A 48,830-nucleotide genomic window follows, 5' to 3' on the forward strand; every position below is an offset into this window, starting at 1 on the left:
CCGATAATCCTGAGTAATAGGACTTAAGCAAGTGTCATCATCAAAGTCTCGTGTAGGGTGCATCAGAAGCGATAATTGGGTTAAAAAGAACAGATTTTCAACATCTGACGCACCCTACTAATGTGCCAGTTGCGTAAGTCCTGAGTAAAAACAGATTGATTATACAGGTAGTTTTTCTCCAGGGAATATCTGCAAAACCTAGTTAATTTATTGTGATTTTTTGAAATTTATCCTATGGTTGCCCAGTTAGAAACACCCAGTGCCAATTCGACCGTCAACTTACCACACCATATTAAAGGGCTAGTACAGGTTTTCACTAGCTCCCATCGCAACTTTTTTACTAGCGTTATGGGTGAAGCTTTGAGAATTGCCGGTCAAGGTACACCCGTATTATTAGTGCAGTTTCTCAAAGGCGGCATCAATCAAGGACAAGATCAACCAATTCAGTTAGGACAACACTTAAATTGGATTCGTTGTGATTTACCTCGTTGCATTGACACAGCACAATTAGATGAAGCGGAACACAAAGCTTTACAAAGTTTGTGGCAGCACACACAACAGGTAGTAAACGAGGGTAAGTATTCGCTGGTAGTTTTAGATGAGTTAAGCTTGGCGATTAACTTTGGTTTAATTGCTGAAAGTGAGGTGTTAGAGTTTCTCGCCCAACGTCCTCACCATGTAGATATTATTCTCACAGGCCCCGATATGCCGCAATCTCTTCTAGACATTGCAGACCAAATCACAGAAATTCGTCGTAGTCATCGACCTTGAACAAATTGACTAAACAAAATACACAGTTCACGATATCCTATTTATTCTGTCTGAATTATCTGTGAGCTTGTGATTAAGAACGACATCTGGATTACTGAAATGGCTCAAAAAGGTATGATTACTCCTTTTGAGCCAAGTTTAATGCGAAAAGTGCAGAAAGAAACATCTTCTGAGCCTCATCCTGTGATTAGCTATGGTTTATCTTCCTATGGCTATGACATTCGACTTTCTTCGGCTGAGTTCCGCATTTTTCGCCACGTTCCCGGAACTGTTGTTGATCCCAAAAACTTTAATCCTCAAAATTTAGAATCGACACCATTGCACACAGATGGTAATGGTAGTTATTTTATTTTACCGGCTCATTCCTACGGTTTAGGTGTGGCTTTAGAAAGACTAGAGGTTCCAGATAATATTACAGTAATTTGTATAGGTAAATCTACTTATGCTCGTTGTGGGATAATTGCCAATCTAACGCCTGCTGAAGCTGCTTGGCGTGGTCATTTAACTCTAGAATTTTCTAATTCTTCTAGTGCAGATTGTCGCATCTACGCAAATGAAGGTGTGGTGCAATTACTATTTCTAGAAGGTGAACCCTGCGCGATTAGTTATGAAGCGCGTCAGGGTAAATATCAGGATCAGTTAGAGGTTGTGACACTGGCTAAAGTTTAGTAGCGATCGCTCGTCATCATACCCCACAATTAAAGAGCGATCGCTTGTCGGAAATTAAGGTGCTAACCTTCCCTTTCCTAAACGCTGCTTCTCATACCAAACTGCGATCGCTGGTACCCACTCGGCAAAATGCGGCCACATCAATTCGCACAATTTTTGAATTTCTAATTGTGCATCTTTTTTATTTCTCAAATCACAAAAATGTAAGAATGACCGCACATTGAAGCTGACTATAAAATGTTGACGGTAATCAAAAGGTACTATTCCCCTAGCGTGTTCTTCCGACATCCCCGCTTCAAAACTTGCTGTATAGCGTTTAGCAGCGTCTAAACACCATTCTAAATCTGCTGCACGTTGCTCTGGCGAATAGTAATATTTTTTACCTTGTCTATCACTATAATAACCAACGGGACGTAGATAAAAAACATCTTCTATATCTTTCTTCCCTTCTAATACTTCAATAAATTGTTTTCCCGTATAGCGGAAAGAGTTGTGAACTACAACACCATTAGCAACAAAATTATGCCAATCACCTTCCACTTCTAAGTCATAAGTCATTTGTTGTCCAAGGTATTCTACACTCTTGACTTTAACGGGATGCGCCCGTAACTTTCTGCCAATTGGTTTTGGTTTAGGTTGCCAATTGTCAGTGTCTATGACTGGGTGATAAGATTTAGCAAATTCAGCCTCTAGGTTATTTTGATGAATGTATTCATGACAATCCTTGCATATAGTCACTAAATTATCAAAATCGTATGCAAGGGATTCATCAGCATAAACTGGTATTAAATGATGAGTATGAAGATTGCCACCACGAACTCTACATTTTTGACAAATATAGTTGAACTTTTCATGTACTTGCGGTGCAATGTCTCTTTTCCATCCACCTATTAGTTCTCGTTCAGTGGATGTACCTCCTTTCCAAAAGTTAGATTCTTCCTTTCTTTTTGTATATTTTTTGGCATTTTCTATACGTTTTTGACGACTTTCTGCTGATAAATTTAAGCGATAACCACCTTTACCTTTGTTCCAGGGATTTTTGCTACCAGATGGTTTTTTATTTAGGGATAATCCGTAAGCATAGACCCATTTTTTAATTGCTTCTATGGAGCAGTTAGCTAATTTTGCCATCTCATCAGCATGAAGTCCTTGATTAAGTTGCGCCTCTAACCACAATTTGTCTCGATAAAGTGCATCAGGGTTATAGTTCCAAGGCTTGTGTTCTGGAGAAAATTGACTATCTTGTTGATTCAAAGGTAATCCATATCTAGCAGCCCAACTTCTAACTGTGTTAATAGAACATTCAGATAGTTGTGCAATCTCTAATGTCGATAATCCTTTTACTATTTGAGCTTGTAGCCATTCCTTGTTTCTGTAAAGTCCGTTACCTACTACTGTCAGACCATTACACATTAAGCTGCATGGCTTAGTCATGTGGACTACACTACCATCATGATTAGTCACTAAGCCAATAGCATCACCCATTCTTTGCCAACCTTCTGAAGTAAATAGGCGATGGTTGACGGTACAATCTAGAGTCTTTCCATCCTCTAAAGTTAATCGATAGACTGGCTGAATACCACTGCATATTACATCTTTAATCTGCCCAACTTCAAACAAGCCTGTCTTTTCGTTGAGAACCCGTAGACGCATCTTACGGATACGTTGTTTACAGTCACGTCGATATTCACCGGGTAGTTCTCCATTTCTACCTCGAATTGACCTTTGGCGAGTTGCTTTTTCTCCGTTAGTCCAAAGTTCGTATAACTCTCCAATGGTTTTTTTCAATTTTTGGCTACTTTCGCCTTTACAGTTAACGAAAGTAATTTCAGTATTAGCTGACAAACATTGAACATCAAATGATACACCTACTCTGTGAGTACGAGCCTGTTGCATGACGCTGTGGGGAAAATAGCCACAGTTCAACACAATTTGGGGATGCTCTAGCGGCCCATAGTGTCCTCTCTCACCTGCTAAGAGTCGCTTAACAATGATTTCACCACATTCTGACTCTGAAGGCCAAGAGTCACGCTCGTCAGACACAAACTTATCTGTATAGTCTTGGTGCATAGCGGCGTAAATCACCTGCTGCGGGTTCGGCGTTTTGGCAATAACCTCTACTCGGAATCGATCCATTGGCTTTTGGGAAGGTAACTGAGATTGTCTGATAGAAACACACTTTGCCTATTCTCTAGACTGGGAGAGTGAGTCCGATACACCATCATATCTCTTGAGGCAGATTCAGATACTTTACAAATCTATATATATTTGTTACAGTTCTTAACAAGATAAAAAATTACTGGGGAAAACCTCATGCGTACAAATGCTTCTATAGTTGATGATCAAGGTAAATTGAACAATTTTGCGATTGAGCCAAAGGTTTATGTGGATGATCAAGGCGATCGCACTGGTTTCACTCCCTACGCCGAACTCATCAATGGGCGTTTAGCAATGATCGGCTTCATCTCTCTGATTGCACTGGAAGTGTTGACAGGACAAGGTATTTTTGGTGCTTTAGCCAGCCTGTCAAAATAATTTTAAGTTTTGTAAAATTTAGCTTAACAATCAAGAGGCGGGAATTTTCCCGTCTTTAATTTTATTCCTTGTTCCCTATTCCTTGTTCCCTGTTCCCTGTTCCCTATTCCCTGTTCCCTATTCCCCGTTCCCTGTTCCCTGTTCCCTTTTATGATTTCATGTTATTTTGGCCTTGATTAAAAGCCGTTTCATCAGTCAAAATATCGGGGAATTTATGGCTTTAACTGCTTCAACAATGCTGGCATTAGGCACGCAAGCACCAGATTTTCATCTACCGGAAGTAGTATCTGGCAAAACAATTTCTCTGGCAACATTTGCTGATCAAAAAGCATTATTGGTAATGTTTATTTGTCGCCATTGTCCGTTTGTGAAACACGTTCAACAGGAATTAACAAGGTTAGGGCAAGATTATGTAAGCAGTGATTTGGGTATTGTAGCTATTAGTGCTAATGATGCGGCAAAATACCCAGATGATGCGCCTGATGCTTTAAAACAACTCGCCACAGAATTGGGTTGGCAGTTTCCCTTATGCTATGACGAAACTCAGGAAACTGCTAAGGCTTATACTGCTGCTTGTACACCTGATTTTTTTGTGTTTGATGGCGATCGCCAACTGGTTTATCGAGGACAATTAGATGATAGCCGCCCTAGTAATGGTAAACCTGTAACTGGTGCAGATTTACGGGCTGCTATTGATGCAGTCTTGGCGGGTAAACCTGTCACCAGGGAACAAAAGCCTAGCGTTGGTTGCAATATTAAATGGAAACCGGGGAACGAACCTAGTTATTTTGGGTGAGTTCAATCAGGTAAGGTGGGCATTGTCAATAAATTCAAACACAGGCTTTGTGCAAATTCCCAGCAATGCCCACCCTACAACTCAAGAATGTTTAATTTCTAGATTCAGGATATAACGCCCTAGTTGGACTGTTTCAGCCCACAGTTCGTATTCTACGCGTAAATGCTCTGGTAGTGGATGTCCAGTTAAGGTCAAGCTATTGGTGAAGTTGCGTAACCGAATAGGATCACTGGGTTGTAATGACTCTGTGGGTAGCCAATATCGACTTACGCCATAGACACCCTGTTCCCAAAAGTGTCGGTAACTTACCTGTTCATTACCTTGCATTGTCATAGTAATGCGGTAAGGCGAAATCTCTAACCACAAAATTCTCGGACTACTGGGCGGATGGATTTTACCCCTCGATGGCGTAAGGGCATCTGGTGGCGTGTCGGGATTAGTGACTTCACAGGTAATTAACGGCGGTGCATTCAGGAGTAAATGGAATCTATCGGTAGCTTTTTGATATAGTGTACCAGCAGTTTCCACAACTGACCAAAATGGCAGGTCAGTGGAAATCAGTGATAGGCTTACGGGCTTGCGGTGGTGGGTGAGCATGGGAGCAATGAGAAAAGCTATTAATGTGATAAAATTAATACCAATGGGATTTTCCGGTCAAATTGAGCAACTAAAGATTAATTCATAGTAAAACCTGCTTAATCTTAACTGAAGATACTTATTTAGTAAGCTAAATCAACATAAATTTGATATTGGTTTCAAAAGTGAAAACGACGTTTACCGCCTGTTAGGGAAATTTATCAATCATCGGACTTCCGCAAGTGTCAGACTAAATATCTATATATAAGGTGCGTCAGCCTGCATCAATCCTGCAAATAAACTGGTATTTGGTATCTGACGCACCCTACTAATGTGCTAGTTGCGTAAGCTCTGAGTAAGATAAGTGAAAAGTTATACTTGGCTAAAAAATATATTTTAGTGAGCAAAAAGCGATAGGATACTAGGCAAGAAGTCACCCGTAGCGGCTCATACAGTCGCTGAGTGGCTTCTCGTGTATTTAAAAGCCAGAGTATCCTGATGTCGGCTGCTGCTATAACCTTAGAAACTCAAACAGACCTTTCTCATAAGTTAATTATCCAAAGACCCTCTACTGGGGTATCATTACAAGGTCGCATTCAAGTACCAGGGGATAAATCGATATCCCACCGGGCGTTAATGTTAGGTGCGATCGCTCAAGGGGAAACGGAAATTCAAGGGCTACTTTTAGGTGAAGATCCCCGTAGCACTGCTAGCTGTTTTCAAGCTATGGGTGCGGAAATTTCCGAACTCAATACAGAATTAGTACGGGTGAAAGGAATTGGTTTAGGCAATTTGCAAGAACCTGTAGATGTGTTGAATGCTGGCAACTCTGGTACAACTATGCGGTTGATGCTAGGATTGTTAGCATCTCACCCTGGACGGTTTTTTACTGTCACCGGGGATAGTTCGCTGCGATCGCGTCCGATGTCTCGTGTTGTCAAACCTTTGCAACAGATGGGGGCGCAAATTTGGGGACGAAAGGGTAATACTTTAGCACCCTTGGCGATTCAAGGACAAATTCTCAAACCAATTCACTATCATTCTCCTATCGCCTCCGCCCAAGTTAAGTCTTGCATTATGCTGGCGGCTTTATTCACTGAGGGTAAAACTACGATTACAGAACCAGCACTTTCCCGTGATCATAGTGAAAGAATGATGCGGGCTTTTGGGGCTGATATCAGTGTTGACTCGGAAACGAACAGCGTCACTGTTACCGGACAGGCGCAACTGTACGGACAAAAGGTAGTTGTACCGGGTGATATTAGTTCGGCGGCGTTTTGGTTAGTGGCTGGGGCAATTGTTCCTGGTTCGGAATTGCTGGTGGAAAATGTGGGCGTGAATCCCACACGCACCGGGATTTTAGAAGCTTTAGAGATGATGGGGGCGGATATCCAACTGGAAAATCAGCGCGAAGTTGCTGGTGAACCTGTGGCGGATGTGCGGGTGCGTTCTGGTGGTTTGCACAGTTGCACGATTGCTGGGGATATTATACCGAGAATGATTGATGAAATCCCGATTTTGGCTGTGGCGGCGGTGTTCGCTGAGGGAACTACGGTAATTCGGGATGCGGAGGAGTTGCGCGTTAAGGAAAGCGATCGCATTACTGTTATGGCGCAGCAACTCAATAAACTCGGTGCTAAAGTGACTGAGTTACCTGATGGCATGGAAATTACTGGCGGTACTCCTTTGGTGGGTACGGATGTGGATAGTTATACTGATCATCGCATTGCTATGAGTCTAGCGATCGCTGCTCTGAATGCTACTGGTGTGACTACTATTCACCGTGCTGAAGCTGCTTCTATTTCCTATCCTAATTTTACTGCGACACTGCAACAGGTTGTAGGTTGAGGTGGTTAGGAGGAAATTAGGCGTTTTGATTTGGTTTTTCAACGCCAAGTGGCGCGAAGGTTCACGCATACCGCTAAAGCGGAACCCGCAGAGTAGGTACGCAGAGGTTTAATTACGAGTTGCTGTTTTGTGGATAAGTGGTTAGGGGTTAGGGAAGACGAGGGATTTTAGGGAACACCAACCAATAAATTATCCAAATTGACTGTTAGTAGGGTGTGTCAGTATGAATATTTTTTTGGTATTGCTAGGGTTTCTCGTACTGACGCACCCGACATTTTGGATGTTTTTTATCTGGAAGTCTTTTACTTGAGTTTCCCGATGCCCTCGTTATTATTTTCGATTCCCTAACACTATGGTTTGCGGATGGAATTTAGATGCTTCTTCCCAATAATCGACTTGATTAATGTTTACTTTCAGTAAGGCTATATTGGGATCGTCTAATCCTTGGGGAAACCACGTTTTTAGTTCTGGTTGCCATCTTTCTTGGATTTTTTTCGGTTCTTTGACTATTTGGGCTGTTCCAGTAATGGAAATATATTGTTGTTGATTGGGTGAGATGAAATTAACGTTTACCTGTTGGCAATGTTCAATTTCAATGACTTTATGGGAACTGCTGGAGGTAAAAAACCAAATTGTGCCGTCAGAGTCAATATCCCGATTAACGAACATGGGGCGACTATGCAAGCTACTATCATCATTAACTGTGGTTAACATTCCGTAATTCAGGTTTTTCATTAATGCACGCAGTTGCTCAATGTTTTGGTTTTGAACTGTGGTGTTTGCCATTTATTTACTCTATTTATTGTCTTGGAAATCTCTTCTTTAGAATTACCAGTATTTATTTCTCATTACGTGAGTCTAGAGGTTGAACTATTTTCTCTCTTGGGCAATTTGAGATGTAGATTTAAGTAGGTAGACATGAATAATTTTCATTAACTGATATCTTGCACCATTCTCAATAACCGTAGGGCGATGTACTGCTCACAACGTAAAAATAAGGATTAGAGCGTATTTTTATCTGTGCATCGCCTGTCTTTAATTGCAATCAAGCAACTGGTGCAAGATGTCAGTTTGTGTCTTCCTACTTATTACTTTAGACATAGGGTTTATTTGGTTCTTCAATAAGTAATCAAAATATCTCTTTCGAGAATTTAATTTTTCAATTATAAATATTTTGATTTTTTGGCTAAAAGGAATATGTATTTTTAATTTTGTGTAAAAATCTTTACATTTAATTTGAAATATGATAAATACTATTTTTATTCAGCTTTGAATCAGCCAAAAAATTAGCTTTTTTTACATAAATGAAAAATCAGACAATTTCTGCATTTAAAAATCTCAAAAAACATCAATTTTTTGTATTAGGGATAGCTTCCTGTTTAATAGCAATTATTATGACTGTAACCTGGCGGGCTGAAGATGTCTCTCAGCTAGGAATGACTATGCTGTTTATGTTGGCAGTAGGTTCAATGATTTGGGAAAAACGCCAGAGGTTAACCTGGAAAACTGACATCTTTTCTAGCGTTTTCAGCATGATATTAATTGCCTGTATACTATGGCAAAGTGTATCATTAAATCAAAGTGATAATGTCTTATTTTTCACTCATTTGTCGCCATTTCTTAGTGCTATTGCTATAGGCTTACTTGCTTCAGGTTGGAGGGGATTAAGGCAATATTGGCAAGAAATAATTGTTTTATTTTTCCTAGGAGTTCCAGAGTTAATTCTCGAAAAATTGATTTACATCGCTCCTCTAACTGCTAATTTTGCCACAATATTACTTTGGTATTCAGGTTTTGATGTATTGCTGCATGAAGAGATATATATAACTTTGGTAACAACTCTGGGTTCCCAGACTGTGAAAGTTGATCCTGGTTGTTCTGGAATAGGACTAATTAGCTATTTACTAGGAGTTTCAATCCTGGCTTTAGTGATGTTTCCTATAGAAAAGACCAAGACAATTATAGTACCTATTATCAGTGTGATATTAGCATTTTTCTTTAATGGGATACGCGTGGCAATCATGGCGGTTCTCGCCTCAAAAAACCAAGAATTTGATTTCTGGCATACAGGTGGTGGTTCCCAGGTGATTGGGACGATAGCAGTGTTAGTTTTTGGGTTATTATACTACTTACTCAATAAGCAGGGAAATAGAGAAAATCAGGTAAATACAGAATCTTAAACAACATTTCTGAAAGATGAAATTTATCTCTTTAGACATAATTGTGATTGACTTATTCCTACATTGATTGTGAAATACCCTGTAACTTTAGGGTGATGCAAGTAGGAATTTATTTGATTAAGCTTTGTACTTGACAAGCTGCTGCTATGGAGAAGTACAGTATGACAGATAAGTTGGAATTACAAGCTGTGAATCTTTCTGAAATTGTCGAGACTCTGACAGCTATGGTTCTCTCACCTGTAATTCTTCCGGTTGCAGATACTGTGAAACAGCCTGTAGTACGCACTGCGATTAAAGAAGCTGTGGAGGGTTGGGAAAATCTCACAGTAAATGTCAACAATACTCATGTCTCTAACGGACATCGAGAAACATCTAGTCATGGTAATATTCAAATTCACATAGAGCAGCCTTATGGAACTAATGGTAAATCGGAGATAGCTAATGATGTGATTAATGTCATCTCTGATATCAATGCAGATGTTGGGAGAATGACCGATGGTGTTGCTGATTTACGATTGCTGATGCCGATGGTATTAGGTTTATTTGCAATTCGTCAATTACTGGTGCAAGGGCTAAAACTGAATGATATTCCTTGGTATATATTGGCTTGGTGTGCTTTTGATAGTTTTATAAAACTTCATAATTCTACTGAATCACCAACCTCTCATGTAGAGATGAGCTAGAAATACACCAAAAGTTGGATTTTTTTACTGTGTGTAACTTTTACGTTGAAACTCTTAACAATGTTGGTGTCTGTTTTTATAGTTAGTGGAACTATAATCATGGAAGACGGATACACGTAGTTTCCTAGTTTATCTGGGCATGAAGGGAGTTTAAATTGCTGTGATTAAAGCAATACATACTAGCGTTAAAGGTAGAGCTAGATATAAAATCACAGGGCTTTATGGTGCGCTAGATTTAAAAGAATATTTAGAGCGATCGCTAACTAAAAACCCAGCCATCATTCAAGCTCATGCCAATACTTTAACAAGTAATCTCTTGGTAATTTTTTCGCCACAATACAATTACCAGCAAATCGGCGAGATAATTCACAAGATTGTCTCGAATTTTCCCCAAAAACAGCCAGTAAGACAGGAAACAAAATCTCTAAAACCTAGCAGAAAACTTACTAAACTTGATAGTAACACCACAGACCAAAATCAAGAACATTGGCATTTAATCCCCACAGATAAAGTTCTGTACAAGTTGCAAACCTCCCAGGAATCAGGCTTATCTAGTGAATCGGCGGTAATTAATTTAAACAAATACGGATTAAATGTCCTCTCAGAAACTGAGTTAAGGTCTGGTTTAAGTATTATAGTTGAACAGTTTAAATCCTTACCTGTGGCTTTGCTGGGTGTGGCGGCTGGGGGGTCGCTGTTTACGGGGGGATTGGTTGATGCTGTGGTAATTTTAGGTGTGGTGGGACTAAATGCAGTTATTGGTTATGTGACGGAAAGTCAGTCAGAAAGAATCATTAACTCTCTCAAACATCATCAGCAAACTTCTGCTTGCGTGATTAGAGATGGTAAGCAAATTGAAATATCCATAGAAAATGTAGCTGTAGGTGATATTTTAGTTCTCAAACCCGGAAATTATTTGGCGGCTGATGCGCGACTAATTGCCGCCGATAATTTAAGTATTGATGAGTCGGCTTTGACTGGTGAGAGTATCCCGATTAATAAAAGTACCGCATTCTTGAAGGGTGAAGATGTACCGTTAGGCGATCGCTTCAACATGGCCTACAAAGGTACTTATATCACAGGTGGTCAGGGATTGGCGGCAGTGGTAGCCACCGGCACCTATACGGAAATGGGTAAAATTCAACAGCTAGTAGGCGAAGCCAAAGCCACAGAAACCCCCCTCGCCAGACAGCTAGACGAAGTAGGCGGACAACTGGTAGTGATCAGTATGGGGATTTGTGGTTTAGTGTTTGGTATGGGAGTTTTACGGGGATATGGCTTAGTGCAGATGTTGAAATCATCTATATCCCTAGCTGTGGCTGCTGTTCCCGAAGGATTACCGACAATTGCGACTACTACCTTAGCTTTAGGTATCCGCGATATGCGGAAGAATAACGTTTTAGTGCGGAGTCTCGCCGCCGTGGAAGCTTTGGGTTCGGTGCAGACAATTTGCATGGATAAAACCGGGACAATTACCGAAAATAAAATGTCCGTGGTGGAAATTCACGCCAATTCTCGACAAATTCAAGTATTAGATGGTGACTTTCTACATGGAAAGCAAAATATTAACCCCTACGGTGATGATGAATTAATCAAATTGATTCATGTAGCGGTGTTGTGTAATGAAAGTGAAATCAGTAAATCTACAGAAGGGGAATATGCTGTTACAGGTTCAGCTACCGAAAATGCGCTGATTTACATGGCGATCGCGGCGGGAGTGGATGCGATCGCCCTCAGAGAGAAGTATCCCTTATTACAAACTAACCTCCGTTCAGAAAACCGCAACATTATGAGTACAATTCACCAGACTCATAATCAAGATAAATTTGTCGCGGTTAAAGGTAGCCCTGCCGAAGTAGTGCAACTATGCCAAAGTAGGATCAAAAATGGTCAAGTAGTACCTTTCGATGAAGAAGCAAGGCGGACAATTGAAATTGAAAACGATCGCATGGCTGGTAAAGCATTGCGAGTCTTGGGGATAGCCTATAGACATATCAGTGAATACCACAATGGCAACGGTAATCATTATGAATCTGATTTGATTTGGTTGGGTTTGGTAGGAATGGCAGATCCGATTAGAAAAGGCGCGAAAGCCTTAATTGCCGACTTCCATACCGCCGGCATCGATACCGTGATGATTACCGGCGATCAAAGTCCTACCGCCTATGCGATCGCTAAAGAATTAGAATTAAACCGCAACCTCCAACTAGAAATACTCGACTCCACCAACCTCAACAACCTCACCCCGGAAGCCTTAACCGCCCTCAGCGACAAAGTAGACGTATTTGCCCGCATCAGCCCCAGCAACAAACTGCAAATCGTCCAAGCATTGCAAGGCGCGGGTAAAGTTGTCGCCATGACAGGCGATGGCATTAACGACGCACCCGCCTTAAAAGCTGCCCAAGTGGGTGTCGCAATGGGTAAAGGTGGTACAGATGTCGCCCGTGAGGTAGCAGATATCGTCTTAGAAGACGACAGACTCGAAACCATGATTATCGCCGTCAGTCGGGGCAGAACAATTTACAACAACATCCGTAAATCAGTCCATTTCCTGCTAGCCACTAACCTGAGTGAAATCATGGTGATGACTATCGCCACCGCCGTGGGTATAGGCGAACCCTTGAATGCGATTCAATTATTGTGGTTGAACTTAGTAACAGACATTTTCCCTGGTTTATCCCTCGCAATGGAAGCACCAGAACCGGAAGTCTTAAGCCAACCTCCCCGCAACCCAGAAGAACCAATTATCAAAAAGTCCGACTTTGGCAGAATTACGTTTGAATCCGCCGTTATCTCGACTACCACCCTCGCCGCCTACGGTTACAGTCTGATGAGATATGGTATGACACCCAGGGCGAACACCATCGCCTTTATGAGTTTGACATCAGCCCAACTACTACACACCATTAGCAGCCGTTCCGAAACTCACAGCATCTTTAGCAAGGAAAAACTGCCGAATAATCCTTATCTCAATGCTGCTATTACAGGTTCTTTTGCTATTCAACTGTTAGCGATCGCCATACCACCACTGCGGAATCTGTTAAGAATTACCCCAATTAATCTTGTGGATGGTGCTGTTATTACTGCTAGTGCTGTACTGCCTTTGTTAGTAAATGAAAGTACAAAAGGGACTGGGGATTGGGTACTGGGGACTGGGAAGCAACTCTTAAGCAGGGGAACAGAGGAACAGGGGAGAATTACTAATTCTCAATACCCAATAGAAGGTGAATTATGAAAAAAGACTTCATGTTTACATCAGAATCTGTCACAGAGGGACATCCTGATAAACTGTGTGATCAGATTAGTGATGCAATTGTAGATCGTTTTTTACAACAAGACCCCTTTGCGAGAGTAATTACAGAGTGCGCTGTTGCTACAGGTATTGTTTTTTTAGCTGCCCGCTTTGAACCTAACGCGAATGTAGATTTTACCAACATAGCCAGACAAGTTATTGCTCAGGTAGGCTACGACCACAAAGAATTTAATGGTAAAACTTGTAGTGTTTTAACTAGCTTAACAGAATTACCACCGGAGCAATATCATTTATTTGATGAACAAAAATTATCAGATGCAGAAATAGAAAAAATTACTGTAACTAACCAAGCTACAGTTTTTGGTTTTGCTTGTAATCAAACCTCAACACTCATGCCTTTGCCTATCTGGTTGGCGCACAAGTTAGCCAGAAAAATGAGTGAAGTGAGAAAAAAAAATATTCTGGATTACCTGACACCTGATGGTAAAACTCAAGTAGGAGTAGAATATCGCAATCGTCGCCCTTATAGAATTCATAGTATTACAGTTATTGCCAGTCAAAACAAACGCTCTAAACCTGATTTAAAACAATTACAAGATGATATTCGAGAAACTGTGATTTTTCCGGTGTTTGAACAGGAAGATATTAAACCGGATGCTCAAACTAGAATATTTATTAACCCTGATGGGCCTTTTATTATTGGCGGGCCTGCGGTACATTCTGGTTTAACAGGTAGGAAAAATGCTATAGATACCTATGGGGAATATTCTAAACATAGTGGTTCGGCTTTAAGTGGTAAAGACCCGATTAGAATTGATAGAGTAGGAGCCTATGCGGCTCGTTATGCTGCTAAAAATGTAGTGGCGGCTAACCTCGCTGATGAATGTGAGGTACAGTTAAGTTATTCTATTGGCTTGTCTCGCCCGGTGAGTGTGCAAGTAGAAACTTTTGGTACTGGTAAAATATCTGATGAAGAAATCACGATTTTATTAGAAAAGTATTTTGATTTTCGCTTGGCTGGGATTTTGAAACAATTTAATTTAAGACATTTACCTTCATTAGTAAAAGGAGGGTTTTATCGCAAACTTGCAGCTTATGGTCATGTGGGTAGAGATGATATAGATTTACCTTGGGAAAAAGTTGATAAACTGGGAGTTTTTTAGAACCGTAGGGTGGGCAAATGTCCACAAAGAAAAAATCAAGGTTTGAACAAATGTTCTGTATTGCCCACCTGAGTTTAATTGGATTCATTTTCTGGTGTGGGAATAGAAAACTGTGGACTAGGTATAGTTGGGATGACTACAGGTTGGGGTGTTTCAGCTTGTAGTTGTGATTGTGCGGCATTACGCGCATTTATCGCCGCTTGATCATTGGGTTTGTATTTGATAGCTTGCTCATAAGATGCGATCGCCTCTCGATATTTTTTTAAACTCAAGTAGGCATTGCCCCGACTATACCAACTTTCAGAATGATTTGGCTGGTGGCGTACCGCCTGACTATAGGAGGCGATCGCTTGCTCATATTGTTGTAAATTATATTGAGAATTCCCCAAAGCATACCAAACTTGGTAATTATTCGGCTGAATTCTTGCCGCTTTTTTATAAGCTTCTATCGCTTCTGTAAACCGTTGACTTTGATGTAACGCCCAACCTCGCCCATACCAGGCTTGATAATTATTGCTATTAGCTTTAATCACTTGATTGAATGCTTCCCCTGCGTCTGGATAACGCCGCAAAGCAATCAAAATATTACCTTTAGCTAACCAAGCTGCATAATGTTTGGGATTGTATTGTACAGTTTTTTCATAAGCATTAATCGCGTCTTCATAGCGATTCACATTAACCTGGGCATTGCCTAAGTTATACCATGCTCGTTCATAGTCTGGTTTAATTTTTACTGCCTGTTTAAAAGCGGCGATCGCATCTTCGTACAGTTGCAAATTTTGCAGTGCTAACCCTTTATTATACCACACTGTATAATTCTCTGGTTGCAATTCAATGGCTTGCTCATAAGCTGCTATGGCATTATTATATTGTTTTAAATTGCTGTAAGTTTCACCTTGAGCATTCCACACTTCCGGGTAGTTATTATTAAGTTGTAAAGCCTTATCAAAAGAGGCGATCGCTTCTGTATATCGCCGGAGATTTTGCAACACAAAACCTCGACCTCTCCAAGCTTCCACATAATTCGGCTGGAGTTGAATAGCAGTGTCATAAGCTGTTAGTGCTGCTTCATATTGCTTTAATTTAGCTAAAGTTCTACCCTTACCATTCCAACCTTGAGCATAGTCAGGTCTAATATTTACCGCCTGTTCATAAGCTGCCAAAGCATCTTCATAGCGTTGCAATTCAAATAATATATTACCTTGTTTAGACAATTCTGTAGCATTATTACTATTGACACTGTTAATAATAAAAATAGCAGCCACAGCCGTAGCACTAATTAAGATAGTTGCCAATAACAACTTAAGTAAGATACTTTTTTTATTTTTTACTAACTTAACTTTTTGTGGTGGTAAAGTCGGAAATACCGCCAGAGTATGAGAGGGTGGTTTGTTTAATTCTGTCAGTGCTTGTAATGCGGCTGTAGCTGAGGGGTAACGGTGGCGAAAATCATAACACACCATTTTGTCAATGAATTTAGCAAACTCTGGTGTGACATTGGCGTGACTTTGCCAGATAATCTCATTAGTATCTGCATCTCGTTCTAGTTGACTGGGTAATAAACCAGTCAGTGCTTGAATGGCAACTATTCCCACCGCATAGATATCACTGCTAAATTGAGGACTTCCTTGTGCTTGTTCGCCGGGGATATAACCAGGTGTACCGATAACAACTGTCGGCTGATTTTGTCCTGTAGTGGCTATTTGCGTAGTGATTTGTTTGACTGCACCAAAATCAATTAAAATTAACTTGCCATCATCTCGCCTGAGTAAATTACGCGGATTGATATCACGGTGGATGACATTTTGTTGGTGGACAAATTCTAAAATTGTCAGAATTTCTTGTAACAATATTGTTACATCCGCTTGCGTAAAAGTCCGTCCTGGTGTTAACTCTTGACTCAGGTCATGGCCGGAAATCAATTCTTGTACTAGATAAAATGAAGCATTTTCCTCAAAATAAGCTAAAAGCTGAGGAATCCGGTCATAATTGCCTAATTTATACAAAACTTGGGCTTCTGTATCAAATAAACGCCTAGCAATTTCTAGAGTATTCGGATCATTAGCTTGGGGTTTGAGTTTTTTGACAACACACTGAGGTGAACCAGGTAATTGAGTATCACAAGCCACAAAAGTTTCACCAAATCCCCCACCTCCCAAGAGGCTGATAATTTGGTATCTTCCCACAAGTGTATTGCCCAGCATCAAATTTACCTACTTGAGTGCATTGTGATCTGATTCCAATATTGCCACAGGTTGATGAAAGCGTGGGGATGGGGGATTGGAACAGACTGGAAGGGATTCAGAAGAATAACTAAAAAGCAATGTCTAATAACCAATGACTAATAACCAATTTCCATGATTCCTATTAGTGATAACTTAAGCTCTGATAAACAACCTATTGTTAATTATTGGCTGATTGGTATTAACATCTTAATATTTTTATGGCAACTTAAATTAGAATTGAGTGGTGAGTTAGGTAATTTTGTTAATCATTGGGGTGTAGTTCCAGCGCAGTTGACTACAGCCATCAATAATGCACTGTTGAGCAATCCGGCGGCGTGGTTGGTGGTTGTCGGGCGGTTGTTTTCTCTGGTATTTGGGTTATTTCTGCATGGCAGTTTTAGTCAAATTTTGGGTAATCTGTTGTTTTTGTGGGTGTTTGGTAAATCTGTCGAAAATATTCTAGGACATAGACGTTATTTGGGTTTGTATCTGATTGCTGGTGTGTTAACTGTTATCGCACAAGTTTTGGTTGAACCGAGTTTAAGAGTTCCTGTGATTGGGGCAAATGGGGCTGTAGCTGCTATTTTAGGGGCTTATGTGATGCGTTTCCCTAAAACTAAAATAGACACGGTTTTACCTTTAATTTTGATATATATCCCTATCCAGTTACCTGCTTATTTTTATGCTTTTTGGTGGTTTGTTCAACAGTTATTCTACGGTATTGGCAGTTTAAACATTCCGCCTGTGGGTGTGAATCAACCGAGTTTAGCTTACTGGATGCAGTTTGTCGGTTTGCTCATCGGTGCTGGTTATATGAGAATATCGCCCGGACTCAGCCATAAATGAAACCAGATGTTTAGGCAGACAAACAATTGTCATTGGTGGAGGGCGATCGCCTACTTGTTTCCTCAGCATTATTCCCCAGACTCAGAAATTGCCACATCTTCCTGAGTTAGCCTCATGCCGTGATGCTTGCTGTTTGTGCGTCAGCCATTGGCTATGTCATCAGGTAAGCATAATTTAATGCCGTCATTTCTGTGATGGCGATCGCTTTATTCCTTGCAACCACAGCTAATTAACTGAACCGTCTTCAGCTATATTCCCCAAAATTCATCATCTTATTTTTATAAACTGCAACAATATTTATCTTGAAATTTTACTGGTATAGGTGATAAATTTTCTAAGACTCAAATCTGGTGCAATATAAACAACCAGTCAAATCGAATACATTTAAACCCAAACAACCATGACTATAAGTCTCAGATAAGTAAAGTATGATGCAACATTCGCCATTTTTTTCTCAGTAATCTCAGTAATATTTATCGCTATTACCGTAGAATTACTGTTTGATGTAGTTTATGATTCTCCTAGGATTTTCCTGACGAAGAAATAGCAGTTTTTTATCAATTTAAATGTTGGTCAAAAACAGCAAGATTTCTTTTAAATCCTCTATGATTTTCTATTAAGTCCATTGTGGAATAATTTCTCTGAAATTATTCTAGATCATATCCAAGAGCTTCAGGAGTAATTGTCATGAACCAAATACAATTAACTTTAATCATTAGTTATCTATTGATGACTTGTTACTTTTTTATTAACTGGCTACGCTTTTCGCTGCGTCACCCTACTTCTTCCCCAGAAGACAAATTTTTATCTTTTATCATGTTTTTAATTACAACAGTTTTTTGGCCTGTAATTGTGCCGATATCTTTGCTAGAGGTGTTCAAAACGCGAAAACTGGAAATCAGCACAGTGATACCAGTTTTGTTAGCGATGTTTGCATTTAGTATTTCTTACCTAATATCTGAATTTTCTGCCTAGTAATCAAACAAACTTGTTTCAGGATTACCGCCTCTATTGCTGACTGCGTGTGCATAAATAATAGGTATTGTGATTGAGTAACCGGGTGAACTGCCGTTAGCGTAGCATGAACAAAGCTCTTGAGCTTCACCCGGATAAATTCCCCTGCCAGTCTCCTACCTTGATGTTTATGCAGCGAACATTTTTTGTAAATTTTCAGGATGTGTAGCTGCTAAATATTGAGCTGCCATTTCTGGTGTAAGCAGTTCAATCATGATTCTGTTTTCTAACCAGAACTCAATCACATCAAAGAAAGAGTCACGATTACAGCGTACAACTCTCCAACCTTCGCGATTACCAATCTGTTCGATTTTCTCTTGAGTAGTAGAGACAGAAATGGCGGCATGGGTAGCTGTATAACCAGACACAGTAGAAGCCTCGACAAAAGTGACTTGATGATCACCTTCACCGGGTTTTAGCTGAGTTTTTAAAGGATAAATTTCAATCCCTGTACCGTGTTCATCGAGGGGTAAAACCATGTAACTCCCTGGATGGGGGAAAAAGGGAACAGCTTTACCATCCAAGACTTCTGCTAGAACTTGGGCAACTTGTTGGGGATTCTCAGCAGAAATAGAAATGTGATGAATCATAATATACCTCACCGCCCCATGATGATGGGGTTAATCAATTTTTTTATGAGTCTTTATTGTCCACAATCGGCTTGACTTTTTATCACCGATGTAGCATAAATTTATGCAGTTCACGCCAATAAAAAAATTGATTGAGCGGAGAAATTACACAAATAGCCTCTCAGCTACTCACGAGAAAATCCCACAACCTCACACAAAAAAATCAATATACCCTACTCCCAAGTTCCTATAAGGGTTTAGCGATGCTAAACCCCTACTCAGATTTTAAGGCGTGGTTGGAGTCGTTCCAGGTGTAACTTCTGGCGTGACTGGTGGAACAACTTCTGGAGTGACAACTGGGGGTGTAGCGGCTGGGGGTGCGGTGGTTGGGGTTTGCGTAGCAGGCGCGCAGGCTCCTATAAATATACTTAACCCAACAGATGAAGCTAACAAACAGAATTTTTTGCTCATAAATCCTCCTATGAGAATTAAGTCTGAACAGTTAAAATGTGGGTACTATCGAAATCTTGGCCATGAAAACACCTACGGTGAAACGTACAGTTTCCAAAGCTGAATTGCCAAATCGAAAATTATTTATTGAACGCCTGTAATGCTTGGTGCTAACGATACACAAGGTTTTCCCTACTATGAGAATTGTTGCCAGTTTGGCTTTATCCTGAGTGATTTAGTCAGCTTTTACATCCGTCGTTGGTTATAAGGCTTTTTTCTGAGAGCAGGGTATATATTAATTTACAAGTGATACTGTTTCTGAATTTTAGAGACGTTATAGGTAACATCACGCACCCGATGAATCAACAGTGAGTTGGGGCTAATTCCTACTTGTTCAAATCCGCAAATCTTGACATTTATATTATGATGATACAGCCTCCATCTTTTCAACCAATTTCACAACGTCCCATCTTTAAACTTCCCCATGATGCCAGAGTGGCTGTGTGGGTAGTCATGAATATCGAACATTTCACTTTTGGGAAATTAGGGACAGCTATTCAACCTCATTTAAATAGTTATCCAGAAATTGCTAACTATGGTTGGCGAGACTATGGGAATCAAGTGGGAATTTGGCGGTTATTGGAATTATTTGCTGAGTTGGAAATTCCGGTTACTGCCGCAGTAAATGGGGAAATTTGTCCGCTTTATCCAGAAATTATGGCAGCTATCACACAATGTGGTTGGGAAGTCATGGCACATGGCTTAAATAATTCCACTGGGCATAGTGGCATGGATAGAGAAACAGAAACTCAGGTAATTAATCAAACTTTAGATTTATTCCGCGAAGCTACTGGCAAAATTCCTAAAGGTTGGCTTACGCCAGGTTTTTCAATTACTGAATCAACTTTTGATTTATTACAGGCGGCGGGTATTGTTTATACTGCTGACTGGGTAAATGATGAGCAACCTTTTTGGTATCCTGTGTCTGATGGGCAATTGTTAGCTATTCCTTATACTATCGAAGCTAATGATATTAGTTTGTGTTTGAGTAATCGCTTTTCTGGTGCTGAATTTTCGCAAGCAATTATTGACCAATTTGATCAACTTTGGCAAGATGGTAAACTTCAAGGGCGGGTTATGGCTATTGGGTTGCATCCTTTTATTGTTGGTCAACCTCTGCGGTTAAAGTATTTAAAGGAATGTTTATTATATATTAAAGGTCATCCTAATACTTGGTTAACTACTGGTGAGGGGATTTATGATTGGATGGTTGAGGAAAGGATTGATTAAAATTTTTCAACGCAAAGGTGCGCGGAGGTAACGCATACGCCGTTAGGCGTTCCCGCAGGGTAGGAACGCAGAGAGTTAGTGAAGGTTTTTGGTTTTGGATGCACGATTTATTAGAGGCATTTGGGTTAGTGGTATGGCTACTTCTTCAACTCCAGTTTTAAGGGTACCTGTATTTGATGCTAATGCGGAAAATGTTCAACCTTATGGGTTTTTGTTGGGGGATGATGTCTGTAAGCCAGGGTTGGGTATTCCTTTTTATCAAGATAGGGTATTGGAAGGGGAAAATGTAGATTTTATCTATCGGGGAAGGGCAACTTTTAGAACTGCGAAGATTTTACCGGGATATCCGCCAGTTATTTGGTTGGAAAGGCATCTGTATATGACTCAAATGTTTATCGCTTTGGGTCAGGCTCCGTTTATTATGGTGATGGCTCCACCTAATCATCAGGCTGGGGAGGATTTACCTAGTTTAAGTCAAGTTCAGGCTTTGCGTTTTCAGGCTGGACAAGGTTTGTTGTTACATCTCGGTACTTGGCATGATTTTCCTATAGCTGGCGATGATCGCCCTGTGGTGATTTTAACAGCTAATTCTGATGAGGTCGTCACGGCTTTGAGTCAAATGCAGACTCCGGGCGAAATGAATCAGGGTGATGTGTATAAGATTTCACTGCCACAACGCTTAAATTGTGAGATTCAATTAGAATTTTGAGTGGGGTGTTGCTGTTAAGCTTCAGAAAAAAAACGATTGCTCAGAAAACTTTGAGCAATCGCCGTCACCAATGATTATTTCTGATCTAATGATAGTGAGTATATACAGGAATTTGTCGCTATTCATTACCGAAAACTGCAATCTTGACTTCACAAAGTTTCTATGAGCAGTTGTAGAATTAATTGTAGTGGTACTTCTACCCAGTCTGGGCGATGTTTCAGTTCTGAGTCTAGGGTGTCAATCAATTTTTCTAAGACGCTAGTAGTTAGTAATACTTGCAATTCTGCGGTTGATTTCGGTAAAAAGGTGTCTTGGCTCGCTGTTGCTAAATAGGAGTTTAAAAAGGCTTTACTTACCCAGGTGTACCACATCTGCGCCCATTGTGCCATCACAGGCTGATTTTCTGGGACAATCATCCCACTGGCGATTTCTTGGCGTAAGGCTTGAGTGACTGCGTATTGAAATGATACTAACATGGATGCTACATCTTTGAGGGGCGATCGCTTGCGCCGGCGATCGCTCAAACTCCTGGCGGCTTTTCCTTCAAAATGTGTAATGATAAAGTCTCTACCTGTATATAGCAACTGCCCTAGATGATAGTCCCCATGATAACGCGTCCGTTTAGCTGTAATTTTTTGTTTGACTACTGACTGAAAACATGATAAAATTTCATGCTGGCTATTGATGACTTCTAAGGCTAATTGTTGGGTATTGGCTGGTAATGATGCTAATTTTTCGTGCAGTACCCGAAAGACTTGCCCGGTTAAGTTGCGGCCATTTTGATAGATGGAACGCTGATAAAATGATGAAAAAGGTTCTGGCGCAAAGTCGGGGTTATCTGTGTCGGCGGCAAGGGCAATATGCAATTCAGCTGTAGTCTTACCTAATAGTTGCACATTTGGCAGGTAAGAGTTCATAGTTTGTATTGCCAAGTCGGGAATTTCGTTTGTTTGTAAATCTAGCCAAGAAGCCGATGATAGAGGCATTTCGGCAATATTGGCTTGTTCGGTGCTGACAACATCAAAATAGTGGCGTAAGCTATCAAGGGTATATTCCCAACCACTGCGGGTGTCTAAAATTAACTCTTGTAAAATACCAACAGTCACAGGTAAAGCGGGACTATATCCTGATTTATGAGGATAGCGATATTCTAACGCTCCAACTACCGGTACAAAATGTTGTAAGCGTTTTTTCTCACCTAAAAATCGCCGAATTTCTAAATCAGGGTGCATACCTGTTTCGACTTTGCGGAATAGTTTCAAACACAGGCTATCGTCATACATGATATAAGTTTTGGTTTGTTCTCCTCCTTCTTTGACGGTAGGATGACGATAAATTGCTGGTTGGTTGTGGGGAAATAAATCTGTGGCTGTACCCAATAATTCGCCGGTTGTTCCCTGATAGGTGCGATGATCAGCAATGATATCTAACAATGCCAAGATAAAGTCTTTGTCTGCTAAAGCATCATATAAAATTCCGACTTCTTCTTGTGCTTGCACTTGCAGACGCGCCATGACAGCCTGTGGTGTTTCCGCTAATAGGTGCAGTGCTGGTTCACCTTCGGCATAAGCTAAAAATAATAGATATGTTTCCTGACTGGCTTGCAGATATTCCACCTGTAACCAGACAATTTCAGCTAACTTCTGATTATAGGGTATGGCGATCGCTTCAGTAATTTGCACTGATTGTACAGTCTGAGTTTTACCACCAAACCAATCACAGGTATAGAGATAATCCCGCAGTGTTGACTCTAAAACGGCTTTAACTTCTCGTTGCGAAATCACATTTTGCCAGGCATCCGTCACCACTAATGTAGGTAACTCTGCTTGCGGTTTGGGTGGTTGAGTCAAACTAGGTTTAGGTTGTAGAGTAAACCAATAAACGCCGTAGGGACTCAAACTGAGAAAATAAGCTGATTCGCCAATTTTGGGAAATTCCGTATTGCCAAAAATCTCCACTGGTAGCAGTCCGTTGTATGCTGAAAGGTCTAAACCTACTGTTTGGACGTAGTGGGATAAATTGGCGACGACGAGAATTTGTTCTGTGGATGTGCGACGGATGAAAGCGAAAACTTTACGGTTACTAGAGTGTAGTAATTCTAAATGTCCTTTTCCTAAAGCTTGAAAGCGTTTACGAGTTGCTAACAACCGCTTCATGAAATACCACAGAGAGTTAGGGTTAGCCCGTTGAGCTTCCACGTTCACCGCTTCATAGTGGTATTCTGAGTCTATAATTACCGGCAGGTATAAACGCTGGGGATTAGCGCGACTAAAACCAGCATTTCGATCTGCACTCCACTGCATGGGAGTTCTGACACCATTGCGATCGCCTAAATAAACGTTATCACCCATGCCAATCTCATCACCATAATATATCACCGGTGTACCTGGCAGAGATAACAGTAAACTATTAAGTAATTCTATCTGACGGCGGTCATTTCCCAAAAGTGGCGATAATCGGCGACGAATGCCCAAATTCAGCCGCATTACTGGGTCTTGAGCATATACCTTATACATAAAGTCTCTATCTTCATCCGTCACCATTTCTAAGGTAAGTTCGTCATGGTTGCGGAGGAATAACGCCCATTGACAATTATCAGGAATGGGTGGAGTTTGCTGGAGAATATCGACAATGGGAAAATTATCTTCCATTCGCAACGCCATAAATAAACGTGGCATCAGGGGAAAATGGAAGTTCATCTGACACTCATTCCCTGTACCATAATATTGGGCTGCATCTTCTGGCCATTGGTTAGCTTCTGCTAGCAGCATCCGGTTAGGGTATTTCGCGTCAACGTGCGATCGCAACTCTTGTAAAAACCCATGAGTTTCTGGTAAATTTTCGCAGTTCGTTCCTTCCCGTTCATATAAATAAGGAACTGCATCCATACGCAACCCATCAACACCCATCCCCAACCAAAAATCTAGAACCTCAAATACAGCTTGACGCACTAAGGGATGATCATAATTTAAATCAGGCTGATGGGAGTAGAAACGATGCCAATAATATGCTTTAGCGACTGCATCCCAAGCCCAATTAGAAGTTTCAAAATCTTGAAAAATAATCCGTGCTTCTTGATATTTTTCCGGGCTATCACTCCAGACATAAAAATCTCGTTCTGGACTGCCTTTTGGTGAACGCCGCGCCCGTTGAAACCAAGGATGCTGATCAGATGTATGGTTAATAATTAACTCAATAATTACCCGAATTCCACGCTGATGGGCAGCAGTCAATAACTGTTTAAAATCTGCCAACGAACCATAAATCGGGTTCACACTGGTGTAATCAGCAATATCATAACCATCATCCTTTAAAGGTGAGGGAAAAAATGGCAATAACCAGATAGCATTAATCCCCAACTCTTGGAGATAATCTAACTTTTCCGTCAGTCCCCGAAAATCTCCTATACCATCACCATTACTGTCAGCAAATGCCCGCACAGGTAACTCATAAATTATTGCATTTTTAAACCACAACGGGTCATTTTCTAAAGTTAAATTAGGCATTTAAATAATTTACCAGCCACATCATTAGAAGTTAATTTCATCCTCAGAGTAGCTCAGATTGTGACTGGATTAATCTAACACAGGGATGACTCCCATAGCCAAAGGAACTATAACCAAAGAGTCAGAAACAACCGAATACTTACAATATGAATATAGAGACGTTGCCTAAAACATCTGTAATCAGGGTTGAAATTCAATAAGATTCATGATCAAACCAACTGCTCTTAACCGTTTCACTCATGTTTAAGAGGCTAAAAATTTATTGATACTATCAACAGCATTTTGGTTAAGGTTTTTATCTACCAGAATACAGGAGTCAGGAGTCAGAATTCAGAATAAATTCTGTACGACTGGCGGATGAATAATCAGGTTTAAGACTCCCCACTAAATTTTCAATTTAGTGGTCTTCCCTACGGGACGCTACGCGAAAAATTAGTGGTGGGTTCAAGCCCCCACTAATTGTCTTTAATGCAAGAATTTTGAATTTTTAATTTTGAATTGGAGCGTTCGCGTAGCGTCTTGCAGAGAAGCGACTTGACTGATGATTACAGTGTTCCCAGATAGCGATCGCTAGTTATTCATTTCATAGTAAATTACGGTAAACAACATACATGCCGCCGATGTAGAGAAAAATAAGAGTTAGTCCATCCCAAGTGAGATACATTCGGGAACGACTAACGGCATGGTAAATTAGACCGGCGATCGCTATTGAGGTCATCACCATCGCTACAATATCTGTAAAAATATGTATTCGGCTAATACTTAACCACAGACTACCCGAAAGATAAACTAAATCATAAATGCCAAGAATCGCTAAATTAAAGATATTAGAACCAAAAAGGTTAGAAACTGCCAAATCTACGGCGTTGAGTCTTACTGCTGCCACGGATGCCACTATTTCAGGTAAAGAAGTCGCTGTAGCTAATAAAATCGCACCGATGAAACTCTTGCCTAATCCAGTAATTTCGGCAATTTGATCACCTAAAAATGCTAGCCACACCCCTAAAATTACAATTGCTACTGAATGCAAACAAAATTGTCGATAAGCTTGTTGAGTAGTTATGTCTTCGTATTGAAAAATCTCTACTTCTTCTTCTAACACGGCAGCACGTCGTCTAGACTCAAATCGGGCAATGGTTCTAGCACTGACAAAATACAACAAAATTAATAACACACTGGGAATACCCACCCATCCCAAGCTTAAATTCACATTGGTTTGTGCCAACAGCATTCCAGCCGCCGCTACACCTAGCATCACACAACCCAGACTCGCGGCTAATCCATGACTAATCTGTGCTTGTTTCAGTAATGGCTCAGGGCCAGTCACAATATCCAATAGTGCTAAAATCAGCAAATTAAATAAACAACTGCCCAAAATTCCCCCCACAGCCAAGTCTGGGGAATTAAAAATAACTATGGCACTAATTCCTGTTGCTAACTCTGGTAAAGAAGTCACACCCGCTAGTAAGATGGTGCCAATCCAAGTACGTCCTAATCCAGTTTTTTCTGCCAAGATATCGGCACTTTGGGAAAGCTTGATTCCTACCGCAATCACTAAAATAAAGCAAACCAGAACTTGAATAAATAGCAGCATGATTAAGGCTAGAGATGGTGAGATGGGAACAAAAAGAATGAAAACACTCTTTCAAGATAAAATCCCACAGGCTGTTTATCCCACAATCAGAGCTAGAAAATCTCTGTTTCCTTCTGTCTCTAACCTGTCGCTGCTAGCCTGTAGCCCCAATTTTCAGGTTATTCTGCTGGGGTAAATCGTAAATATCCCAGTTTTGGATACTATGCTGGCGTAAGCTGTCTTCTACCCGATGAATTTCTGAGTCTGTGCCATTGAGTATGAGTAAATAATAACTTTGTTGGAGGCGATCGCTATACACTCTAGCTCGATTTTCCGGTATGCCTAAACTCACCAACGCCTTGACTAAATTCTCATAGGCTGCTGTTCCCACTGCTACACCTCCGATGCTAGCAATTAAAGCCGCACCTATCGAACCTGCTGCTAGTATTGCTCCTAAAGTGCCTGGCAGAGCTAAACTGCTAATACCCACCAACAAACCACCCCAGGTAGTTGCTGTCAGTGTATCCCCGATTGCGCCTGTAGTATTTACATCTTGCTTACCAATGCGATCGCTCACCTTAACATCGCCTACTGCGTCCCTTTTTTCTACATCTTTGGCAATCACAGAAATCTGTTCTACAGGGAAGTCAGCCGCTTTTAATTGATTAATCGCTTGTTCTAATTCTGAGGATTTAGTAAATACTCCTAAGCCGATTTTTGGATGATTATTTGTCATATTCACCTCGATGTGGGGAGTGGGGACTGGAGATTGAGGATTGAGAATCTAATCATTGTTTAAACTTTGAATTTTGTAGGCGTAAACTTAGCCGTAGGCTATTTTAAATTTTGAATTGGTGTTAAAACTTGTCCGTCAGCATCTGATAATGATGTTTTTCCTAACCAATGCACGGGGAAAGTATCGCCTACTTGTTCAATAAATTTATCTAGTTCTTCTAAACTCAAAGCACCTGGAACTGGATAACGAGCTTTGATCAGTCGTGGTAGTTCGGTATTATATTGGATTAAAGCGGGAAAGTTGCGCGGAAAATCTTCTGTAATCCCGACGAACTCGCCGCGCTGGCGTGCATACTTAAACACCTCTCGCCATTGTTCGATAGTCGGCAAACCTGCCGCATCTACCCCATGAGAGAAAAGTATCAGATAAATTTCATCATAGGGTTCTGTCTGCTTCAAGTATTGCTGAATCCAATCAAGTGACGGTTCCATGTTAAACTTCATCCAAAATGGTACAGAAGCAGTACGCAAAGACCACATTGGTTCTAGGAGGATGAAGGATTCGACAAACAAACGGTTAGCCATGATGCCCCGTTTTTTGTACCACCAACGATATAATTCAGCCACAAAGGGGCTGAGGTGTTCTGGTTCTTTAAAGACGATGCGCCGGAGATGATAACCGCGATCGCGGGCGAAATTTTCGATATCTTCCCGTAGCATAGGCTCAAAACCCCATTCGGCTTCCGGGCGATCGCTATCAGGTTGGGGTGCTTCCCATTGTCGGCGATGGGAATGATAGCGTTCTAAATATTCGCTGACACGTCGGCTACCATAGAGAAACTCCTCTGGGGTGGCACCACCTAACGCCCCAAACTGGAAAAAGTGGCGATCGTCAACTTGCGTTGTGTGCCAAGTTCGCTGACACTCAACAATAAAAATCGTTCCGCCTTTAGGTAAGCAGTTTTGCAAAAAGCGTTTATAAGTTTCCCCCAAAGCCCGACGCTTCACCCGAAAATAAGTCATCCCCCGCAAAGTCAAGCGGTCTTGATTGGGGTCATACATGTGATGTAGTTGCAAATCTGGGTTAGCATTTAGCAAAGGCTTGGCTTTTTCCCTGCCCCACTCCATCGCCTTTTGGGGTTCATCGGGATGTAATTCTGGGTGGAGTACAGGAATTAAATAAGTTTGAGGTAGCCAAGGCATTCCTAAAGCTGCACATAAATGCACCAATGCACCACTAGCCGAACCAATCGCCACGGCTGGATATTGATGTTGGGGGTACTCATTCACCATCCATTCTGAGACTACCTCGCTGCTAACATCTCCCAACCTGGCGGCGGGAATGGCTTCCCCTGCACTACCAGCAGTATAGATCAACTCTTTTACAGGTCGGGGCAACTTGTTAATTAAAATCGAGATTGGTTCTAACGCGGCTGGCATTGAACCCATCCCCGGAAAATCTTCACCCCGCAGATAAGCAGCAGTTGCCCGTAACATTGCCGTGGCAGAGTCAAAACCGGCGATGTAAGGCGGAGCTATGCGTAATTGTGCCATCCAATCAGCTAACATTCCTTGATAAAAGGGCGTTTGCATTTAACTTCTCCTTTGCAACTGAGTAGGGTTGTGTAGCGTTAATGAAGGCACGAGTGACGCGGGTTAGTTCCAGAGGTCTACTGTAATTCAGGGTATGCCCCCCACCAGGAATTACAGCTAGTCGGGCATTTGGTAACAGATGCACAACTTCCTCCGCCCACTGCTGGCTAACAACGGGGTCTTCTCGACCACGCACAACTAATGTGGGGACGGGGACATCGGGTAGTTTGTCTTCAATTCGGTCGGCGAAGGCGATTTGAACGGTACGAATAAAGCGGGAAAAACCAGCTTGCCAATAATCGTAAGCTTGCAGGGGAGCTTGAGAGGGGTTTTCTAGGGGAGCGTTACGGAAAAATCGCCATAATTGCTGCGGTAAGGTGCGGGCGTGGGGGTCAATGGTGGGGCCTTGTAAGATGGCTCGTTCTAGGCGATCGCTATGATGTAGGGCAAATTCAACTATAATCTGACAGCCGAAGGAGTTACCCAGCATGGTTGCGCGTTCAATTCCCACTGCATCCATCCATTGGCATAAAATATCTGCCAACTCTGGTAATTCTAAGGTGTGTTTTGGCTTGTCACTTTCACCGTAACCGGGCAAGTCTGGCGCATACACCTGAAAATCTGGTGCTAGTAACTCGCCGAGGGGAGTCATGTAACGACTGGAAACTACCAACCCATGCACCAGAATGATTACGGGAGTCTCTGGTTTAAGTGATGAGACTCGCGCGTGTATTGATAAACCATTGACGTTGGTGTATTGGCTCTCTAGTTTGCCTTTTGGTAAGTTCATGGTGGTGTTTTTTCACGCAGAGGAGGACACTTGCGTGGGCGGGTTTCCCGACTTGAGCAAAGTGTCCGTCGCGCAGAGGCGCAGAGAGAGAAAGGGGGAGAAATCTTGAATTTTGAATTTTGAATTTTGAATTGATTCCTCCCTACTCTCTGTTTAAGACATGGGTAAACCTATTCTCTGCGCTGCTTGTCTTGCCATATCCCAGATATCTTGACTTGTCATGCCATCTCGAACTAACCAGTTACCACTGATGCCTGTGTAGTCTTGCATTGGCTCGAAGACGTTACCATCGGTATGGGGGGCGGGTTTATGATCTTGGAAGTGGTCTTGGTCTACTTGATTTGCCATCATCTGTTCAAAGGCATCGGGAGTCAAGGTTTTTTGTAACACTTGCAAATACACGGCTTGACCGACGATGATTTCGCGCTGTGGTCTTTCTACTAAACCGGCGATCGCCTCAGCTACTTGTTTGGCAGGATATAAAGGTGTCATGGGTTTAGTTTGGCGACCTGTGTAATTCCCGGCGTGTTGAAATATCGGTGTATCAATCGAACCAGGCAACACAGTACAAACATGAATATCAGGCGCATTATCTAAATACAATTCCATCCGCAGCGAATCGGAAAGTCCCCGAATCGCATACTTGCTAATCGTGTAGGGAATTGTGTATGGTTGACCCGTTACGCCTACACCTGAAGACACATTAATCAAGTTACCGCTTCCTTGTTCCCGAAAGTGGGGTAAAGCCGCACGCGCCCCATAAATGTAACCAAATAAATTAGTCTCTATTACCCGTCGGAAAGCTTGCATAGGTGCATCTTCAAACCGTGCAAAGACGCTGACTGCGGCATTGTTTACCCACACATCTAAGCGTCCAAAGGATTCAATGGCGCGGCGTGCTAAGGCTTGTACATCGGATTCAAAAGTGACATCTGTTCGTACTGCTATCGCCGTTGCGCCTAGGTGTTCGCACTCTTGAGCAACTTCCTGTAAAGCACCCTCACGCCTGGCGGCTAGGAGTAATGTGGCTCGTTGTTTAGCAAACTCTAGGGCTGTGGCTCGCCCAATACCGCTTGATGCACCTGTTATCACTATGACGGAACTGTGTATTGGTCGTGGCATTTTCCTTTCTCCTTGAGCGATACTTACGGTAGGCGCAGCCATCGCAGTTATTTACAACAAATTTCTAGTTTTTTTGATGATTTCTTTCCCTACTGGCAGTTAATCACCGTTTTTATGTTTTAAACTTGATTTTTTACCTATTTGGCTACAATTTCGTTGACTAAAACATAGGTTCTAATGTGGCATTATTTAGCTAATTTTTATTACCGTCTTAAGATAGAAGTTTATTGGCATTTTTGCAGGAGCTTAGGATACAAACCTTAGCTATAAATACTTGGATATGTCCATTTATTGGCAGGAGATTAAAATCGAATTACCGCCTATTAAATTGAGGATTAATTAGGATAATTCTAGGGTTTTTAGGGATTTTATGAGCTTTACATATGTTGATACCCAGTTTTTTTAAGAATAACTCTCTCTAATTTCTAAATATTAATTTCCTGAAGATTTTTTGTCTGAGTATGATAGGAATTTAGTCTAAAAGTAAAGTATAAATTCAGACTAAAGATACGAATAAAAACAGAATGTATACAACCTTTGAAATATATAATTATTCTGACTTCTGATGGAAGTAAGATAATTTTTTACTACTTATTATTCAAAACAATAATTATTAGAAAAGTTTAGGCAAGGTATGCTTGAAACGAAATTAAACACATCAAATAAATTATGATTTTTGGCAGGAAGCCAATTAGAGCAATGATGAGGTATGACTTCGAGGAGGAATAAAACCTGGTTGTTTTCTTTATTCTTAATCTGGCGTTGGTTGTGAAAAAAAAACCGACTTTGGGAAAATAATTTATGTATGTAGCACTTTGGCCAGGGAATGTTTATCCCTTGGGAGCTTATTGGGATGGAAAAGGTACAAATTTTGCTTTATTTTCAGAGAATGCCACTGGTGTAGACCTTTGTTTATTCGATGAAGATGGTGGAGAAATTCGGCTACCTTTGACAGAAAAAACCAATTTTGTTTGGCATGGTTATGTCCCTGGAGTGGGGCCGGGAAATCGGTATGGATTTAGAGTTCATGGCCCTTGGTCGCCAGAGGTAGGACATCGTTTTAATCCCAATAAATTGCTGATTGACCCCTATGCTAAGGCAATTGATCGCGAGGTTATTCATGATCAGGCTATTTTTGGCTATTCTTGGGATGCACTAGCAGCAGATTTAGCCTTTTCTGATGTAGATAATGCTGAGATTGTGCCGAAGTGTGTTGTGGTTGATGAATCTTTTGATTGGGGAGAAGACAAACTACTATATACACCGTGGCATGAAACCGTAATTTATGAAACCCATGTCAAGGGTTTGACTAAGCTACATCCAGAGGTTCCAGAAGAATTGCGTGGTACTTATGCTGGGTTGGCACATCCCGCAGTGATTTCTCATCTGCAAAAACTCGGAATTACAGCCGTTGAGTTAATGCCTGTACATCATTTTTTATCCTATCCAGGGCATCTCATAGAAAAGGGATTGAGGAATTATTGGGGATACGATTCTGTTAATTATTTTGCGCCTCATGCTGCCTACAGTGCCAGTGGTGCTTTAGGACAACAAGTCACCGAGTTTAAGCAGATGGTTAAGGATCTGCACTTTGCAGGAATTGAGGTAATTTTAGATGTAGTCTACAATCACACGGCTGAAGGTAATCACTTAGGGCCTACGCTGTCATTACGAGGCATTGATAATAGTGTGTATTACCGCTTGGTCGAGGATAACCCCCGCTACTACATGGATTTTACAGGTTGCGGTAATTCTTTAAATGTGCGCCATGCTCAAGTTTTAAAGTTAATTATGGATAGCTTGCGCTACTGGGTAACGGAAATGCACGTTGATGGCTTCCGTTTTGATTTGGCTTCGGCGTTGGCGCGAGAATTATATGAAGTAGATAGCCTAGCCGCTTTTTTTGACATTATCCATCAAGACCCAGTTTTAGCTGATGTAAAGCTAATTGCTGAACCTTGGGATTTGGGAGAAGGCGGTTATCAAGTAGGGAACTTTCCCCTACGTTGGACTGAGTGGAATGGTAGATATCGGGATACTGTCAGAGATTTTTGGCGTGGTGCGGATAATAGTTTGGGAAGTTTTGCTTATTGTTTTACTGGTAGTCCAGATTTATATCAAACAAACGGGCGCAGTCCGAATGCAAGTATTAATTTTATTACTTCCCACGATGGTTTTACCTTGAATGATTTAGTCAGCTACAACCACAAGCACAATCAAGCCAATGGGGAAAATAATCAGGATGGTGATAACAATCATAAATCCTGGAATTGTGGCGTGGAAGGCGAAACCGAAGACCCAGAAGTATTACGTTTGCGGGAACGTCAAAGACGAAACTTTTTGACTACGTTAATGCTGTCTCAGGGTGTGCCGATGCTGTTAAGTGGGGATGAATTGGGCTGTAGTCAAAAGGGTAATAATAATCCCTACTGCCAAGATAATGAAATTTCTTGGCGACATTGGGATTTACAAACATCAAATCAGGATTTATTAGACTTTACACGCGAGTTGATTTATTTTCGTCATCAGCATCCAGTATTCCGGCGGCGTAAGTGGTTTCAAGGTCGTCCTATTCATGGTATTGGCATTAGTGATATTGGTTGGTTTAATGCCGATGGTAGTGAGATGAGTGAAGAACAATGGCTGGTGAGTTATGCCAAAGTATTGGAAATTTTCTTAAATGGTGAGGGTATTGCTACTCCTGGCCCGCATGGTGAACGCATCATGGATGAGAGTTTTTTGTTATTTTTTAACGCTCATTATGAGCCACTGGAATTTGCTTTGCCTAGTAGTTTGAAAGATAGGGCATGGCAAATAATCATTGATACGAATGAAACACGATTTCTGCAACATCGCCATTTAGTTTCAGGTTATCAAACTGTACCTATGGTTGAGCGATCACTCGTGGTTTTACGTTGCATTGGTTAGGGTAATTTTCACTAGGATTAAATATGAAACTAGGGGCGCATTATTTAGGTGATGGTTATTGTGAATTTACTGTCTGGTGTCCAAATGCCCAAACTGTGGACTTAGAAATTATTTCGCCACAAACGCGCCTGATACCGATGCAAAAACAAGGGAATTATTGGCGAGTTACGGCAACAAATATTGAACCAGGAACTCTTTATTTTTATCATTTAAATGGTCAGGAATCTCGACCTGATCCAGCATCAAATTTTCAGCCGCATGATGTACATGGCCCTTCTCAAGTCATCGACCATAGTTTTACTTGGAATGACAGTAATTGGTCTGGTGTTCCTTTAGAAACTATGATTATTTATGAGTTACACGTTGGTACTTTCACGCCAGAAGGTACTTTTGCCGCGATAATTCCTAGATTACCAGATTTACGAGATTTAGGCATCAATGCTATTGAATTAATGCCCATTGCACAATTTCCGGGGTCAAGAAATTGGGGTTATGATGGCGTTTATCCGTTTGCGGTGCAAGATTCTTATGGGGGGCCGAAGAAGTTAAAACTATTAGTTGATGCTTGTCATCAACAGGGAATTGCTGTCATTTTAGATGTAGTTTATAACCATTTTGGCCCCGAAGGTAATTACATGAGTCACTTCGGGTCTTATTTTACCCAAACCTATCGCACTCCTTGGGGAAGTGCGATTAATTTCGATGATGCTGATAGCTATGATGTGCGGCAATTTTTTATTCAAAACGCGCTTTATTGGTTGGAGGAATATCATATTGATGCGCTACGTTTAGATGCTATTCATGCTATTTATGATTTGGGTGCTAAACATTTTTTGGCTGAACTTGCAGAAAATGTAGCTGTGTTTTCTCAAGCGCAGGGAAGAAAAGTTTATTTAATTGCTGAAAGTGATTTAAATGATTCTAAAGTAATTCGTCCGCCTGAATTGGGTGGTTATGGAATTGATGCCCAATGGAGTGATGATTTTCATCATTCATTATATACTTTATTGACAGGCGATCGCCTGGGTTATTATGCTGACTTTGGTCGGTGTGAACATTTAGTTAAAGCTTATACAGATAGTTTTGTTTATGACTGGAAATATTCCCATTTTCGCAACCGGTTTCATGGGAATTCGGTCAGCGATCGCCCTCCCCATCAGTTTATAGTTGCTATCCAAAATCATGACCAAATAGGTAATAGAATTTTAGGTGAGCGATTATCGCAGCTAGTTACTTTTGAAGCCTTAAAATTAGCGGCTGGTGCAGTTATTTTATCCCCTTACATTCCGCTTTTATTTATGGGTGAGGAGTATGGCGAATTAGCACCTTTTACCTATTTTGTCAGCCATTCAGATCCAGATTTAATTAAAGCTGTGCGGGAAGGACGCAAGCGAGAATTTGCGGAATTTCACGCTGAAGGTGAACCACCTGATCCAGAATCACCGGAAAGTTTTTTGATGTGTAAATTGCATTGGGATAAACGTCAACAAGGTAAGCATAAAATTATCTATGATTTTTATCGCCATCTTATACAATTGCGGCAAAAACATCCGGCTTTGAGGACAGATAATCGCCAAAATTTACAAGCTGGTTGTATTGAAGATAAAAAACTTGTGTGGTGGAGAAGACACAACGCAGAACATCAGATATTTTGTTTAATGAATTTCCATACAACAGATATAACTGTTAACAATGAAATCATCAATAATAAGTGTCTAAAAATTTTCGACTCTGCTGATAAACAATGGCTAGGTAATGGTTCTATTTCACCAAAAGAAGTTAACTCACAATCAGAATTAACTCTCCGCGCTCAAAGTTTTGTCCTCTACGAAACTTGATAATTTATAGTTTTTCAAATTTTGAATTTTTAATTTTGAATTGATATCATGCGTATTCCCATAGCAACTTACCGAATACAATTTAATGCTCAATTTCCTTTTCAATCGGCTAAAGAAGTCACCAGCTATTTAGCAGAATTGGGAATTTCTGATGTTTATGCTGCACCAATTTTTAAAGCGCGAGTAGGTAGTACACACGGCTATGATATAGTTGACCCTAATCAACTCAATCCCGAATTAGGAACTCAAGAAGACTTTTTTGACTTAATTCAAGAACTAAAACAACATCAGATGGGTTGGTTACAGGATATTGTACCCAATCATGCAGCTTATGATAGTCAAAATAAATATCTGATGGATGTTTTAGAAAACGGGGTTAATTCTATCTATACTAATTATTTCGATATTGCCTGGAATTATCCGATCAGCAATGGTTTTGGTAATCCTCATGAACCAATTTTAACGCCACTTCTGGGTAAATTTTATGGAGAAGCATTAGAAAATCAAGAAATTCAATTACGCTACGACCAAACAGGATTGAGTGTTAATTATTATAACTTGAAGTTGCCAGTTAATTTAGAATCTTATGCAACTTTCTTAAGCCAAAATTTAAGGGAATTAGCTAAGACTTTAGGGAGAAAACATCCTATATTTGTCAGGTTGCTAGGTATATTGTATATGGTCAAGCATATACCTCAAGATGCCACACCAACGGAAAGACAAGACCAAATAGATTTTGTTAAAGGGTTGTTATGGGAACTGTATACAGACTATTCAGAAATTAAAACATTTATTGATGATAATGTTCGTTTATTTAATGGCGAAATCGGTAAAGCAGAAAGTTTTAATCTTTTAGATAGTTTGCTTTCTGAGCAATTTTTTAGACTCTCATTTTGGAAAGTTGGGGCTGAGGAAATTAATTACAGAAGATTTTTTACAGTCAATGAATTGATATCATTAAAAGTAGAGGATGAAACAGTCTTTAAAAACACTCACAATTTAATTTGTAAATTAGCTAAGTCAGGTGAGTTTACAGGGTTGCGAGTTGACCATATAGATGGACTTTATGACCCAAGTCAGTATTTACAAAGATTGCGAGAAAAAATAGGCGATGTATATCTGTGTGTAGAAAAGATATTACAAACAGGAGAAGAATTACCTGAGAATTGGCAAATTCAAGGGACTACGGGATATGAATTTTTAAATTATCTCAATGGAATTTTTTGTTTAACAGACAATCAAGATGCTTTTACTCAAATATACTATCACAATACAGGCTGGAGAACACCTTATGAGCAAGTTGTGACTGAGAAAAAACATTTAATGATTGAGAGAAACTTAGCTGGTGATATTGATAATTTAACTTATATTTTAAAGAAAATAGCAGGTAAACATCGTTATGGTAATGATTTTACTATCAACGGCTTAAAACGAGCGATCGCAGAAATTTTGTCTCGCTTTCCTATTTATCGCACTTATATCAATCAAGATGGGATAACAGCAGCAGATATTCCCTATATTCAAGAGGTTATTCAACAGGCTAAATCCCATCTTCCCTTACTACATCATGAATTGAGTTTTATTGAAAAATTACTGTTACTAGAACATGATGATTCTCTCACACCCGAAGAACAAGACCAAAGACTTTATTTTGTGATGCGCTTGCAACAATATACAGGGCCATTAATGGCTAAAGGTGTAGAAGATACAGCTTTATATGTTTATAACCGTTTTATTTCTTTAAATGAAGTTGGGGGAAATCCTGACCGTTTTGGAGTGAATCTGGATGAATTTCATGATTTTAACCAACAACGACAAGCTTGTTGGCAGTATACCATGAATACTACCTCAACCCATGATACAAAACGCGGTGAAGATATTAGAGCCAGGTTGAATGTCTTATCAGAAATTCCTCAAGCATGGGAAACACAAGTACGTAAATTTTATGAACTGAATCGTGAATATAAAACCAGCTTGACGAAAAAAGTTTTTATGCCGGATAATAACGATGAATACTTATTTTATCAGATGTTAGTGGGAGCATTTCCCTTTTTTGAACATGAGTATGAAAATTTTTGCGATCGCCTCTTAGATTATCTCCTCAAAGCTATTCGAGAAGCCAAAGTTTACACCGCATGGTTAAGACGAAACAGCACCTATGAAAATGCTGTAATTGACTTTGCTACCAAAGTTTTAACACCTTCAGCAGACAACCAATTTTTACAAGAATTTATTCCCTTTCAAAAACGCATAGCTGACTATGGAATTTTCAACTCCCTGTCACAAACCTTACTAAAAATTACCTCTCCCGGTTTTCCCGACTTCTATCAAGGGACAGAACTCTGGGATTTTAGCATGGTTGATCCTGATAACCGTCGTCCGGTTGACTTTGCCATCCGTAAATCTTACCTCCAAGAGATTAAAGCACAAATTCCCACAGATATCCTCAAATTAATTGATGAGCTATTAGCAAATAAAGCAGATGGTAGAATCAAGATGTTTTTGATTCTGCAAGCTTTAAAATTCCGAGTCAATAATTTACAGGTTTTTCAGCAGGGTAGTTACTTACCCTTAGCAGCCAAGGGAAAATTTAAAGACCACATTATCGCCTTTGCGAGAATTTATCAAGACCAAACTATTATTACCATTGCATCCCGATTTTTTACCAGCTTAATTCAGCCTGAACAATATCCATTAGGTACAGAAGTTTGGCAAGATACTTACATTGAGTTACCCCCAGCCACACCTTCAACTTTACTAGATGGTATGACTGGACAAATAGTTAAAGCTGATAAAATCTTGTTAATTGGCGAAGCATTAAAATACTTTCCCGTGGCGTTGTTAGGTTATGATTTAAAAGACACTAATCAGATTTTGCCAGAAATGTCACTTTCAGAAATATAATATGCAAGCTCATCAAGCAAAATATCCACAGATAGTTAACGCCGAAGAATTACAAGAGTTAATATCTAGGTCTGATTTATTGCTATTGGTAGTTTTTTTCTCTCCTGTATGTGGCCCTTCTCATTTGATAGAATCAGTTTTGGCTGATGTGAGTGTCAAAATGCAGTCAAAAGTTAAGATAGTGAAAATTGATAGTGAAGCTTATTCTAATTTAGCTTCGCATTATCAAGTTCATCCTTTACCAACACTATTAGTTTTTCAGGATGGTAAATTAATAGGAAAGATAGAAGAAGAAGAAAGTAAAAAGTTAATGTCATCGGCAAATCTTATTCAACGTCTGCAACCTTTTATGAAAAATCACAGCGTTGCTGATTGAATTTAGGAATTAGTTCGCGCATACCGCCAAGGCGGAACCCCCAGGGTAGGTGCATACCGCAAGCGGAACTCGCAGAGTAGGCGCAAAGATTAATGAGATATCACCTAACCGCTAAATAAATTGCTAAACACATCTTGTTTTAACGAAATGCAAAAAAACAAAATTTAACCTATTATAACACATATAAAGGTTTAGCATTACTAAACCCCTACTCGCCAACTAAAATTACTTCTTTGCCCACAAGTCAGGATAAGCTGATGTATCTAGGCCGTTTTTTTCAACTTGACTATGGCAACGATTAACGACAACTACCTGAAACTGAAAGCTGGATATCTGTTCCCGGAAATTGCACGCCGGGTAAATGCCTTTGCGGAAGCTAATCCCGATGCTAAGATTATTCGTTTGGGTATTGGTGATGTCACCGAACCCTTGCCAGAAGCTTGCCGTCAGGCGATGATTAAAGCAGTGGAAGAAATGGGCGATCGCAACACGTTCAAAGGCTACGGCCCAGAACAAGGTTATGCTTGGTTAAGAGAAAAAATTGCGGCTCAAGATTTCCAAGCACGGGGATGTGACATTGATGCTTCTGAAATCTTCATTTCCGACGGTTCTAAATGCGACACAGGTAACATTCTCGATATCTTCGGAGATAACAACGTTATCGCCGTTACTGACCCAGTTTACCCAGTATACGTAGATACCAACGTAATGGCGGGACATACTGGTGCTGCCAACGATAAAGGCGAGTTTGAAGGTTTAGTTTACCTGCCCATCACCGCCGAAAACAACTTTACCGCCCAAATACCCAGCCAAAAAGTAGATTTAATTTACCTCTGCTTCCCCAACAACCCCACAGGCGCAACCGCCACCAAAGAACACCTGAAAGCATGGGTAGACTACGCCAAAGCGAATCACTCGATTATTTTCTTTGATGCAGCCTACGAAGCATATATCACAGATCCTTCATTGCCTCATTCTATCTACGAAATCGAAGGTGCAAGAGACTGCGCCATTGAGTTTCGTTCCTTCTCCAAAAATGCCGGCTTTACCGGCACTCGTTGCGCCTTAACCGTCGTACCCAAAACCCTGACAGCCAAAGCCGCCGATGGTTCGGATGTCGAACTGTGGAAATTGTGGAATCGTCGCCAGTCTACCAAATTTAACGGCGTATCTTACATCATACAACGGGGAGCCGAAGCGGTTTACTCAGCAGCCGGACAAGCACAAATCAAAGAATTAGTCAACTTCTATTTAGAAAACGCCAAAATCATCCGCGAAAAACTCACCGCCGCCGGACTAGCCGTTTATGGTGGCGTAAACGCGCCTTACGTTTGGGTGAAGACTCCTAATGGTCTTTCTAGTTGGGATTTCTTTGATAAACTACTGCATACTTGCAATGTTGTCGGTACACCTGGTTCTGGCTTTGGTGCTGCCGGTGAAGGCTACTTCCGGATTTCCGCCTTTAACAGCCGGGAGAATGTGGAGGAAGCCATGAAGCGGATTACCGAAAAGTTTAAAGTATAAAATGTTGTGGTGGGCATTGCCCACCCTGCTCAATTCTGCTGTTTGTATCCCTAGGGTGATGTATTGCAGAGCAGTCGTTGAGAAGATATCCCCAAACCTCTGCTGTCTTTCTAGTTTAAACACAAAAACCCCGGTTTCTTCAAGAAACCGGGGTTATGATGTTGGTACTAACCTACTGTCTACTTAGTTTCAGTGAAATCAGCGTCAATCACATCATCACCGCCACCAGAGGGAGCCGCACCGCCATCACCAGGAGCAGCACCACCAGGAGCAGCACCACCAGATTGTTGATAGATGTTGCTACCAACTGCAAACAGTGCTTGTTGTAATTCTGGTGTTAACTTCTTGATTTGCTCGTCGTCTTCCTTAGCCACAGCTTCGCGCAGTTCTTTCACTAAGCCTTCAACTTTTTCCTTATCAGCAGCCGGAACTTTATCACCTAATTCTTGCAACTGCTTCTCGGCTTGGTAAGCCAAAGAGTCGGCTTGGTTCTTACGCTCAATTTTCTCCCGACGTTCTTTGTCAGCTGTGGCGTTTTGTTCAGCTTCTTTCACCATGCGGTCAACGTCGGTTTTATCTAAGGTAGAAGCACCAGTAATACTGATGGACTGTTCCTTACCAGTACCTTTGTCCTTAGCGGTGACGTTGAGGATACCGTTAGCGTCGATATCAAAGGTAACTTCAATTTGAGGTACGCCACGGGGTGCGGGAGGGATACCATCTAAACGGAAGGTTCCCAAACTCTTGTTATCGTTGGCAAATTCTCTTTCACCTTGGAGAACGTGAATTTCTACGTTAGTTTGACCATCCACGGCGGTAGAGAATACCTCGGATTTCTTGGTGGGAATTGTGGTGTTACGAGGAATAATCTTGGTCATCACACCGCCCAAGGTTTCCACACCCAAAGATAGTGGTGTTACGTCTAACAACAAGATACCTGTAACATCACCAGCGAGTACACCTGCTTGAATGGCTGCACCAACAGCTACCACTTCATCAGGGTTAACGCTTTGGTTAGGGTCTTTACCCAAGATAGTCTTGACGACTTGTTGGACTGCGGGGATACGGGTAGAACCACCTACCAGTACAACTTCATCAATATCATTTTTGCCTAACTTGGCATCACGTAGAGCCTGTTCTACGGGAATGCGACAACGGTCAATCAAGTCTGAGCAGAGTTCTTCAAACTTGGCGCGGGTTAGGGTCATATCCAGGTGCTTAGGCCCGTCCTGGGTAGCGGTGATGAATGGGAGGTTAATTTCCGCTTGGGTAACGCTAGAAAGCTCAATCTTGGCTTTTTCTGCGGCTTCTGTTAAACGTTGCAGTGCTTGTCTGTCTTTGCGGAGGTCGATACCTTCGTCTTTTTTGAACTGTTCTGCTAAGAAATCAACGATTTTTTTATCGAAGTCGTCACCACCGAGGTGGGTGTCACCAGAGGTAGCTAATACTTCAAATACGCCGTCGCCTACTTCTAATACAGATACGTCGAATGTACCACCACCCAAGTCAAATACTAAGATGGTTTCGTTGCTTTTTTTATCAAAACCATAAGCCAAGGAAGCGGCGGTTGGTTCGTTGATAATCCGCAGGACTTCAATACCAGCGATTTTACCAGCGTCTTTGGTGGCTTGACGTTGGGAGTCGTTGAAGTATGCGGGAACGGTGATTACTGCCTGGGTGACGGTTTCGCCTAGGTACTTACTAGCGTCTTCAACTAATTTACGGAGAACCTTAGCAGAAATTTCTTCTGGAGCAAATTGTTTACCAGCACCAGGGGAGTCTAGCTTGACGTTACCGCCACTGCTGAGAACTTTGTAAGATACTTCTGTAGCTTCGTTGGTAACTTCATCAAAACGACGACCGATAAAACGCTTCACAGAGTAGAAAGTGTTTTCGGGGTTCATCACCGCTTGGCGTTTGGCGATTTGTCCTACCAAAGTGTCGCCATTTTTCGCAAACGCTACTACTGAGGGGGTGGTGCGGAAACCTTCGGCGTTAGCGATAACTGTGGGTTTACCACCTTCCATTACTGCGACGCAGGAGTTAGTTGTACCTAAGTCAATTCCTACTACTTTTGCCATTTTCGGTGCTGGCTCCGTATAACTACAAATGAACGAATGAGAATATCAGGGACTTTATTTTTGAACCAACTATTGAGAGAAAGCAGTTAGTTCAGCATTGATCACCTTGGTTGTGGTTCTCCTGGAGGTGAAACTCCAAGTTACGCTGATATATATACTGAGCTTGTATAGTCAGTCCATGAAGGGGGGTTTCCCGAACAATGGAGGGGACGGTTAATTTTAAAAGGTGTTTTTAGTGGGTTCATGGATCAAACTGCTTTCACTTTGTCTAATTTATGAGAATTAATACCTTGAGTAATTAGGGTGAACCGTAATGCTAAAGTGGTGTTTGCCGTCTGGAGAAGTAAATAAGGGCAGTTTGAGTGAGGCGATCGCTCGATTTATCCCCCACACGGTAAAATTATCATGGGGTCAATCTCAACTATCCATACAGCGTGAAAACTGACAGCATCTTTTATCGTTTTTTTCAAGAGCTTCCCAGCATATTTTTTGAGTTAATTGGCAATTCACCCGACACCGCTACCGCTTATCAATTCTCATCAGTTGAAATCAAGCAGACTGCATTTCGTATTGATGGCGTTTTTCTACCCACACAAGACAACCCCATTTACTTTGTCGAAGTCCAATTTCAAATCGATACAGAAATTTATTCGCGCCTGTTCTCGGAAATCTTTTTATACATTCGTCAATATCAGCCCAGAAATCCTTGGCGGGCTGTAGTCATCTATCCTACGCGCAACCTCGATACAGCCGACACCAATCATTACAGCGAATTATTAGCTAGTCCTCGTGTTCACCGCATTTATTTAGATGAATTAGGTGAAACAGCTACATTACCAGTGGGTATTGCTACACTAAAATTAGTCATAGAAAATCAAGATACAGCAATTACCACCGCCAGAGAGTTAATCGATAGAACTCGACAAGAAATTAATCCCGAATCTCAACAACGACAGTTATTAGAATTAATAGAGACAATCTTGGTTTATAAATTCCCAAATTTGAGTCGAGAGGAAATTGAGAGCATGTTTAGTTTAAGTGATTTGGAACAGACAAGGGTTTATCAAGAAGCTAAACAAGAAGGTAGACAAGAAGGTAGACAAGAAGGTGCGCGTCAAGAGAAATTGCGTTTAATTCCTTTATTGCAAACATTAGGGTTAAGTGTAGAACAAACAGCGCAGGAATTAGATTTGACAGTCGAAGAAGTTCAGCAAGAATTACAAAAACAATCACCAAATCAAGATAGGTAAATTGGATTTCATAGATAGCTATCATTAATTTTGTATATTGCATTGTTCCTATGGTTACTCTGTCCCCCTCCCTACAAGCTAAACTCGCTCAACCCCTAAAAATCGGCTCATTTGCAGTGAAAAGCCGAGTTCTTCAGTCGCCTTTATCTGGGGTGACAGACATGGTGTTTCGTCGTCTTGTGCGTCGCTATGCTCCAGATTCGATGATGTACACTGAAATGGTGAACGCTACAGGCTTACACTATGTCAAGCAGTTACCGAAAATTATGGAGGTAGATCCCAACGAACGCCCTATTAGTATACAGTTATTTGACTGTCGTCCCGATTTTCTCGCGGAAGCAGCTGTCAAAGCTGTGGCGGAAGGTGCGGATACTGTTGATATTAATATGGGGTGTCCGGTCAATAAAATCACTAAAAATGGTGGTGGTTCTTCGCTGTTGCGACAGCCGGAAGTCGCAGAGGCTATAGTTCGGGAAGTGGTGAAGGCTGTTGATGTGCCTGTAACAGTTAAAACTCGTATTGGCTGGAATGACAAGGAAATCATCATTCTTGATTTTGCCAAACGTATGGAAGATGCAGGGGCGCAAATGATTACTGTGCATGGACGCACCCGCGCACAAGGTTACAATGGTAATGCTCGTTGGGAATGGATAGCCCGTGTGAAAGAGGTGCTGTCAATTCCAGTCATTGGCAATGGGGATATATTTTCTGTAGAAGCGGCGGTGAAATGTTTAGAGGAAACTGGCGCGGATGGTGTGATGTGTTCCCGTGGCACTTTGGGTTATCCGTTTTTGGTGGGAGAAATTGATCATTTCTTGAAAACTGGGGAGATGTTACCCGCACCAACACCAATTCAACGTTTGGAATGTGCCAGAGATCATTTACAAGCTTTATGGGAGTATAAAGGCGATCGCGGTGTGCGTCAAGCCCGTAAGCACATGACTTGGTACGCTAAGGGTTTTGTAGGTGCGGCGGAATTACGGGGACAATTAAGTGTGATTGAAACTGTTCAACAAGGTTTAGACTTGATTGATAGAGCTGTTGAGCAGTTAGCTCATGGTTATGAGCTGATGGCAGAAGCGGAAAATTTTCAAGTCGCTTAAGATATGATCCAGGCGATCGCACACAATATAATCAAAGTGCGATCGCATGACTTCACTCAGTTTTACCTAATATTTCTAATAACTGCGCCTCTGTTAATTGGGTAATTCCCAAACTTTCGGCTTTGGCTAATTTAGAACCTGCATCTTTACCCACAACTAAATAATCAGTTTTTTTACTCACTGAGTCAGTAACTTTACCGCCTGCTGTTTGGATTAATTCTTTTGCTTGCTCACGGTTTAAAGTCGGTAAAGTTCCAGTAATCACAAAGGTTTTACCTGCTAATTTTTGATTACTGCTACTAACTGCTGATTGTACTTGTGTATTCTCCAGTTTTAACCCGGTGGCTTTTAACCGTGCGATTAATTTTTGATTCGCATCAATCCGAAACCATTGATAAACAGCCTGAGCAATTTCCGCACCTATACCATAAATCCCCTCAATATCTGATTGCTTGGCTGTGGCTAACTGTTCAACTGTGCGATACTTGTCAGTCAGGAGTTGAGCATTGACGCTGCCAACGTGACGGATGCCTAAACCATATAATACCCTTGACCAAGGCTGATTTTTTGATTGGGCGATCGCCTGAATTAATTTCTCTGCTGATTTCTGTCCCATCCTTTCTAATTCACATAATTGTTCTTTTGTCAAGGTGTATAAATCAGCAACGGCATGCACCAAACCCTTATCCACAAGTTGATGCACTAATTTCTCCCCCACGCCTTTAATATCTAAAGCATCCCGACTTACCCAATGTTCAATCGAACCTTTGAGAATGGCAGCACAGGAAGCATTGACACAGCGAGTCACCGCTTCCCCAGTTTCTCTAACCACAGGTTGTCCGCAAACTGGGCAATGGCTAGGCATAACAAAAGGTTGGGTATCAGCCGGGCGTAGTTCTTTCAGTACCCGCACAACTTCCGGGATGATTTCTCCAGCCTTGCGGACTATCACAGTATCACCGATGCGGATATCTAATTGAGCGATGCGATCGCTATTATGTAAAGTCGCTCTTGATACCGTCGTCCCCGCTAATTCCACAGGGCGCATTTCTGCCAACGGCGTTAAAGCCCCGGTTCTTCCCACATTCACCGCAATATTTTCTACACGGGTGGGTGCTTCTTCGGCGGGATACTTTAACGCCACAGCCCACCGGGGGAATTTCTGCGTAAAACCTAACTGTTCTTGTAATTTATAGGAATTCAGCTTGACTACCACCCCATCAGTCATGTAAGGTAAATTTAGTCTTTCCGTATCCCAATATTTATAGTATTCTGCCACCTCCGCCAAAGATTGACAAAGGCGATGCTCACAGTTCACCCGAAAACCTAACTTTTGCAACAGTTCCAAAGCTTCCCATTGGGTATTAGCAATACTCGCGTCATCCATCCCCGGAATGTGCAGCGTATAGGCAAAAAAATCTAACCGTCGTTGTGCTACAATCCGAGAGTCTAATTGTCTGAGTGTACCGGCGGCAGCGTTACGAGGATTAGCAAATAACTGTTCTCCGGCTTTTTGTCGGCGTTCGTTGAGGTTTTGGAATACTTCCAGAGGTAAAAAAGCTTCACCGCGTACCTCTATCTTTTCAAGATTTTCTAAGCCATCAAAGTTTAACCGCAACGGAATTGAGCGAATAGTCCGCACATTTTGGGTGATATCTTCGCCCATCTCCCCATCACCCCTAGTTGCACCTCTCACGAGGATACCATTTTGGTAAGTCAACGCCAAAGCCGAACCATCAATTTTTAATTCTGTCACGTATTCGGCTGAGTCTGTTGGCGGTACTTGTCTGCGCCAACGTTGCTCCCATGCTTGCAATTCTTCCAGATTAAAGGCATTCTCTAAACTATATAGGGGTATATTGTGCCGCACAGAAGTAAAGTGTGTGGCTGGTTTTTCCCCGACGCGCTGAGTTGGGCTGTCTGCTGTGACTAATTCGGGATATTCCGCTTCTAATTGTTGCAGTTCGCGATATAGTTGGTCATAGACTGCATCTTCCATAATCGGTGCATCTAAGACATAATAAGCATAGCTGGCTTGTTGCAACAATTGGCGCAGTTCTTGAGCGCGTTTGATTTCAGTCTGAGTGGGAATCATGAGAGTAAATTACAAGTTGCCTAATGGATGATAGATAAAATTGTCGCAATGATCAAAACTAGGGTACAAACCTAAATTAATTTATATATCTAAAGGTGTGGTTTCCACTGCTATGATTACCACCAATGGGTAATGAATATAAGGACTTTGCTTAGTTAAATTCAAAGCGTAACCAGTAAAAATTTGCACGGGCTGACTACCAGGAGTAAGATTATGTCAGATACAAGCAAACGCGGTTTCGCTTCGATGGATGAAGATAAGCAACGCGAAATTGCTAGTAAGGGCGGGCGCGCTGCTCATGAAAAGGGTACTGCTCACGAATTCACGCCGGAGGAAGCGCGGGAAGCTGGGCGTAAAGGTGGCGAAACTGTCAGTCAAGATAGGGAACACATGGCGGAAATCGGGCGTGAGGGTGGTAAGCATTCTCACGGTGGGGGACGGAAGAAGGAAACTGAGGACGACTCAGAAAGCTAATTGATTGCTTGTGATCGTGCTAGGGTGTTTTAAGGTGTCTTATGCACCCTAGTTATGGGAGGTTTTTAAACGCAGAGGGGCGCGGAGGTAAACGCAAAGGTACGCGGAGTTTTTATAGGAGTTTGGTTAATGCTTCTATTAGGGTTTGGTTTTGTTGTTCTGTGCCTATGGTGATTCTTAGTTTATCTTCTAGTCTCGGTTGTTTGAAGTAGCGGATGTATATTTGTTGTTGTTTGAGTTGTTGGTAGAGGTATTCGGCGTTGTTTTGCGGTGGTTGCACTAGCAAGAAGTTGGTTTGGGATTCCCAGACGCGAAAACCCAGGTGTTTTAGGTTTTGTGTGAGTTGTTGGCGTGCGGTTTTGATTTTGGCGACACAGGTGTTTTTATAGGTTTGATCTTTGATGGCTACTGCTCCTACTGCACAGGCGATCGCATCTATGTTATAACTGTCTTTGACTTTATATAATCCTGTTAATAATTGCGGGTTGGCTACGCCAAAGCCTAGTCTTAGTCCTGCTAGGGAGTATCCTTTGGATAGGGTTCTAATTATTATGACGTTTTCGTATGCTTGCGTTAAGTCTAAGGCGTTCTCTTCGGCAAAGTCTACGTAAGCTTCATCTATTACTAGCACGCCTGTTATTTGATTGGCTAATTCTCTCAAGTCTGCGGTTGAAACTAGGTGTCCCGATGGGCTATTGGGTGATGCAATAAATGTGACAGCCCCATCCGCTTTTATCAGTGCTTCTAGTGGTAAGCTGTAGTCTTCTGGGTAAGGTATCTCGATTATTTCCGCCGCTTGCATCTCGGCTAATGTACGATATAATACATAGGTCGGCATGGGATAAACTATCTTTTTCCCTGGTTCGACACAGGCGCGAATGATGATGCTTAAGAGTTCATCGCTACCATTACCAACTATGATCATCTCATGGGGAATTCCTAAGACTTGACTAACAGCTTGTCTAAATTGTCCACCATAAGGTTCGGGATACCTCCGCAACCATTCCCCATCAATATTTTGCAATACTGCGAGGGCGGCAGGGGAGGGAGGATAGGGATTTTCGTTACTGTTAAGTTTGATGACTGGTGTATCCCTTGGTGGTTGTTCACCTGGTACATAGCTAGCCATTGCATCAATGTTACTACGAAAGTAGGACATAAAAAGTTCACTTAGTTATTAGTCATTAGTTATTAGTCATTAGTCATTAGTCATTAATTATTAGTCATTCCCCCTCATCTTCCTCATCCCCCACCCTGCGGGTAGGCTTACGCCATCGTAAGAGAAGCAAGCTACATCCCCCTCATCCCCCTCATCTTCCCATTCCCCAGTCCCCAGTCCCCATTCCCCAGTCCCCAGTCCC

Annotated in this window: 34 protein-coding genes and 4 pseudogenes; 21 read left to right on the forward strand and 17 right to left on the reverse strand. The window is 41.3% G+C overall.

The window, feature by feature from the left end:
• Nucleotides 1–234 precede the first annotated feature (234 nt).
• Nucleotides 235–771 (forward strand): P-loop NTPase family protein, encoded by a 537-nt coding sequence (locus AACS98_RS12110; protein ID WP_066380115.1) that lies wholly within the window; start codon nucleotides 235–237, stop codon nucleotides 769–771.
• A 99-nt stretch (nucleotides 772–870) separates the two neighbouring features.
• Complete coding sequence (gene dcd / locus AACS98_RS12115) at nucleotides 871–1,440, forward strand: dCTP deaminase (protein WP_066380117.1); 570 nt, start codon at nucleotides 871–873, stop codon at nucleotides 1,438–1,440.
• 54 nt (nucleotides 1,441–1,494) lie between these two features.
• Here the strand turns inward: dcd and thyX are convergent.
• The 3 pseudogenes from thyX to AACS98_RS12130 all read right to left on the reverse strand — a co-directional run.
• A pseudogene (gene thyX, locus AACS98_RS12120) lies at nucleotides 1,495–1,929 on the reverse strand (FAD-dependent thymidylate synthase); the annotation flags it as partial.
• Nucleotides 1,930–1,932: 3 nt separating this feature from the next.
• A pseudogene (locus tag AACS98_RS12125) lies at nucleotides 1,933–3,285 on the reverse strand (HNH endonuclease); the annotation flags it as partial.
• 3 nt (nucleotides 3,286–3,288) lie between these two features.
• Nucleotides 3,289–3,576: pseudogene (locus tag AACS98_RS12130) on the reverse strand (FAD-dependent thymidylate synthase); the annotation flags it as partial.
• A 177-nt stretch (nucleotides 3,577–3,753) separates the two neighbouring features.
• On the opposite strand from AACS98_RS12130, the gene AACS98_RS12135 reads away from it, so the two are divergent.
• A complete protein-coding gene (locus tag AACS98_RS12135) occupies nucleotides 3,754–3,975 on the forward strand; it encodes a chlorophyll a/b-binding protein (protein WP_066380121.1) in 222 nt (73 codons plus the stop codon).
• Between the two features lie 214 nt (nucleotides 3,976–4,189).
• A complete protein-coding gene (locus tag AACS98_RS12140) occupies nucleotides 4,190–4,771 on the forward strand; it encodes a thioredoxin family protein (RefSeq protein WP_066380123.1) in 582 nt (193 codons plus the stop codon).
• Between the two features lie 81 nt (nucleotides 4,772–4,852).
• On the opposite strand, the gene AACS98_RS12145 is transcribed toward AACS98_RS12140, so the two are convergent.
• Entirely contained in the window at nucleotides 4,853–5,368 is a 516-nt protein-coding gene (locus tag AACS98_RS12145; RefSeq protein ID WP_066380125.1) for a hypothetical protein, read from the reverse strand.
• A 477-nt stretch (nucleotides 5,369–5,845) separates the two neighbouring features.
• Between AACS98_RS12145 and aroA the strand changes: the two genes are divergently transcribed.
• Complete coding sequence (aroA, locus tag AACS98_RS12150; RefSeq protein ID WP_066380129.1) at nucleotides 5,846–7,195, forward strand: 3-phosphoshikimate 1-carboxyvinyltransferase; 1,350 nt, start codon at nucleotides 5,846–5,848, stop codon at nucleotides 7,193–7,195.
• A 330-nt stretch (nucleotides 7,196–7,525) separates the two neighbouring features.
• On the opposite strand, the gene AACS98_RS12155 is transcribed toward aroA, so the two are convergent.
• Nucleotides 7,526–7,981, reverse strand: coding sequence for a pyridoxamine 5'-phosphate oxidase family protein (locus AACS98_RS12155; RefSeq protein ID WP_066380130.1), 456 nt, complete (start codon nucleotides 7,979–7,981; stop codon nucleotides 7,526–7,528).
• 518 nt (nucleotides 7,982–8,499) lie between these two features.
• On the opposite strand from AACS98_RS12155, the gene crtA reads away from it, so the two are divergent.
• The 4 genes from crtA to metK all read left to right on the forward strand — a co-directional run bounded on the left by crtA (nucleotide 8,500) and on the right by metK (nucleotide 14,474).
• Entirely contained in the window at nucleotides 8,500–9,375 is an 876-nt protein-coding gene (crtA, locus tag AACS98_RS12160; protein WP_066380131.1) for a cyanoexosortase A, read from the forward strand.
• A 161-nt stretch (nucleotides 9,376–9,536) separates the two neighbouring features.
• Complete coding sequence (locus AACS98_RS12165) at nucleotides 9,537–10,058, forward strand: hypothetical protein (RefSeq protein WP_066380132.1); 522 nt, start codon at nucleotides 9,537–9,539, stop codon at nucleotides 10,056–10,058.
• A gap of 160 nt (nucleotides 10,059–10,218) precedes the next feature.
• Nucleotides 10,219–13,293: a cation-translocating P-type ATPase gene (locus AACS98_RS12170; protein WP_084386903.1), complete on the forward strand. Its 3,075-nt coding sequence runs from the start codon at nucleotides 10,219–10,221 to the stop codon at nucleotides 13,291–13,293.
• Nucleotides 13,290–14,474, forward strand: coding sequence for a methionine adenosyltransferase (metK, locus tag AACS98_RS12175; RefSeq protein WP_066380134.1), 1,185 nt, complete (start codon nucleotides 13,290–13,292; stop codon nucleotides 14,472–14,474). The genes AACS98_RS12170 and metK overlap by 4 nt, the downstream gene beginning before the upstream one ends.
• A gap of 74 nt (nucleotides 14,475–14,548) precedes the next feature.
• On the opposite strand, the gene AACS98_RS12180 is transcribed toward metK, so the two are convergent.
• A complete protein-coding gene (locus tag AACS98_RS12180; protein ID WP_066380136.1) occupies nucleotides 14,549–16,678 on the reverse strand; it encodes a serine/threonine-protein kinase in 2,130 nt (709 codons plus the stop codon).
• 153 nt (nucleotides 16,679–16,831) lie between these two features.
• Here AACS98_RS12180 and AACS98_RS12185 point away from each other — a divergent pair, with 153 nt between their 5' ends.
• Together AACS98_RS12185 and AACS98_RS12190 are read left to right on the forward strand one after the other, a co-directional pair.
• Entirely contained in the window at nucleotides 16,832–17,545 is a 714-nt protein-coding gene (locus AACS98_RS12185; protein WP_066380137.1) for a rhomboid family intramembrane serine protease, read from the forward strand.
• 687 nt (nucleotides 17,546–18,232) lie between these two features.
• The gene (locus AACS98_RS12190; RefSeq protein ID WP_066380138.1) at nucleotides 18,233–18,520 is read left to right on the forward strand and encodes a hypothetical protein; all 288 of its coding nucleotides are present in this window, start codon (nucleotides 18,233–18,235) and stop codon (nucleotides 18,518–18,520) included.
• 167 nt (nucleotides 18,521–18,687) lie between these two features.
• Here AACS98_RS12190 and AACS98_RS12195 read toward each other — a convergent pair whose 3' ends face one another.
• Both AACS98_RS12195 and AACS98_RS12200 read right to left on the reverse strand, forming a co-directional pair.
• Complete coding sequence (locus AACS98_RS12195) at nucleotides 18,688–19,149, reverse strand: hypothetical protein (protein WP_066380139.1); 462 nt, start codon at nucleotides 19,147–19,149, stop codon at nucleotides 18,688–18,690.
• Nucleotides 19,150–19,413: 264 nt separating this feature from the next.
• Entirely contained in the window at nucleotides 19,414–19,599 is a 186-nt protein-coding gene (locus AACS98_RS12200; protein WP_082803756.1) for a beta-Ig-H3/fasciclin, read from the reverse strand.
• 408 nt (nucleotides 19,600–20,007) lie between these two features.
• Between AACS98_RS12200 and AACS98_RS12205 the strand changes: the two genes are divergently transcribed.
• Both AACS98_RS12205 and AACS98_RS12210 read left to right on the forward strand, forming a co-directional pair.
• On the forward strand, nucleotides 20,008–20,868 hold the full coding sequence (locus AACS98_RS12205) for a polysaccharide deacetylase family protein (protein ID WP_066380956.1): 861 nt from the start codon (nucleotides 20,008–20,010) through the stop codon (nucleotides 20,866–20,868).
• Nucleotides 20,869–21,001: 133 nt separating this feature from the next.
• Nucleotides 21,002–21,577 (forward strand): ureidoglycolate lyase, encoded by a 576-nt coding sequence (locus AACS98_RS12210; RefSeq protein WP_066380958.1) that lies wholly within the window; start codon nucleotides 21,002–21,004, stop codon nucleotides 21,575–21,577.
• Nucleotides 21,578–21,726: 149 nt separating this feature from the next.
• On the opposite strand, the gene treS is transcribed toward AACS98_RS12210, so the two are convergent.
• The 6 genes from treS to AACS98_RS12240 form a co-directional block, all read right to left on the reverse strand.
• Entirely contained in the window at nucleotides 21,727–25,083 is a 3,357-nt protein-coding gene (gene treS, locus AACS98_RS12215; RefSeq protein ID WP_066380142.1) for a maltose alpha-D-glucosyltransferase, read from the reverse strand.
• 583 nt (nucleotides 25,084–25,666) lie between these two features.
• The gene (locus AACS98_RS12220; RefSeq protein ID WP_066380143.1) at nucleotides 25,667–26,677 is read right to left on the reverse strand and encodes a sodium:calcium antiporter; all 1,011 of its coding nucleotides are present in this window, start codon (nucleotides 26,675–26,677) and stop codon (nucleotides 25,667–25,669) included.
• 133 nt (nucleotides 26,678–26,810) lie between these two features.
• Nucleotides 26,811–27,392, reverse strand: a complete 582-nt coding sequence (locus AACS98_RS12225; RefSeq protein ID WP_066380145.1) for a general stress protein — start codon at nucleotides 27,390–27,392, stop codon at nucleotides 26,811–26,813.
• Between the two features lie 98 nt (nucleotides 27,393–27,490).
• Nucleotides 27,491–28,984 (reverse strand): hypothetical protein, encoded by a 1,494-nt coding sequence (locus AACS98_RS12230; protein ID WP_231867015.1) that lies wholly within the window; start codon nucleotides 28,982–28,984, stop codon nucleotides 27,491–27,493.
• Nucleotides 28,950–29,774, reverse strand: a complete 825-nt coding sequence (locus tag AACS98_RS12235; RefSeq protein WP_066380147.1) for an alpha/beta fold hydrolase — start codon at nucleotides 29,772–29,774, stop codon at nucleotides 28,950–28,952. The genes AACS98_RS12230 and AACS98_RS12235 overlap by 35 nt, the downstream gene beginning before the upstream one ends.
• A 153-nt stretch (nucleotides 29,775–29,927) precedes the next feature.
• Nucleotides 29,928–30,896, reverse strand: coding sequence for an SDR family oxidoreductase (locus tag AACS98_RS12240; RefSeq protein WP_066380149.1), 969 nt, complete (start codon nucleotides 30,894–30,896; stop codon nucleotides 29,928–29,930).
• Between the two features lie 801 nt (nucleotides 30,897–31,697).
• Between AACS98_RS12240 and glgX the strand changes: the two genes are divergently transcribed.
• The 5 genes from glgX to AACS98_RS12265 all read left to right on the forward strand — a co-directional run bounded on the left by glgX (nucleotide 31,698) and on the right by AACS98_RS12265 (nucleotide 40,466).
• Entirely contained in the window at nucleotides 31,698–33,824 is a 2,127-nt protein-coding gene (glgX, locus tag AACS98_RS12245; protein WP_066380151.1) for a glycogen debranching protein GlgX, read from the forward strand.
• A gap of 23 nt (nucleotides 33,825–33,847) precedes the next feature.
• Nucleotides 33,848–35,662, forward strand: a complete 1,815-nt coding sequence (treZ, locus tag AACS98_RS12250; protein ID WP_066380152.1) for a malto-oligosyltrehalose trehalohydrolase — start codon at nucleotides 33,848–33,850, stop codon at nucleotides 35,660–35,662.
• Nucleotides 35,663–35,710: 48 nt separating this feature from the next.
• A complete protein-coding gene (gene treY / locus AACS98_RS12255; RefSeq protein ID WP_066380153.1) occupies nucleotides 35,711–38,566 on the forward strand; it encodes a malto-oligosyltrehalose synthase in 2,856 nt (951 codons plus the stop codon).
• 1 nt (nucleotide 38,567) lies between these two features.
• Nucleotides 38,568–38,942 carry a thioredoxin family protein gene (locus AACS98_RS12260; protein ID WP_066380158.1) on the forward strand — a complete coding sequence of 125 codons (375 nt, stop codon included), beginning with the start codon at nucleotides 38,568–38,570 and terminating at the stop codon, nucleotides 38,940–38,942.
• A 288-nt stretch (nucleotides 38,943–39,230) separates the two neighbouring features.
• Nucleotides 39,231–40,466, forward strand: coding sequence for an LL-diaminopimelate aminotransferase (locus AACS98_RS12265; protein ID WP_066380159.1), 1,236 nt, complete (start codon nucleotides 39,231–39,233; stop codon nucleotides 40,464–40,466).
• A 179-nt stretch (nucleotides 40,467–40,645) separates the two neighbouring features.
• Here the strand turns inward: AACS98_RS12265 and dnaK are convergent, their stop codons facing one another.
• Nucleotides 40,646–42,547: a molecular chaperone DnaK gene (dnaK, locus tag AACS98_RS12270; RefSeq protein ID WP_066380160.1), complete on the reverse strand. Its 1,902-nt coding sequence runs from the start codon at nucleotides 42,545–42,547 to the stop codon at nucleotides 40,646–40,648.
• 434 nt (nucleotides 42,548–42,981) lie between these two features.
• Between dnaK and AACS98_RS12275 the strand changes: the two genes are divergently transcribed.
• Nucleotides 42,982–43,797, forward strand: a complete 816-nt coding sequence (locus tag AACS98_RS12275) for an Rpn family recombination-promoting nuclease/putative transposase (RefSeq protein ID WP_066380162.1) — start codon at nucleotides 42,982–42,984, stop codon at nucleotides 43,795–43,797.
• Nucleotides 43,798–43,847: 50 nt separating this feature from the next.
• Nucleotides 43,848–44,900 carry a tRNA dihydrouridine synthase DusB gene (gene dusB, locus AACS98_RS12280; protein ID WP_066380164.1) on the forward strand — a complete coding sequence of 351 codons (1,053 nt, stop codon included), beginning with the start codon at nucleotides 43,848–43,850 and terminating at the stop codon, nucleotides 44,898–44,900.
• A 52-nt stretch (nucleotides 44,901–44,952) separates the two neighbouring features.
• Here the strand turns inward: dusB and ligA are convergent, their stop codons facing one another.
• Nucleotides 44,953–46,995: an NAD-dependent DNA ligase LigA gene (ligA, locus tag AACS98_RS12285; protein WP_066380167.1), complete on the reverse strand. Its 2,043-nt coding sequence runs from the start codon at nucleotides 46,993–46,995 to the stop codon at nucleotides 44,953–44,955.
• Nucleotides 46,996–47,208: 213 nt separating this feature from the next.
• On the opposite strand from ligA, the pseudogene AACS98_RS12290 reads away from it, so the two are divergent.
• Nucleotides 47,209–47,463 (forward strand): annotated as a pseudogene (locus tag AACS98_RS12290) (general stress protein); the annotation flags it as partial.
• A 118-nt stretch (nucleotides 47,464–47,581) separates the two neighbouring features.
• Here AACS98_RS12290 and hisC read toward each other — a convergent pair.
• The gene (hisC, locus tag AACS98_RS12295) at nucleotides 47,582–48,628 is read right to left on the reverse strand and encodes a histidinol-phosphate transaminase (protein WP_066380171.1); all 1,047 of its coding nucleotides are present in this window, start codon (nucleotides 48,626–48,628) and stop codon (nucleotides 47,582–47,584) included.
• Nucleotides 48,629–48,830 lie beyond the last annotated feature (202 nt).

It is taken from the genome of Anabaena sp. CA = ATCC 33047, assembly GCF_963870205.1.
In the GTDB taxonomy this organism is placed as follows: domain Bacteria; phylum Cyanobacteriota; class Cyanobacteriia; order Cyanobacteriales; family Nostocaceae; genus Trichormus.

Bases quoted from the DNA above. Each gene is read 5' to 3' on its own strand.
- AACS98_RS12110 (WP_066380115.1), top strand. From the start codon at position 235: ATGGTTGCCCAGTTAGAAACACCCAGTGCCAATTCGACCGTCAACTTA.
- dcd (WP_066380117.1), top strand. From the start codon at position 871: ATGGCTCAAAAAGGTATGATTACTCCTTTTGAGCCAAGTTTAATGCGA.
- AACS98_RS12135 (WP_066380121.1), top strand. From the start codon at position 3,754: ATGCGTACAAATGCTTCTATAGTTGATGATCAAGGTAAATTGAACAAT.
- AACS98_RS12140 (WP_066380123.1), top strand. From the start codon at position 4,190: ATGGCTTTAACTGCTTCAACAATGCTGGCATTAGGCACGCAAGCACCA.
- AACS98_RS12145 (WP_066380125.1), bottom strand. From the start codon at position 5,368: ATGCTCACCCACCACCGCAAGCCCGTAAGCCTATCACTGATTTCCACT.
- aroA (WP_066380129.1), top strand. From the start codon at position 5,846: ATGTCGGCTGCTGCTATAACCTTAGAAACTCAAACAGACCTTTCTCAT.
- AACS98_RS12155 (WP_066380130.1), bottom strand. From the start codon at position 7,981: ATGGCAAACACCACAGTTCAAAACCAAAACATTGAGCAACTGCGTGCA.
- crtA (WP_066380131.1), top strand. From the start codon at position 8,500: ATGAAAAATCAGACAATTTCTGCATTTAAAAATCTCAAAAAACATCAA.
- AACS98_RS12165 (WP_066380132.1), top strand. From the start codon at position 9,537: ATGACAGATAAGTTGGAATTACAAGCTGTGAATCTTTCTGAAATTGTC.
- metK (WP_066380134.1), top strand. From the start codon at position 13,290: ATGAAAAAAGACTTCATGTTTACATCAGAATCTGTCACAGAGGGACAT.
- AACS98_RS12180 (WP_066380136.1), bottom strand. From the start codon at position 16,678: ATGCTGGGCAATACACTTGTGGGAAGATACCAAATTATCAGCCTCTTG.
- AACS98_RS12185 (WP_066380137.1), top strand. From the start codon at position 16,832: ATGATTCCTATTAGTGATAACTTAAGCTCTGATAAACAACCTATTGTT.
- AACS98_RS12190 (WP_066380138.1), top strand. From the start codon at position 18,233: ATGAACCAAATACAATTAACTTTAATCATTAGTTATCTATTGATGACT.
- AACS98_RS12195 (WP_066380139.1), bottom strand. From the start codon at position 19,149: ATGATTCATCACATTTCTATTTCTGCTGAGAATCCCCAACAAGTTGCC.
- AACS98_RS12200 (WP_082803756.1), bottom strand. From the start codon at position 19,599: ATGAGCAAAAAATTCTGTTTGTTAGCTTCATCTGTTGGGTTAAGTATA.
- AACS98_RS12210 (WP_066380958.1), top strand. From the start codon at position 21,002: ATGGCTACTTCTTCAACTCCAGTTTTAAGGGTACCTGTATTTGATGCT.
- treS (WP_066380142.1), bottom strand. From the start codon at position 25,083: ATGCCTAATTTAACTTTAGAAAATGACCCGTTGTGGTTTAAAAATGCA.
- AACS98_RS12220 (WP_066380143.1), bottom strand. From the start codon at position 26,677: ATGCTGCTATTTATTCAAGTTCTGGTTTGCTTTATTTTAGTGATTGCG.
- AACS98_RS12225 (WP_066380145.1), bottom strand. From the start codon at position 27,392: ATGACAAATAATCATCCAAAAATCGGCTTAGGAGTATTTACTAAATCC.
- AACS98_RS12230 (WP_231867015.1), bottom strand. From the start codon at position 28,984: ATGCAAACGCCCTTTTATCAAGGAATGTTAGCTGATTGGATGGCACAA.
- AACS98_RS12235 (WP_066380147.1), bottom strand. From the start codon at position 29,774: ATGAACTTACCAAAAGGCAAACTAGAGAGCCAATACACCAACGTCAAT.
- AACS98_RS12240 (WP_066380149.1), bottom strand. From the start codon at position 30,896: ATGCCACGACCAATACACAGTTCCGTCATAGTGATAACAGGTGCATCA.
- glgX (WP_066380151.1), top strand. From the start codon at position 31,698: ATGTATGTAGCACTTTGGCCAGGGAATGTTTATCCCTTGGGAGCTTAT.
- treZ (WP_066380152.1), top strand. From the start codon at position 33,848: ATGAAACTAGGGGCGCATTATTTAGGTGATGGTTATTGTGAATTTACT.
- treY (WP_066380153.1), top strand. From the start codon at position 35,711: ATGCGTATTCCCATAGCAACTTACCGAATACAATTTAATGCTCAATTT.
- AACS98_RS12260 (WP_066380158.1), top strand. From the start codon at position 38,568: ATGCAAGCTCATCAAGCAAAATATCCACAGATAGTTAACGCCGAAGAA.
- AACS98_RS12265 (WP_066380159.1), top strand. From the start codon at position 39,231: ATGGCAACGATTAACGACAACTACCTGAAACTGAAAGCTGGATATCTG.
- dnaK (WP_066380160.1), bottom strand. From the start codon at position 42,547: ATGGCAAAAGTAGTAGGAATTGACTTAGGTACAACTAACTCCTGCGTC.
- dusB (WP_066380164.1), top strand. From the start codon at position 43,848: ATGGTTACTCTGTCCCCCTCCCTACAAGCTAAACTCGCTCAACCCCTA.
- ligA (WP_066380167.1), bottom strand. From the start codon at position 46,995: ATGATTCCCACTCAGACTGAAATCAAACGCGCTCAAGAACTGCGCCAA.
- hisC (WP_066380171.1), bottom strand. From the start codon at position 48,628: ATGTCCTACTTTCGTAGTAACATTGATGCAATGGCTAGCTATGTACCA.